The following is a 57,671-nucleotide window of genomic DNA, read 5'->3' on the forward strand; positions in this document are numbered from 1 at the left end:
GACCACACGTCAGCATAAAGGCCATAGGCATAATTAAAATTATCTACCGAGTTTCTGGAATTGGTAATATAAATAAAGATAACAAGTAATATCAAAATGTTATGGTCCATAATATATGATGATCCTAACCAATGATAGATAAATGGTTCTGTGAAGTTGTATAAGGAATAGCATAATGTTGCTGCAACGAAATGATGAAGGGCTGTGATTTGCCAAAAGACATTGATGATGTGTGGGCGATGCCCTTCTGCAACAAGATTGCCTACACTTGCTCCAATAGTATTGGTAATGGAATTAAATAATGATATGAGTTTTGAGAAGATAATAAGGTAATTGCCATAGAGGGCAACCATTTTCAATGAAACGAATATAAAGATGAACAACTCGTCGCTTTTTATAAGCAAGAAGTCTTTAATCTTATGAATGAATATTTGTCTGGTTTTTCCTGTTATATTTGGGTATTTCTTCAATAATGCCTTGCCGTTATTGATATTGACATTGAGCCAAGGGTATTCTTTGTTGATTTTCCAATTAAGGATAATGCAACCTATGATACCGAATAAGAATTCGACGAATACCCATACGAACAAGTTCTTATAGGTATATGCTAAGAATATCTGCAAGGCTATTTTACATAGATTGGCACTCTGGTAATATATCGCAACTAGATAATTTTTTTGGTCTGCAGACAATAGAATTTGCCTAAAGTTAATAAAGTATCCTATAAGGGCAGAGCCTAAAAAAGAATAGAAAGAGAAATAAATAATGTAGAAGCTTAGACCTGCTTTGGAAAATATAAGAGGAAAGAATAGGCTGACAGAAATACCAGCAAAGAGAATGATTATTCCAATTTTTCGATATAAGAATCCTAAAACGGAAAGAATTTCTTGTATTTCTTCTCTATTATTTGATTGAAGTGGCTTAAAGAGAAAATATCCTACAGATGCAGAAATCCCAAGTTCTGCAAGATTGAGGTAACCTAATATATTTCCAAGTGTTCCTGTTAGTCCAATAAAGTCTGCCCCTAAGCAATCTAAGAATATTTTCCTAGAAAAGAAAGCAAAGAATAAAGAGAGAAAGTAAAAAACGAGATTTACTTTCGCATTCAATATACTTTTGTGGATTCTTTCTGCCATTGGGCTTTATTTATGGTGTGAGGTGTGAATGAAATCATTACTTTTGATGTTTATCTTCGTCAGGTTTTGAAGCATACTGCCTGTAAGCCTGATAAATGAGATAATTTTACCGAAGATAGCTCTTGTGCGGAGATGGCGAGGAATGGCTATCAAGAGGGCTATAATCAACGCAATAAACAATGCCCACCAGCGAAGTCCCCATTGCCAACAGACACAGGTCATTATGACTGCAACAACAGGTATTGTTGCTAAAAGTATAGAACGGGGTATCAGTAGTTGTTGTAGGGTCTTGTCAATATAGTTGATGTTCCCTTTTATAAAAGCCTTGGGTAAATAAGGGAGCATGAACAAAAGACTTTGTATCTGACCTGTCATCCAACGAAGACGCTGACGACGGAAGTTGTCTTGATTAGATACCTTCTCATCATAAACGTGGATAGTTGCCTCATACTTGATGAAAATATTTTCTTGCATGAGCATGGCTTCTAATTCGCGGTCTTCTACTGCAGTTTGTAGTTTGGATACATGATTTTTGAACCATTCAAAACGGAAACACATGCCTGAACCGATTAATGCTGACGACATTCCTATTATGTTATGGGCTTTACGGAAAATGGTATTGTTGATTTCTTCACTTGTTCCTTCAAGTGCAGCAATGTCGTTGTCGCTATTCTTTGCGCAACGGTGACATTGAACGAAATCAAAACCTTGGCAACAAACAGCGTTAAGACGCTCAAGGAAATCAGGATGAACCACATTGTCAGCATCTAAAATGACCACATGGTCGTACTGTTTCCTGGTTTCTGAAATAGCATATTGTAATGCTTTTGCTTTACTACTCTTATAGAATATAGGTCGATGGAGCGTGATGGGGAGCGCAAGCAAGGCATCGTTGGTGCTCTTTGTCATGTGGTCAGAAATGACAGCAACATCATAATGTGTCTTCGGGTAGGTTTGTTCCAGAAAACTTTTGATGGATGATACTATAACTGCATCTTCATGATAGGCAGGGAATAATACCAAATAGGTGTGTTGTACCTTTGTTATGGTAGTTTTATTTTTTTTGTGATGAAACAAGGATACGATGGCATAGAATAATACATAAATGACAGAAGGCGCTATGAAAATCCATAACGCAAGGTCAATGATATGTATGATAGTCCACATGGTGTACAGAGTTTATCGTTTTGTATGATGAAACTTTTTGTCGAGGTAATCTATAAAATCGGCTATCTTTGAAAGACCAGGAATGGACCTCATGAGTATCAAGGGTGATTTAAGCGAAGAGCGACTCCAATTCTCGTCAACAAGATAGTCTGGTGTTGCTAAAGCAAAGATAAATAGAACAAAGGCAAACAATGCCCACCATTTCAATGCCAATGACATATAGATGAATGGGAGAATAGCGCTCATTATTATAACAAGTCCCATCAACACCATACGAGGCATCAGCATCCATTGTATAATCTTGTCTGCCAAGTCGTATTGGCGAGTCAGTATTGCCCAAGGAAGATGATGGATGTTCTTGAGTAGTGTAACGAACTGGCTTTTTATCCATTGACCACGTTGACGGTTGAAGTCTTCTGCATGTTGTGGCTTTTCGTCATAGACATAAAGGTCTTCCACATATTCCACAAATACGTGTTGTTGGAGTAGAATAGACTCTAAATTCTTATCATCCCAACTGGCCTTAAATTGGAGAATTGTAGATTTGAACCATTCGAAATCAAACGCCATTCCTGACATACAAAGACTGGCAGATAATCCCAAACGATTGTGTCCTTTACGGAATATGGTGTTGTTGATTTCTTCAAAAATAGCAGCCATCTGTGATACTTGACTCTTGCTGTTTCTTGAGACACGATGTGCCTGAAGAGCTCTCGTGCCTGCATTCTCGTAGGCGGTATTGATCTTTTCCAGGAAATCAGACTCAATGATGTTGCCAGCTTCAAGAATTAAAACGACATCGTAGAGCTTGAATTGTGGCAGATTTGAAATGGCTAATTGGAAATACTTTGCCTTATTGCTTTCTCGGAAATTGGGGGTGAGTAGTGTAATAGGTTGCTGTGCCAAATGGAAATTGGTCATCTCGTTGTTGCGATCTGATATGACAGTGATATCAAATAACCGTTGAGGATAATTCTGACCTAATGCCGAGGCTACTGTTTGCTCTACGTTACTATTGCGGTATGAAGGTATAAGAATGATGAAACGGTTCTGATGTTTCACTTTCTGGGTGTAATGACGCTTTGGCAACATTGCTGCCAAAGTGAAAATCGTCATATATATCACCGTAAATGATATTAGACAGAATAATGTGATGTCACAGAAGTATAAGAGTGTCCAGATGTCCATAATCTAAAGTTTTATGTAGTCAACAATGCCATTGATTACGGATAGTGCATGACGCAACTTGCCATGAAGGAGCGATAGCAACATATCCTTGGGTGCTACAATGCCGATTAAATACAATTTTGAGCAGAGCCCCTTGAAACCAGAATAATTCCTCTTGACGAACAGCAAACGGTTGCGTGTAATGTAATACATGCGAAGCGGTGAGCTTTGTCCTGTGGCGCGGCTTTCCTTATGAAAGACTGTAACAGTAGGGTCGTACCAAATCTCATAGCCAGCCCGACGTATCATGATACTCCAGTCTAATTCCTCATAATAAAGGAAGTAACATTCTGGCATCATTCCAACTTGGGCAATAACTTCACGCTTGACCATCATAGCAGCCCCATGGGCATAGGGTGTTGGATGGGCTGTATTATATTGTCCATGATCTTGCTCATCATAGCCGATAGCACTGTTGCGCATGGTGATAGACGACAAGGGAGTGTAGCCTGCAAATTGAATGGGGGCTTCGTCCCAAAAGAAACGTATCTTTGGGCATATAGCGCCAATCTTAGAAGATGAGGCAAAACGATTGACCAAGGCTTGAAGATTCACTTTGACTTTGCTCTCACGAAAGAATACTGTATCGTTATTGACAAAAAAGAGATATCGCCCATGTGAGGCATGTATGCCCAGGTTGTTGCCTCCTGCAAAGCCGAGGTTTTTGCTACTGCGTACAACCTTCACATGGGGATATCTCTTTTCGATGATGGATGCCTCGTCTTGCTTGGAAGCATTATCTACCACTATCACCTCCAATGGACAATCATCGAAGGGGATGGTATCAATCATCGAACAGGTATCATCGAGACCGTTGTAATTGATAGTGATGATAGATATGACGGGTTCCAAAGGTGTCTTATACGCTTGTGTTTATACTCTTGATGCTTTTTTCTCTTCTAATTTCAGACGCTTGCGCTCTGCTTGTTTGGCTAACTCTTCGTTTTCGAAGGCTATCCATTCCTTCTCCATAAAGGGTAATGCATACACCATACTGAGACCTCCATAGAAGAGAAAGCAGTTGGGGAAGTTCATCAATATTTGGTTAGCATATCCTCCTAATTGGATGGAGACAAAGGCGCAACATAATCCTGCACCAATACCTCGCATGGATGGGCTGTTTATCCTAAACAGGACTGTCCAGCATGCTCCACCTAACATGATGAGCGTGGTCAATACGAAAGTGATGATGCCTATCTTTCCTGTACGTACCCAAATATATACATATTCTGAGTCAGGGGGAATTTCTGTCAAGATACGGTATTTGTTATTGGCAGGTACTTGTTCGCGTTCCATACCTATGCCAATTCCCCAAGGGGCTTCTTTGATATATTTCTTGATGGATTCCTTGTTTACATCACGAACATTTAAAGAGGCGTCGCTTCTGTCAAATGCTGTGCGCATACGTCTGATTGAGCCGTTGCTGTTTCCGATATTGGTAAAAGCTAAGATGAAAAATGCAATGCCAAAGGTAATACCCACAATGGCTGACAGTTTGACGGATTTTGCTAAAACAATATAGAACGCAATGCCTGCGCCAAAACACACAATAGCTGTACGGGTGCCCGAAGGAAACATCGCCCATGTACAGGCAATGCCTGTGATGAGGAAAAAATAACGGTATTTTTTTACTTTGCTGGTTAAGGCAAAAATCAAGAATGCTACAGCCGTAGAGGCAATACCAATACCAAAACTTGCTGCGTCATTGTGTGTTGAGAAATAACGTATGAGTGTTCCCCCTTGGATGATATGTGTACTACGTCCTCTTCCATATATCCATGCATGTTCACCATAGGTGAATCCTATATATTTCTGTTTCCATACCCAAAAAACAGAGAATAAGGAGAGGGAGCCCCAAAATATCAAATAATATATGAGTATTTTGGGTTTGTCGATATAGATAATATAGACTAAGAATGCATAGAGAATCTGGAAAGCCATGAGGCGGGCACCAGTGTACCAAGCATAAACATTGATGCCAAGATTACAGGTATCATTGAAAATTTCCAAGGTGCAAAAACCACACCAAATCATCAATGCATAGAGCATCATGTTTCCAGTACGTTCAAAACATGGAGATTTACGAGCATCGATGATGGCAATGGCCAATAAAACGATTTCCAATGCTTCGTTATAGAAAGACAGCGGTATGCCACCAGGTAGCCATCGGTTTGTGTTGAACCAGTGCAATAAATAGTTGAGAAAAAACAATAGCCAAAAAGTGGCGGTGCGCCAACGGAATGCTATATAGATAGCTGCTATCACCAAGGGCGATAGACATATCATGGCAAAGGGACCGATACCTACCGATACAAATTGGTAGATAGCTACTGAAAACAGGAGAAAGAGCAATATTGCTCTTCCTCCGTTTCCGTCCGTATAGGTTGCGAACTTATTCTGCATGTATTTACAGGGCTTTGTTGTTTTCAGTGGCTGTCAATCCTAACTGAGACATGCGATATACAAAGTTGTTGAACTTGGTATAAGGTGGCAATTGACCGACAAACTCTTCTACAGCATAGCGGCTTGCCTCTGTCAGATACATATAGAGTGTGTTCTTGTGATCTTCGTCCAGCATGGCCTCTACTTCTTTCAAGGCTTTCTGATCGACATCCTTCCAGGTGCGGTTGGCACGAGTTACCATGAGGTTGACAGTACCCATGTTTAGCAATGCTGGAGCAATGGAGTTGTCGTTGAGGTTCGGGTACTCAATGATGGCTATCTCATCGGGCAAGATATCTGGGCACAAGTCTTTGATACCGTTTGCCATAATGAATTTGCTGTCTTCTGCCAAGAAGTCTTCGTCGTATGTAAGACGGCGAACTTGCAGACCGATGGATATCCAATAGTTTTCCAATTCCTGAGCGAGATAGCTCCTTCCATTACCTGAGTCGGTAGAGATGAGGTTTAACACATTCTGCTGACCTTCCTTGAAATGGGGAAGCAGTGCCTTGCTCAACTGGCGCAATGACATATCGGCAATGGTCTTGTTGAAGCGGCGATAGCGCAGATTGCTTTCGCGTGGGAAACAACCCATGACGGGTACTTTAGTGATGCGTTCTGAACGCATACGGTCACGAAGTGTACGATCGAGCAATTCGATAATGAAGAAGTATAAGGCTGTCAGCATGAAGGTCAGAAGAAATGCACCCAACAGAATCATGATACGATTGGTAGGCTGTGCATTCAAAGGGAACATAGGTGGGTTGAGTACACGGAGTGTGGCGGTACTCATCTGCAAGTTCTTCTGACGCAGGCGTGCTGCATTCAAAGCTTTCAGCATTTCCATATAGTTCCCTTCCACAAATCCAATATGACGCGCTTTACGGTCCAAGGTGGCACCAATAGGAGAATAGAACAGATATTGGCGATCGAGATTCTGTTGCATGATATCTGTTGCTGACATCTGTGCTTTCACTTTTTCCATGGTCAACATTTGATCCAGCCACTTATCAATCATTGGCTGAGCCTTAACACCAGTTTCGGTGCTGTAACTACCAGCTTCAATGTCGTGGGTGAGTTTTCTAACACGTTGTGTAGTGGCTTGGAGTTCTTTCTGTGCTTTTGCCAGTTCTTCCTGCGCCTCATTATTGAGGTCACCACCTTCTCCGCTCATCAGTCGAAGGTTAGAGATACGTGACTGTAAACGTGAAATATCCTTGATTTCGTTGGTGAAACTCTGGTTTGCGCGGATTACTTTGGCACGATCGCCCAAATGACGCTCCAAGTAGTCCAAAATGGCTTTTGAAGTGGTATATTCCATCAATTGGTCGTTGCGGAAATTCTGCTGTTGGGCTTCCAAACCACTCAACTGCTTGGTCTGTTCACCATAGTTGATGATGCGTTTCGAAACGTTGTAGCGAATGAGATCATCTTCTGCACCTGTCAGAATACGATAGAGGCGAGCAACCTCACGCTCAAAGAACTTGATGACATTGTTGGTTTCACCGAAACGAATCAACTGATATTGGCGAGCGAAGACTTCGTTCAAGATATCCAATGTGTTATAGGCGATACCTGCATCGTTGGCAGAATAACCTATATCAATGATATCACTATTATTTAATTGTACCACTTTTAAGCGTGAGGTGATTTGGTTTACACCGAAATATGGGTGATAGTTAAGTAAGCCAAAGATGTAGTTGTCTTGGGAGGGCTTAACGTATGCTTTTAGGTTGGCATAGGATGCCGATTCGCTGTTGCGGTTAATCAATGCCTTGACTTCTGCAGGAACTTGGGCGTCAAGTTCACGGAAGTGTTCGGCTGAGATGTAGTTGTTGTCTTTGTTTGGATTGCCATACATCATACAACGAGCAAACAGACGAAGGGAAACCTCATTGATAGTAGTCTCTGTAGTGATGATGAGCATCAAGTTATTGATGTTGGTCTGGGGATTGCCACCTGCAACACCCACACCACCTTCAATATTGTAGCCGGTAATCATACCAGTATAAATAGTGGCATTAGTGTCGTAAACGCGGTCCATGTGGCGGGTAGAGAACCATGCTATGATAAGGGCTATCATGGGGAAGATAACCAAATACCAACGTATCTTATATAAAAATCTGACGATATATCTGAATAAATCCATATTAGTAAGGCGTTATGTTATTTCTTTTTGTTGTTTTTGGCAGCTTCGCGTTCTGCTTTTTTCTGTGCTTCGCGTTCAGCTTTCTCTAACTGGCGATAGCGTTTCTCTTCATTTTTTACTTCTTCTGCAATACGCTTGTCAACAGCTTTGTTCTCCTTAGCAATCTGTTTGTCAGATTTCTGGATGGTATCATCAAGTGTTACGTCTGTTGTAGCATTGGTTATGATTGGTGTGCGAGAGAGAATTTCCAAAGTGATGATGTCTGTCATCAGTTTGGTTTGAAGCGTTTGGTATTGCTGAACTACGCTGAGCTCATGCATCTTGGTGTAGGCATAGTTTTCCATAGTCATGTTGCCCTGATGGAAATCTTCCTGATTCAAAGAGCCGGCACCTTGGTATGCTGCAGCACTTTCACTGGCGGTCTTTAGAGTAATCAAATTGTTGGTAATGGTCACATAAAGAATACCAATTTCCTTTTTTAAATCTTCAAATTCAATGTCTTTTTTTAATTTTGCCTGTTCAGCCTCAATGCGCTTGCGTTTAACAGATGCGCTGAGGTCAAGGATGTCTTCCAATGGAACGGCAACATTGACACCAACATTCCAATAACTCTGCTCGGTTCCCTGGAATTGGTAAAGTGTAGGGCTATAAGCAGACGAACTGTTTCCCCACATATCGGCCTTACCATAACTATAGCTGGCATGACCTGTGACGTATGAAAAGATATGGCGCTTCTGTTTGGCAACTTCTGCCTGTGCCAGCTCCTGCGCTTTTGCCAACGACAGAATCTGAGGATTCTGTTTGGCGTTTTCATACAACACGGATAATGGTGGTAAATGGAAGGTGGAAAAGTTGAGCGTGTTGTTTTCGCTGGAATCGAAGAATCCAGCGCTAATGCCACTTTCGTCCAACTGAGCATGGGCGGCAGTACCTGCACCAGTTAGAACTAAGAGCAATAGTAGTCTCTTGATTTTTTTCATCTCAATTTAGTTAATCTAATTTTTAAACGTTTTCTTTTTGGATAAATGCAAAGAGTGTACGGAATATAATCTTCATGTCGAGCATGAAGTTATAGGTCTGTCCATACGTGATGTCAAGTTGTTTGCGCTCTTCGGCAGACATATTGCCGCCTTTGCCGCGCTCTTCTACTTGCCAAAGGCCGGTAAGGCCCGCGGGGGCCATGAAACGGTCAATGCTGGTGTCAACGGTTAGCTTTTCTGCCTCATATAGAGGAAGCGGACGATTGCCAACAATAGACATATCACCTCGAAGGATGTTAAACAACTGTGGAAGTTCGTCAATGCTGTATTTGCGGATGAAACGACCTACCTTAGTGATGCGTGGGTCATTTTCTATCTTAACAAATGCGTTATTATTCTCTTCTTCACGCTTCTTGTTGAATTCGCTTTCTGCTACAACGTAGTTGTCTCCAATGAGCATCACTTCTTCATCGCCAATCATCATGCCGGATTCCATACCCATGGTGAGCATTTCTTGCTCAGCCTCGTCACCCAAAGGTGCTGTAATATTCTTCTGCTTATCGGCCTCTTCTTTTTGATCAGTATCCTTTTCTGCATACTGGTTATGATCTTTGCTTAATTCCTTTAATCGACGCTCTGCATCTGCATACATGCTACGGAATTTAAGGAAGTTGAATACTGTGTAATTGGTACCTACTCGTTTCGATTTGAATAGAATCGGTCCTTTGCTTTCCAAACGAATGGCAATGGCAGTAAGGATGAATACAGGTGAAAGCAGGATGATAGCAATGCTAGAGAATATAATATCGAAAAGACGTTTCCAAAGTGGAATTTTGAATTTTAAAATTTTGTGTTTGGAGCTTTCGTCATCGAAAAGTATGTTCTCACGATCGGATATGAACTGAATTTTCTTGTTCAATGCCGTAACAGACGCATCACATTCTATGGTATCATTGATACCGCATTTCATATAAATATCACGCTCCTTTGGTGTCATAGCATTGGTAAGGAGAATGATATATACATTGTGGCACTTCTTGCGAAGGTAGGTGATGGCGGTGATGTCTTCGTTGCGGACACTACGTTCGTAAAACACAATAAAATGCTCATTGCGTACGTGAGGCGTACACAATTGAGCAGTATCCTTATAAGCATTGGTTATACGAACCATCTGCCCTGGGATGTATTTTAGTTTTTCCTGTGTTTTTGGATTGTTTCCTAAGTAAACAACACCTATCATATATTATATGTGATTTCTCAAAATTAGTTTGGTAAAATCTTCTTCACACGAATTTTAAGCTCCATGGGATTGAAAGGCTTAACAATATAGTCTTCTGCACCAATCTCCAATAGGCGAATTCGCTCACTTGTGGAATCTTCACTTGATAACATGATTACTGGGATGTGACGGAACAACTCGTTCTGCTTAATCCACTCCAAAAAATCGTCTCCTCGCATTCCTGGCATACGGATGTCGGAGATAATCAAGTCGGGAGTGTTACCGGCCTGAAGCCATTTTACGCCCTGTAGCCCGTCGGGGAGCCACTGAACATCATAGTCACTCATCAAGTAGATTGAGAGCACCTTTGCGATGGTCTCTTTGTCATCAAGGATTAATATTTTCTTTTTCATTTATGAACTGAACTTTATGTTTTGGTCGTGATTTTTGTTTGGCCATGGCAGGATAGAAGTTGACTTCATTCTGTTTATTAGGCTTCTTTTATGCGCAAAGGTAGGAAAAAAAATTAAAAGTAGCGGTATATTGAGCAAAAAAATGAGAAAAAAAGATGAAAAAAGACGATTTTCTAAAAAAAAATGAAGAACTTTGTAGGCAGAAACGAATTATAAATAAATTATTAACTATTGTATTATGTCAAATAGATACCTATTAGGTTTTGACGTGGGCAGTTCTTCTGTCAAAGCGTCGTTGGTAAATGCCGACACAGGCAAGTGTGTTGCTACTGCTTTTTATCCTGAAAAAGAAGCTCCTATTATGGCTGTAAAAGCAGGATGGGCAGAACAGGATCCTCAGATGTGGTGGGATAATGCCAAATTGAGTTTGAAGAAAATTATGGCTGATGCCCAGGTTAAGGGTGAAGATATCAAGGCTATTGGTATTTCCTATCAGATGCACGGCTTGGTATGTGTAGATAAGAATCTGCAGGCGCTGCGTCCTTCTATTATTTGGTGTGATTCACGTGCAGTACCTTATGGCGAGAAAGCATTCCGTGATTTGGGCGCAGAACAATGTCTTGGTCACTTGTTGAATTCACCAGGTAACTTTACTGCGGCTAAATTGGCATGGGTGAAAGAGAACGAGCCCGACATTTATGAGAAAATTTATAAGGTGATGTTGCCGGGTGATTATATTGCCATGCGTCTCTCAGGTGTTGCCAATACTACAGTAAGTGGATTGAGCGAAGGAATGCTTTGGGATTTCAAAAATAACAGAGTCGCTGATTTCTTGACCAAATATTATGGCTTTGATGAGTCGATAATCAGCGATATCGTTCCGACTTTCAGCATTCAGAGTGAAGTTTCGGCAGAAGCTGCTGCAGAGACAGGTTTGGAGGCAGGAACCCCGATAACCTACCGTGCAGGTGATCAACCCAACAATGCATTGTCGCTTAATGTGTTTAATCCTGGAGAAATCGCATCTACAGCCGGAACATCAGGTGTGGTTTATGGTGTGCTTGGAAATGTTAACTACGACAAGAAAAGTCGTGTGAATACATTTGCACACGTCAATCATACTGAAGAACAAACCCGTTTGGGCGTACTGCTGTGCATCAATGGTACAGGTATCCTAAATGCATGGGTTCATCGTAATATAACTCCTGAGGTTGGTTATGCAGAGATGAATGATCTCGCTGCTACTGTTCCTATCGGAAGTGAAGGAGTTACTGTTATTCCTTTTGGAAACGGTGCAGAACGCGTTTTGGAGAACAAGGAAATTGGCTGTTCGTTCAATGGTGTTAATTTTAATAAGCATAATCGTGCACATCTTGTACGTGCTGCACAGGAAGGTATTGTGTTCTCGTTCTGCTATGGTATGGAAATCATGCAACAGATGGGTATGGATATCCACAAGATACATGCTGGTAAGGCTAACATGTTCTTGAGTCCATTGTTCCGTGATACCCTCGCAGGTGTTAGTGGGGCAACTATTGAATTATATGATACAGATGGATCGGTAGGCGCTGCCAAGGGTGCTGGTATCGGTGCCGGTATCTATAAAGACAATAATGAGGCTTTTGCTTCTTTGGATAAACTTCAGGTGATTGAACCGGATGAGGCACACCGCGCAGAGTATCTTGCTGCTTACGCCCGTTGGAAGGATATTCTGAAAAACAATATCTGATTATAGATATTGCTTCATATAGTTTCTCCTCTCTTGCTAATAACAAGAGAGGAGTTTTCTTTTCCTCAGAATCTAACTACTGTGTTGGGGCTATTGGTAAATTTGTGCCTTGCTAGTTCCTTTTAATACAGATAACGCATTGAGAGCTAATGCTTCCATTTCGTTTTCTCCAGGAAAACAATAAACAGGTGCGAGGTAGCCGATTCTGCGACGAAGCTCGTTAGTAATGTAATCACTATGTGCCATGCCCCCTGTCAATAGAATAGCGTCAACGTTACCGCAAAGTACTGCACCTTCTGCTGCTATTTGTTTTGCCGTGTGGTAAATCATGGCATCTGTAATGAGTTGTGCTTGTTTGTCTCCATTCTTGATGCGTTCTTGTATCTCTTTCATGTTGTTGGTGCCAAGATGTGCGGTAAGTCCTGCTTTTCCTGCTATTCGCTTCAGTAATTGTTTTTCTGTATATTTTCCACTGAAACAGAGGCGAATGAGGTCTGCTGCCGGCAAGGAACCTGCACGCTCTGGCGAGAACGGACCTTCACCGTCGAGAGCATTGTTGGTGTCGATGGCTTTTCCGTGTTCATGTGCTGCTACGGATATGCCTCCTCCTAAGTGGCAGATGATGAGATTGAGGTCTTCGTATCTTTTACCGATTTCTCTTGCGTATCGTCTTGCAATGGCTCGTTGATTAAGAGCATGCCATATACAGATGCGAGGCATGAGCGGACTACCGCTGATACGTGCTAATGGAGAGAGTTCATCGACAACTCCTGGGTCAGCAATAAATGCGCGACAGTTTGGAATTGTGATGGCAATTTCATGTGCTATCAGACAACCAAGATTGCACGCGTGATTGTGCATGACGCATCCGTGTAGTGTGTCGTTGAGCATCTGCTCGTTGATTTCATAAACTCCACCTGCAATAGGCTTAACCAAGCCTCCACGTCCAATGACAGCATCGAATTTTACAGGAATATTGGCGCGGTGCAGTTCTTTGATGACAAGATTGCGTCGGAAATCCTGTTGTTCGGTAATAGCATCGTAGACAGCCAATTCATCGGCAGAGTGGGTGATGCTATGAAGGAGTATTGGCTTTTCGTCTTCATAGACAGCCATCTTTGTCGATGTTGAACCTGGGTTGATGACGAGAATTCGCATAGTTTTTGATAATTAGTTAATGACTTTCTGCACTTATCTCATTCCCTTGTTGTTTTCTTTTTGGCCTTTCTTTTAGAGTGCCGTTTTTGTGGAAAGGACTTGTTTTGAGTTAATCCGGTAGGCTTGATAGGGCGAAGAGAATGCTGTTGAATTTTGCTTCGGCACAGTCGCCACGTGAAGGTACCACGACTGGATGGGAAGCTCCACAAAGCATTCCTGCTGTTTTCGCTCCTGCAAATAGTGTCATGGATTTGTAGAAAACGTTACCTGCCTCTATGTCTGGCATGATGAGCACATCGGTTTCGCCCATCAATGGTGATTGCAGACCTTTAGCCTGTAAGGCTTTTAAAGAACATGCTGTTTTGATGTCGAGAGGACCATCTACGATGCAATCACCATAGATGCCATCTTTCGCCATCTGACAAATGTCTTTATAGCCGTCAACGAACGGGAAACGCTTACTTGGTTTCTCAGAACAATGAATAAGGGCAATACGTGGTTGACGGATGCCCATGGCATGACATACTTCTGAAGCGTATCTTACCTGTTCGATGCGTTGCTCGTGAGTGGGATATGGAATTACCGCAGCATCGCTAAAGAAGAGCATTTTGTGGTAGGTGGGTATCTCTGCCAATGTGAGGTGGGTTAGGATACGTCCTTCTGGAAGCAGTCCATGTTCCTTGTTAAGTACTGCACGTAGAAGCTGGTCTGTTCCGATGAGTCCTTTCATAAGGACATCGGCTTCTCCGTTTCTTACCATGGCCACGGCCTTGTTGGCTGCTTCTTCTGGTATGTCATTATTTACATAGATAATTTCTGCCAATCCAAGTTGTTCACATTGGTTGAGCGCAGACTTGGTGGCTTCGTCATAGACGCATACGGCAGCAATTTTACGGCATTTTCCATTCTGCTGCAGTTTGTTACGGAGTTCTTCAAAGGATTGAATCATAGGCTTTAGTTTTTTTTAAATTGTTAGGATCTCTATATCAGACTTTGCCGATACCATTCAAAGAGTTTTCTTACTCCATTTTCAATCTCTACGTGATGCGTCCATCCCAGTGAGTGTAGTTTGGAAACATCGATGAGCTTGCGCATGGTTCCGTCAGGTTTTGAGGTGTCGAAAACGATCTCACCATTGAATCCTATGGTTTCCCTTACCAATTCTGAGAGTTCTCTGATGGTGAGTTCTTTTCCTGTTCCTACGTTGATGTGACAGTTGCGGATTTCTCCAAGGGCAGGAATTGCACCACCACGTCCTTCAGAATTGTTTCGATCTACGAGACCATTAGTCTTTGCACCGTAGAAAACAGATGAATATTTTTCTATTCCAATGATGTCTTTGAAATCTACGTTTAAGAGAATGTAAACACTTGCGTCTGCCATGTCTTCACTCCATAGAAATTCGCGTAGTGGAGTGCCCGTTCCCCATAAAACAACCTTGTTGTCGTATATGCCGTAGAATTCTAATGCTTTTAGAATACGTTCGTGGCTATTATTTCCATCGACATTACCTTCTCCGATGATGGCTCGTAATTTGTCTGTGGGGTTAATGGGGCGTTTATTCATATCTGTCTCGATACTCTTCCAGTCTTGTTCGTGGATGAGTTTTGCCAGATAGATTTTTCGCATCATAGCAGGCATGACGTGACTGTTTTCAAGATGGAAGTTGTCGTTTGGTCCGTAGAGGTTGGTTGGCATCACGGCGATATAATTCGTGCCGTACTGTAGATTATAGCTCTCACACATCTTAAGACCTGCTATTTTGGCAATAGCATATTCCTCGTTGGTGTATTCGAGTGGTGAGGTAAGCAAGACATCTTCCTTCATGGGCTGTGGCGCGTTTTTAGGATAGATGCATGTTGAGCCAAGGAACAGCAGTTTCTTGACTTGGTGTGCATAGGCTTCGCTGATAACGTTGCATTGCATTTTCATGTTCTGCATGATGAAGTCTGCACGGTAGAGGGAATTGGCCATGATGCCACCTACGAAGGCTGCTGCAAGGACAACAGCATCAGGTTGTTCTTGATCGAAGAACTGTTTGACTGCTATTTGGTCAGTCAGATCAAGTTCTTTATGGCTTCGCCCAACGAGATTTGTAAAACCCCGTTGCTTGAGATTATTCCAAATGGCTGAGCCTACGAGCCCGTGGTGTCCAGCTACATATATTTTGCTGTTCTTGTCCAACATTGTTGTCTTTGTTTTGACTTTTATCTTGTTTATTTTTACCCCGTTGTGGGGCGCCTTGTTTATAATTATTCTGGGAGCTGTGCTTTAAGGAAGAGTTTTTTGACGAAGGTCATGTCATGTCGAACCATGATTCTGACGAGTTCTTCAAAGGATGTCTTCTGTGGGTTCCATCCCAGTGTGTTTTTGGCTTTTGCTGGATTTCCGAGTAGTTGGTCAACTTCTGCAGGGCGGAAGTATTTAGGATCTACTTCTACAAGAATTTTTCCTGTTTTCTTGTCTATTCCTTTTTCGTCTATACCATCGCCACGCCATTCCAATTCAATACCAGCCTCCTTGAATGCGAGTGTCGCAAACTCACGTACAGTATGGTATTCGCCTGTTGCAATGACAAAATCATCGGGTTGGGGCTGTTGTAGTATAAGCCACATGCATTCGATGTAGTCTTTTGCGTATCCCCAGTCACGGAGTGAGTTGAGGTTTCCGAGATAGAGCTTGTCTTGATAGCCTTGTGCAATGCGTGCGGCAGCAAGTGTTATTTTTCTTGTGACGAATGTTTCACCTCTTCGTTCACTTTCATGATTGAAGAGAATACCGTTACAGCAATACATGCCGTAGGACTCCCGATAGTTTTTCATGATCCAATAGCCATAGAGTTTGGCTACAGAATAGGGTGAACGGGGATAGAATGGAGTTGTTTCGCTTTGCGGAACTTCTTGTACTTTTCCAAATAGTTCTGATGTTGAGGCTTGGTAGATGCGACAGCTTTTTTCCAGTCCGCAAATTCTTACTGCTTCGAGAAGTCTGAGTACTCCTGTTGCATCAACGTCTGCCGTATATTCTGGCACGTCAAATGACACCTTTACATGGCTTTGTGCTGCAAGGTTGTATATTTCCGTAGGTTTTGTTTCACCAATGATTCTGATGAGCGACGAAGAGTCTGTCATGTCCGCCCAATGGAGGTTGACGAGTCGTTTTTTCTTCATATCGCGTACCCATTCATCGAGATAGAGATGTTCAATTCTTCCTGTATTGAATGATGATGAACGTCTTAGGAGTCCATGTACTTCGTAACCTTTCTCGATGAGAAATTCAGCGAGGTACGAACCGTCCTGTCCGGTAATTCCTGTGATGAGGGCTACTTTCTTGTCTTCCATATCTATGTTATTGTTTTAGTCTTGTTTGGTTTAAGGATTATTTTTCTTTCGTGCGAAATAAAATCGCTAGATTTTTAGACTCGGTTAATCCATTTCAGAGAACTGCTTGATGCGTTGTTCTTCTGAGAGTTTGCAGATGAGCAGGGTGTCGTTGTTTTCTGCTACGATATAACCGTCGAGTCCCTGTACTACCACTTTTTTCTCTTGTGTGGTATGGATCATACAGTTGTGTGACTCTACGAGAGTGATATTATTTCCGATGCATGCATTACCATAGATGTCTTTTCTGGTCTGCATTTGCAGCGAACCCCAGGTGCCGAGGTCGCTCCATCCGAAGTCTGCAGGACATACGAAAATCTCTTCTGCCTTCTCCATGATGGCATAATCGACGGATATGTTGTCACATTCTGGGAATGTGCGGTCTATTTCCTCCTGTTCTTTTTCTGTTCCGTATATCGGGAGTAGTGACTCGAAGAGTTTGGACATGACGGGTTGATATACGCGGAATGCATTGACGATGGTTGATACATTCCAAATGAATATACCTGCGTTCCAGAAGTAGTAGTTCTTCTTGATATATTGTTTGGCAGTCTCAAGGTCTGGCTTTTCCTTGAAGGAATCCACTCGGAAAATTTCTTTGTTTCGTAAAGAACTGCTTGACAGGTCTGCCTGTATGTATCCGTATCCTGTTTCTGGTCTTGAGGTTTTCATGCCCAGTGTAACGATGGCATCGCTATCAGCCGTAAAATCCAGACACTCGCTTACTACACGTCGGAATTCTACAGGGTCAGTTACGATATGGTCACTTGGTGTGACTACAATATTAGCTTTGGGGTCTTGAGCTTTAATTCGCCAACTGACGTATGCAATACATGGTGCGGTATTGCGCCGACATGGTTCGCAAAGTATATGGTTTGTTGGCATGTCTGGCAGTTGTTGCTGCACCATATGAACATATTTTCGATTTGTGACCACCCATATATTGTCATGGGGGACTACACTTTCGAAGCGGTCTCTTGTGAGTTGGAGCAATGAGCGTCCGACTCCCAATACATCGATGAACTGTTTTGGGGTTTCTTCGGTACTCATAGGCCAGAATCTGCTACCTACTCCTCCTGCCATGATTACGAGATGGTTATTGTTTCTTGACATAAGCAATTTATACGTTGTTGAAAGTTTAAGAAAACGTGGCAAATATACGGAAAATATTCGGTATTAAGAAATATTTACGTCTATTTTATCTGCCTTTTTACAAGAATCTTTGTTTTTTTACTTTTTTCTTGATTTTTTTAGCAACGAACGCACGATGAAATAGCCAATGGCAAGTATCATGATGGCAAGTATGCCAATTTTTATGTATTCGGCATATTCTGTGATTTTATCGTTTAGTTGCTCTTCAGGTACAACGCTGTGGAGGTACCATCCCAGGAGTGCGAGGATAGAATGCCATGCTACTGCTCCTACTGTAGTATAGAGCAAGAATTTCCAGTAGTTCATCTTGGCGAGTCCAGCAGGGATGGAAATAAGGTGTCTGATGCCAGGTATGAGTCTTCCTGTGAGAGTTGCTACTACGCCGTGGTCGTCGAAGTAGCGTTCGCTTTTCTCTACTTTCTCTTGATTGAGTAGGCATAGTTTTCCCCATTTGCTGTTGGCGAAACGATAGATTACCGGTCTTCCTACGTAGTATGCCACAAGATAGTTGATGGATGCTCCGAAGTCAGCTCCGATTGTAGCGAATAGTATGACAAGGAAAACATCAAGATTTCCTCCTGCAGCATGGTAGGCTGCTGGTGTAACTACGAATTCTGATGGTACGGGTACGACCGTGCTTTCGAGTAGCATGAGGAAGAATATGGTGCCATAGTTGAGGTTGGCAAGGAGTGATGTAATAAAGTTCACTGTTGTTTGCTTTTATGAATCTGTTTATATGCGAAATCGTAATAGTCCTTCGTGGCCATATTCTCGGGAAAGTATGCCCCGAGTATCATGCGCAGTTCGATGGGATTTCGTTCTGCTGCCAGACGGAGATAATAGAGAAAGTCTTCAGCTTGGTTAAGTCTGAGTGAGCATAGTGCGAGAAGTGAAAGTCCTTCTGTGCAATTTTCATCGATGACTGGCAATTTCTCTTTGAGTAGTTGGAGACACTCTTTATATCTTTGACAGTCTGTTAGGGAGATGGCAATTCTTATGAGTGTATGCATCTGGTCTGTTGACAGTTCGAGAGCTTTGTTGAAATATCTATCAGCTGCTTCGTACTGTTTCTCAGTTTGTAGGATATGTGCCCGAGCCACGTAGAGGTCTGTTTTGTTTTCTCCTTTTTCTTCTGCTTTATCCAAAAGGTTTTTTGCCTCTTCGTTATTCCCAAGTGCACCTTGGCAGAGTGCCATTTGATGATAGATAGCTCCTGCGTATTCTTTGGCATTCCCGCTTTCCTTGAGTGCTTTTTCCAACCATTCCAATGCTTCCTTAAACTCATTGGTGTTGATGAGGCAGGTGGCAAGTTGAATATATCCGCTACAATCATATTGTGCATGACTGAGGGCGGTCTTGAAGAATTTTACAGCCTCTTCCCAGTTGCCTTTTCCCATTAATGCTGATGCCTTGATGCCATGTGGAACGGGATCGTCAGGGTCAATGGCAATTGCATATTCGCTGCTATTGATGGCTTCATCGAATTTGTTTTGTGAGAGTTGTGCTTCAGCCAGTACTTTCCAGTATTTCTTGTCGAAAGGATATTTGTCGGCAAGTTCTGTGAATATGCTTTCACATTCTTCGAGTTTCCATGTACCGTAGAGTGCTCTTCCCAATAGTTCTTTATAGTCGTCGTCCTTGACGTCACAATATCTCATCATCCATGTATATCCTCTTTCGTATTCTCCATAGTCGAGATAGAGGTTTGCTACGTCTTTGATGAACCATCCGTTGTCATCATTGGTGAGTTCGTGGAATTTTGCTTCAAGGAGCTTTTCTGCCTCTTCTAGCTTGTATTGGTAAATGAGTAGTTCGGCTTTGATGTAGATATAGTCGGGATCGTCTTCGGCTTCAATCATACTGACGTAGTATTCTGCCTCTTTGAGGTTGTCGTTCTGGAGTGCATTTCTTGCCATGAAGACATTGGGTAGGGTGGCGTTTGGGAAGAGGTCTATAGCGTTTTGTGCCACTTCCATGGCTTTGTCCATTTGGTCTGTCAACCGATAGTAGTCTGCAATGTCTATGAGGTCGTCTGCATCAAAGAAGGGCGGCATCCCTTTGGATGCTGCCTCTTCGTATGCTTTGAGCATTTCTCTGAACTCTGGGTCGTTGAAGAATTTGTCGTCAGTCAATAGCATTTAAATTGCCTTGTTTCTTATTTGTTTTTCTTTGCCCAGTTGTCTTTTAGTCCTACTGTACGGTTGAAGACAAGGTGTCCGGGTTTAGAATCTTCATCTGGTGTGAAATAGCCGATACGTTGGAACTGCAGGAAGTCTCCAGGTTGTTTCTCTTCAAGGAATTTCTCTACATAACAGTTGTTGAGCACGGTGAGAGATTCTGGGTTGAGAAGTTCGCGGAAGTCGCGTTCATCAGCACCAGGGTTTTCTACGGAGAACAGTCTGTCGTAGAGTCTTACTTCTGCTTTGATGCAGTGGCCGGCACTTACCCAATGGAGTGTGCCTTTGACCTTTCTGTCTGCTCCCGCCATTCCGCTCTTGCTTTCTGGATCGTACTCTGCATAGATTTCTTCAATCTCTCCTGCTTCGTTTTTCTTGCATCCTGTGCAGGCGATGATGTATGCGTTTTTGAGTCTTACCTCTTTTCCTGGTGTCATACGGAAGAATTTCTTTGGTGCATCTTCCATGAAGTCTTCGCGCTCAATCCAAAGTTCGCGGCTGAAGGTGATGTTGTGTGTACCGTCTGCCTCGTTCTCTGGGTTGTTGATAGCTGTGAGTTCTTCTGTCTGTCCTTCAGGATAGTTGGTGATGATAAGCTTTACAGGGTTGAGCACGGCAGACACTCTGCATGCTTTTTTGTTAAGGTCTTCACGTACAGCTGCTTCAAGGAGAGCGTAGTCGTTGAGTGCGTCAAACTTAGTGTATCCGATGGAGTTGATGAAGTTTCTGATACTTTGTGCAGAGTATCCTCTTCTTCTCATTCCGCAAACGGTTGGCATTCGTGGATCATTCCATCCGCTGACGAGGTTTTCGTCAACGAGTGCTTTAAGTTTGCGTTTTGACATGACGGTATAAGTGAGGTTGAGTCTGTTGAACTCAATCTGTCTTGGGCGGTATTCTGTCTGCCCTTCTTTTTCTTGCAGGAAGTCCACGAATTTGTCGTAGAGTGGGCGGTGAGGCACGAATTCGAGGGTACAGATGGAGTGTGTAACCCCTTCAAAATAGTCGCTCTGTCCGTGTGCGAAGTCGTACATGGGGTATGCATGCCATTTTGTTCCTGTTCTGTGGTGAGGAATCTGAATGATTCTGTAAATGATGGGGTCGCGGAAGTGCATGTTTGGGTTTGCCATGTCGAGTTTGGCTCTGAGCACCATAGAACCCTCTACGGCTTCCGGCGTATTCATTTGTTTGAAGAGCTTGAGGTTCTCCTCTATGGGTCTGTCGCGGAACGGACTTGGCTGTCCAGGCTGTGTGGGCGTTCCTTTCTGTTCTGCAATTTGTTCAGATGTCTGTTCGTCCACGTATGCCATTCCTTTTTCTATGAGCCAAATGGCGAATTCCCACAGTTTATCGAAGTAGTCGGATGCATAATACACATTTCCCCAGTTAAATCCGAGCCACTTGATGTCGTTCATGATGTTTTCGACATACTCTGTGTTTTCTTTAGTGGGGTTGGTGTCATCGAATCGGAGGTTGCAAATTCCGTTGTATTTTTCTGCTACTCCGAAGTCCATGCAGATGGCCTTGGCGTGTCCGATGTGTATGTATCCGTTAGGTTCCGGTGGGAATCGTGTCTGTATGCGTTTGCCATTTTTGCCCTCTGCGAGGTCGTTTTCTACAATCTGTTCAACGAAGCTAATGCTTTTTTTCTCTTCGTTCTCTGTTGTTGTTTTCTCTTCAGTCATATTGTGTGATACGTTTTTGTTTTCTTTTTGTTGGAGCAGTCTATGCTACATGTGTGATATAGTGATGTTTGTTAGCTTGACGGCTATAGTTTGCCCTTCGTTTGCAAAGATACAATAGAAATCTCTAAAATCTCAAGAAAAGCGGTAAAAAATGTGGAATTAGGTCGAAAACATGTTATATATCATATAAAAATATTTGTGTTAGTTAAAAAAAAGAAGTACCTTTGCAGACGTTATCCTGAATACAATCTTTTTACCTTAAAAGGACTAATACCTGTTTCGTGATGTCTCTGCTGTGAAGTTGGGACATCGCTTTTTTTTTGTATTGGCAAGATGACGTTATGTGGGTGAGTATATTGTTAATACAGGGTCATTTGAATATTTTTTCCTGTTCCGAGATGTTGGGCCATTATAATGTGGCTGCGCAAGTGAGGTAAAACGAGAGTTCTGTTAAAAGGAATGTGGCTCCGCAGCAATCGCCCGTATATCCCTGCAATTTGCGGTTCATCAGCAGATAGAGCAGATAGAATACAATACACGGAACGGCAACCAGCACTTCTATCGATGAAAATGGAACGGCAAACCATTGGTTCATCATCCAGCCCCAACCTACTAAGGGCATTAGTCCGGTGAGAGCCAGTCGGAGACCAGCCTGGAGTCCGTATTTTACATAAACGGTTTTAGATTTAGCCTCTTCCTCTTTACGGGCATAGGGTAGAAACATGATGAGTTGACCGCTTACCATCTTACAAAATGGGTCGGCTGCAAGAATTGTCGAAGCAAGAAGAAGTGTTGAAGCGGAATCGGCATTATCCAAAGCGAAGGAAGGCGTGAGGGTGGTTATTTCATGATCTCCGATGGCGAGAAGTGTAGTGGCGAGTAGTGCAAAATAAAGAATCAGTCCCAAAACTCCGTATGTGCCTATATGTGAGTCTTTCATGATGGAAAGGATGCGTTCACGGTTGTAACCACCTCCGAAACCGTCAAGAAAGTCTGCAAGACCATCTTCGTGGAGCGCCCCTGTGGTGAGGATTCGTGCGATGATGGCTAATAATACCGCTACGGGCAAGGTGAACCATGCGCTTGTTATATAGAATGTTAGAGCCATGATTCCGCCTGTGAGCCATCCGGCCAAAGGCCAGTATTCCACAACGTGCTGATAACATGCTTTGGAGGGTGAACACAGTCGCCAGAAAGGCAGTCGGGTGAAGAAGATGAGTGCTGCCATAGGAGTCTCCCACCATTTTGTTTGGTCTATGCGAAGTCTCATGATTGTTGTTTTTTTCGATGGTTAGAAATATTTGGTGATGTGTGCATTATCGAAATTATTCATCTCCTGCATCATCCGTACGCTACTCTCCAAAATGCCAAAGGAGCAAAGTGCTCCTGTGCCTTCTCCCAGTCTCAGACCAAGATTCAATAGTGGCTGCACTCCCATACTGTCAAGCAGAAGTTTGTGGCCGCTTTCGTCACCACAATGGGCAAATACCATGTATTGTTTGGCTTGTGGGTAGAGTTTGCTTGCGGCCAAGGCACATGCAGACATGATGAATCCGTCTATTAATATAATAAGGTGTAATTCTGCCGCACGCAACATGGCTCCAATGGCTGCCACCATTTCGAATCCGCCGAAATAACGTATTACCTCCCATGCATCCTCTTCCTGACCTCCATTGGCTTTGAATCTGTTTACTGCCTCGTTCAGTACCTCGTATTTATGATTGATGCCCGCTGTATTGAGTCCTGCGCCAGCTCCGATGCAGGTGTTGAGTGGCAGATGGGCAAACAGGCTCATCCATATGCTGCTTGGCGATGTGTTGGCGATGCCCATTTCTCCTATAGAAATCACCTGGCACCCTTCTTTCTGACAGCAATCCACCATGTCGCGGCCTATGCCGAGTGCTTGTTCCATTTCTTCCTGACTCATGGCCGCTTCATGCAAGAAATTGTTAGTGCCCCAAGCGATTTTGCGTGGAATGATACCTTCTATAGATGAAAGGTCGTAATCCACTCCGACGTCGATAATCTTCAAGTCGAAACCGTATTGTCGGCAGAACATATTGACTCCGCCTCCGCCACGTGTGAAGTTTATCATCTGTTGCCAAGTCACTTCGCGTGGCGAGACGCTTACTCTTTCGCGCTCAATACCATGGTCTGCACCAAATAGCAAGTGACTGGGATGATGCAGGGTGGGCGATAGTGTCTGTTCTATCAAGCATATCTGTAATGCGAGTTCTTCCAAGCGGCCCAATGAGCCTTTGGGTTTGTTGAGATTGTCGATTTTCGACTGAATGGTAGGACGAAGTGAATCGTCGAGAGGATAAATATTAAATGTTGTCATTTGATTTTTACTGAAATTCCACTAACCATCAGAATTACCTCGTCGGCCTTTGAAGCCACATATTGGTTGAACCATCCCAGTAGATCTGTAAATCTGCGTTGCACGGCATTGGCACTCACTCCACCCGATCCAATTTCGTTGGTTACGAAAATGAATGTGGCATTTTGACTCACCAAGCGGTCAAATTCCTGTTTCAGTTTGTCGAGCACTACGTCAACCACCTCTGCTTCGCAGAAGAAATTAGTGGCCCAAAGCGTCAGGCAGTCCACCAAAACCACACGTCCTGAAAAATCGTGACGACTCAGTGCGTGTTCCTCTTCTATATTAGTCCATTGTGGTCCACGACGCTCCTGATGGCGACGTACACGCTCGCGAAACTCATCGTCCCAAATATGGGCTGTGGCCAGATAAACAGGGTTTTCGCTGAGTGTTAACGCCAATTGCTCTGCTTTTTCACTTTTTCCAGACCGTTGGCCTCCGGTGATAAGGATTATTCTGCTCATAAAATGCAAAATTAAAATAAATTCTTCAATAAATTGTTCTTTTCGATGGAAAAATTTGTCTATTCGTAGAGTTTTCTTAGGAAATGTTTGGTAGTTATTTTTTTTTTTTGTTACTTTGCAGCTCGAAACTTAAGTAATTAAACGTTACAACATATTATATAATCATTAAAAACGATGAAAAAAGTATTTTTAATGCTTGCCGTAGCAGCTTTTTCTGCACAGGCAATCTCTGCTCAGACTGTAGAGGAAAGTGAGAATCAGGACAACTGGTATGTAGGCATCAAGGCTGGTGCGAGTGCAAAGACCACAGGTGTTTCAGTATTCAACAACATTAACCCTTCTGCCGGAATTCGTGTAGGCCGCTGGTTTACTCCAGTATTCGGTCTCGCCGTTGAAAGCGACGCTTATGCCCGTACACGTGGATTCGGTAGCTACAGTACATTGGTTCGTGCGCTCAACACTTCAGTACTCGGTACTACAAACTTCAGCAATTGGTTTGGCGGATATAAAGGCGAGCCTCGCAACTTTGAGGTAATCGGTGTTTATGGACTCGGTTGGGGTCACGCTTTCGGTACTTCTAACGAGCGTGAAGGTCAGGACAACGATGTACTGACATCTAAGATTGGTCTTGATTTCGCTTTCAACCTTGGCGCAAACAAGGCTTGGCAGCTCTATATTGAACCAAACCTCGTGTATGGTCTCAATGCAGATGGTCAGGACATCAAGTACAACTTCGGTACCGCAGCCTTCGGAGTTAACGTAGGTTTGAACTATAAGTTCGGTAACACCAATGGTACTCACAATTTCAAAATCGCACAGCTCCGTGACCAGGCCGAAATCGATGGCCTGAATGCCAAGATTAATGAGCTCCGTGCTGAAAATGCTAACAAGGACAACAAGATTGCTGCTGATGGCCGTACCATCGCAGACCTTCAGGCTCAGCTCGCTGCTGAAAAGAGCAAGCAGCCTGAGGTGAAAGTCGTTAAGGAAAACAATACTCAGCTCCAGCCAATCGTCATCTTCGGTCAGGGCAAGAGCACCATCGACGCAGCTCAGTATGCAAGCATCGAAATGGTTGCTAAGTACATGCGTAATCACAAGAATTCTAAGATTATCGTTCGTGGCTACGCTTCACCAGAAGGAAGTGCAGAAATCAACGAGAAGATTTCTATCGCACGTGCTAACGCTGTGAAGAACGCTCTTGTTAAGCGTTACAAGATTGCGGCCAGCCGCATCACTACTGAGGGTCTCGGTGCAACCGACAAACTCTCAGAGGAGGTTGACTTCAACCGCGTAGCTATGTTCTTCGATACTACTAAATAATAAGAACTCAGCATTTAGCGACAAATAAACAGTCCGTCTTGTGGAGTATTTTCTGCAAGACGGATTTTTTTGATTATAACTTTGAGACATCTGTACTTCTGTCGCTTTCTGAATAGTGAAATGCCTAAAGTATTACCCTAGAACGTCCTTTCTTCTTCCCAACTATCTTCTATTATTGTCCCAAATCTGATGGGACATACTTGGGATTTACTTAGGACTTACTTATGACTCGGTTTTTAGAAATATTATGCCTTTCTATGAATGGGTCAATCCCGAATGCATCCCGAATGCATCCCGAATGAGAATATAGTGAAGGCCTCAATAAAAAAACGACTGAAATCTCGCATGCAAAACTTTGTTTGTTTAAAATGACGGACAACGTTATCATTTTTGAGAAATAATGTGTAACTTTGCATCCGAACTTAAAAACAATATACACTTATGACAACTATTCAAATCATCAAAACAACATTATTGGCTTTTGTTGCCCTCTTTGGAATGCAAACCATAAAGGCTGCAGAGCGATTTGTGAATTTCAATCAAGGAGACCTGCTCCTTAACCCACAAAAGCAAGTAACCATCACAACGGATGAAGCAGATTTTAAAGCCGTTGATATTGCCGTACATGCTTTGGCAGCAGACTTCGGGCGAGTAACAGGACAAGATGCCGTGCTTCAACATCAGGCGGATGCAAAGATTATAGTGGGAACTATAGGGCACTCTAAATTTATTGACCAACTCGCAAAGAAAAAACTTATCGATGCAACACAACTTAAAGGAAAACGCGAGAAGTTTATCATCACAACCGTAGGAAAACAACTCATTATTGCAGGAAGCGACAGAAGAGGTACTGTCTATGGAATCTATGAACTTTCTGCACAGATGGGTGTGTCGCCATGGTACTATTGGGCTGACGTGCCTACTGAAAGACATGACGAGATTTATGTCAACCAAGGAATATATACTGACGGAGAACCGGCAGTTGCTTACCGAGGAATCTTCCTCAACGATGAAGCACCGTGTCTTTCTACATGGATTAAAAATACATTTGGTACTAATTATGCAGACCACCATTTCTATGAGCGCGTCTTTGAACTTGTGCTCCGACTGAAAGGAAACATGATGTGGCCTGCCATGTGGATGTGGTCGTTCTATGCAGACGATCCTGCCAACGAGAAAACGGCCAACGATATGGGTATTGTCATGAGTACCTCACATCATGAACCAATGGCAAGAAACCATCAGGAATATGCACGTAAAAGAGCAGAGTGGGGACCATGGAACTATAATACCAATAAAACAAAGTTGCAGCAGTTCTTCCGTGAAGGTATCGAGCGCATGAAAGGAACCGAGCAGCTCGTAACCATAGGAATGAGAGGCGATGGCGACGAAGCCATGAGCGACGAAGCCGATACGCGACTCATGCAGCAGATTATTGCAGACCAGCGAAAGATTATTGCAGACGTAACAGGAAAGAAAGCAAGCGAAACGCCCCAAGTCTGGGCGCTCTATAAAGAGGTGCTTGACTATTATGACAAAGGAATGAAAGTTCCTGAAGACGTTATTCTTCTCCTTTGTGACGATAACTGGGGAAATGTGCGTAGAGTACCGAATGCACAAGAACGCAAGCATAAAGGAGGATGGGGACTCTATTACCACGTGGATTATGTGGGAGCACCGAGAAATTCTAAATGGCTCAACGTCACTCCTATGCAGAATATGTGGGAGCAACTCACTTTAGCCTACGAAAACGGAATACAGGCGATGTGGATTCTCAATGTTGGCGACCTTAAGCCAATGGAATTTCCCATCTCTATGTTTATGGATATGGCTTGGAATCCAAGAAAATACGATGTCAACAATATCACAGAGCATGCCCGCCAGTTCTGTCTTCAACAGTTTGGAGCAAAACAGGCAGACGAAGCTGCCCGTCTGCTCAATATCGTCTGCAAACTCAACGGACGATGCACGGCAGAAATGATGGATGCGAACACCTATAATATAAATACAGGTGAATGGAAACAAGTGGTCGATGAATACGCAACTCTTGAGCGCGATGCGCTCAGACAGTATCTCACACTCGACGAGAACCAGCGCGATGCTTATCAGCAAATCATACTCTTCCCGATACAAGCAATGGGTAATATCCATCAAATGTATTATGCGCAAGCCATGAACCGTAAACTCTTCAAAGAGGGAAATCCTGATTGTAATCTTTGGGCAGATCGCGTAGAACAGGCGTTTAAGCGCGATTCTACACTTTGTGCTGATTATAACCTCAAAATGGCAGGTGGAAAATGGAATGGAATGATGATTCAGAAACATATCGGTTACACTTCATGGAACGATGACTTCCCGGCAGACAGGATGCCAGAAGTGAAACGCATTGAAAATCCTACAAACGGAGGATATGTGTTTACAGAAGCAAATGGAGTGGTAGTCATGGAAGCAGAACACTACTATGCTGCATCTGATGCATCAGAAGCAAAATGGACTATCATACCAGACATGGGACGCACAAGAAGCGGAGTTACCCTAATGCCTTATACCAAAGGTGTGGAAGGGGCAAGCCTGACCTATCGATTCCGTATGCCAAACGGAGTGAAGAGTCCACTCAAAATACACATCGTAGTGAAATCCACCCTCGACTATCTTAACAAAGGCGGACTTACTTATAGTGTGCAACTCGATCAAGGAGAGGTTCAAACAGTCAACTTCAACCACAATCTCAATGAGAAAAAGGAAAATATCTATTCCATCTATTACCCAACCGTGGCAAGAAGAGTAGTGGAAAGTATTGTTACACTCCCAGTAGTAGAAGGCGAATTCCATACCCTGACAATCAAACCTAACGATCCTGCCATCGTCTTCGAAAAAATCGTCGTTGACGCAGGAGGATACAAACCGTCGTACCTCTTCATGAATGAAAGTACATGCAAAATTGATGCAAGTCAAAAATAAAACGGCTCTATGAAATTATGTCAAACAAGTGCATAAATCATACAGAGATTAAATGTATCTTTGCACTCAGAAAACATACATAGGTACGAATCAAAGGTAAAGAGATTGTTAAGGAAACGAAAGCGAGCCGATGGAAACTACGGCTCGCTTTTTTCTGTAATTCACTATAAAACTTTCAATTTATAAGCAAAAACCGAAAAACCTCTAATGTTTCGTTGGTGATTAGGCGGAAAAAGTGTAACTTTGCAACTCAATATGGTGAGATGGTGGAGAAAATCCACATAAAAAGGAATAAACAAACAAACTAAATAGATATGAAACACCAATTACGCAGTGCAGTATGCACAGAAGGAAGAAGAATGGCTGGAGCCAGAGCTCTTTGGGTGGCTACAGGAATGAAACATGAGCAATTTGGAAAACCGATCATTGCCGTTGTCAATTCGTTCACCCAGTTTGTACCCGGACATACGCATCTGCACGAAATAGGACAAATCGTAAGGGAAGAAATAGAGAAAATGGGATGCTATGCTGCCGAATTCAATACAATTGCTATTGATGACGGAATTGCAATGGGACATGACGGAATGCTCTATTCTTTGCCCTCAAGAGATATTATTGCTGACTCGGTAGAGTATATGGTCAATGCACATAAAGCAGATGCAATGATCTGCATCTCAAATTGTGATAAAGTGACTCCAGGAATGCTCATGGCTTCCATGCGACTCAATATCCCTACAGTATTCTGTTCCGGTGGACCTATGGAAGCAGGAAGATGGAGAGGAGAAAATGCAGACCTTATTACTGCCATGATCAAAGGAGCTGATAATTCTATAAGCGATGAAGAACTGCAGCAAATAGAACAATGTGCATGTCCAGGATGCGGTAGCTGCTCTGGAATGTTTACTGCAAATTCCATGAACTCGCTGACAGAAGCCATAGGACTCTCATTGCCAGGAAATGGAACAATCCTCGCTACACATGAACGACGCATAGAACTCTTCAGAAAGGCAGCAAGACAGATTGTAAAGAATGCATTGGCCTATTACGAAGATGGAGACGAGAGTGTGCTGCCTAGAAATATCGCAACCAGAAAAGCGTTCCTCAATGCCATGACACTCGATATTGCTATGGGAGGATCTACCAATACAGTACTTCATCTGTTGGCTGTGGCACAAGAGGCTGGCGCAGATTTTACAATCAAGGATATTGATGCATTGAGTCGCAAAACTCCTTGCTTGTGTAAACTTGCTCCAAATACGCAAAAGTATAGCGTTCAGGAATGTAATAGAGCAGGAGGAATCCTCGGAATACTCAACGAACTCAATAAAGGTGGACTCATTGACGGAACAGCGGCGCGTGTGGATGGAATGACACTCGATGAAGCAATGAAGAAATATGATGTTGCCAATCAACCTGAAATCTATTTCTCAGCACCGGGACAACGTTTCTGTACAAAGATGGGTTCTCAAAACGAGCAATATCCGACTCTCGATGTTGATCGTGAGAATGGATGCATACGTGATATTGAACATGCCTATACCAAAGATGGAGGACTGGCTGTACTCTTCGGAAATATAGCTCAGGATGGATGCGTTGTGAAAACAGCAGGTGTCGATGAGGCTCTTTGGCATTTTGAAGGTCCCGCTGTGGTCTTCGACTCACAGGATGATGCCTGCGAGGGAATCCTCGGAGGAAAAGTCAAAAAAGGTGATTGTGTAGTCATCACACACGAGGGTCCGAAGGGTGGTCCTGGAATGCAGGAAATGCTCTATCCTACATCATACATTAAGAGCATGCATATGGGTAAAGAGTGTGCACTTATTACCGACGGACGATTCAGCGGAGGCACGTCAGGATTAAGCATCGGACACATTTCTCCTGAGGCCGCTGCAGGTGGAAATATTGGAAAGATAAAGGATGGAGACATCATAGAAATAGATATTCCAAACCGCAGAATCAACGTGAAACTTTCAGAAGAGGAGCTTGCTGCAAGACCACAACAGCCGTTGAAGAGAAATAGACAAGTGTCGAAAGCCCTTCGCGCCTATGCGCAGAGCGTTTCATCGGCAGATAAAGGTGGAGTGAGAATAATCGACTGAAAATAACGGCAAAGGTAGCCGCGACGATGATTAAATGAAAGAAATAGAGAATAGTATGGAAAAAATAAAAGGAAGTGAAGCGTTGATGCTCGCATTAAAGAATGAAGGGGTAACAACAATCTTTGGTTACCCTGGAGGTTCTATCATGCCTGTCTATGATGCACTCTACGACTATACAAGAGGTGAAAAAAAAGCCTTTGATCATATTCTTGTCAGACACGAACAAGGAGCTGCGCATGCTGCAGAAGGCTATGCAAGGGTTAGCGGAGAGGTTGGAGTATGCTTGGTCACAAGTGGACCAGGTGCAACAAACACGCTGACTGGTGTGGCTGATGCTATGCTCGACTCAACTCCTATTGTGGTTATTGCCGGACAGGTTCCTATCGGAGCGTTGGGAACCGATGCCTTCCAAGAGGTGGATCTTGTGGGATTGGCTCAGCCCATCTCGAAATGGAGCTATCAAATCAGACATGCGGAGGATATTGCATGGGCGGTAAGTCGCGCATTCTATATTGCAAGAAGCGGAAGACCTGGACCTGTCGTACTCGACTTTCCTAAAAACGCACAAACGGAAGACGTCGAGTTTGTACCTCAAAAAGTTGACTATGTTCGCTCGTATGTGGCTTATCCTAAACTCAACAAAGAGGCGGTGGCAGAAGCCGCTCGTATGATTAACGAAGCAAAACGTCCCCTTGCCTTGGTTGGACAAGGCGTAGAACTCGGACATGCTCAGCAAGAACTGCTGAATTTCTTGGAAAAAACCGATATTCCTGCAGGACGTACCATGCTTGGACTTAGTGCTTTGCCTTCCAATCATCCGCTTAATGTTGGTATGTTGGGAATGCATGGAAACTATGCTGTCAATCTGAAAGAACAGGAATGTGATGTCCTTATTGCCATCGGAATGCGATTCAGCGACCGTGTAACGGGTAATCTAAAAACATATGCCAAACAGGCAAAAATCATTCACCTCGATATTGACAAAAGTGAAATTGACAAGAATGTGAAAGCTGATGTGGCTATCATTGCCGACTGCAAAGAATCTCTTCCGGCATTGACGGCTCTTGTTAATAATGCCAATCATAAAGAATGGCGCGATTCTTTCCTGCCACTTCATGAGCAGGAACGCAAGCGAGTGATAGAACCCGCCATACATCCTACAGAAGGCCCTCTTCTGATGGGTGAAGTCGTGAATGCTGTGGCAGAAAATACTCCAGATGATGCTGTCCTTGTAACCGATGTGGGTCAAAACCAGCTCTTTGCAACCCGCTATTTTAAATATCATCACAAAAGAAGTATCTGTACAAGTGGTGGACTTGGAACTATGGGGTATGGAATGCCTGCCGCTATAGGAGCAACTTTTGGAGCTCCTGGCCGTATGGTTTGTTGTTTTATGGGTGACGGAGGATTCCAAATGTGCATAGAAGAATTGGGTACGATTATGGAACAGCAAGCCCCAGTAAAGATGATTCTCATGAATAATCATTATCTTGGAAATGTACGCCAGTGGCAGGATATGTTCTGGCACAGAAGACAATCGTTTACCAAAATGATGAATCCGTGCTACGAACTCATCGCGCAAGGATACGGCATCCCTTATGAGGCAGTTACAGACCGTGCACGTTTGGCACAAGCTATAAAGAAAATGGCAGAAACTGACGGACCTTATATTCTGGAATGTGCTATTCTGGAAGATGATAATGTGTTACCGATGACACCTCCGGGACTTAGTGTCGATGATATGATGCTCGACGTTCAGGTTTAATAAAAACAAGTAAGCGAACGTTCTCCAAATGTAAACAGAATAAAAGGAAATAAGATGAACGATAAAACATTATATACATTGTTGGTCTATTCAGAGAATATTGCTGGTATTCTCAACCAGATAACTGCTGTGTTTACTCGAAGACAAGTTAATATCGAAAGTTTGAATGTATCGCCCTCAAGTATTGAAGGCGTTCACAAATATACTATTACAGCCTGGAGTGATGAAGACCAAATTACTAAGATTACTAAGCAAATTGAAAAGAAAATAGATGTGGTGAAGGCTAACTATTTTACAGACGATCAGCTGTTTATACGAGAAACCGCATTCTATAAACTTTCAACGGAAATGGTATTCGGAAATCCAGAAATCTGCCAGGTTATCCGACGCTCAGATGCTAGTATTACTGAGGTTAATCCTACCTATGTTATCGTGATGAAATTCGGTATTACTGAAGATATCCTTAAATTGTATCATACACTCAACGACTATGGATGTGTATTGCAATATACGAGAAGTGGACGTATTGCGGTGACCCGATCAACACAAGAACAGGTTAGTGAATTCCTTGATGAAAGAGAAAATAATCATGTTTAGAAACCGCATTTGCAGATAATAATGCAAATAACGAGAGGCAAAATACATAATTATTGGTAGATCATTAAAAGAGATATATTGATGGACAGTCAAGATAATAAGACTATAGGAAAGATTGGAAGATATCAGTTCCTTGCAGAACCTTTCCATTGTGATTATAGTGGCCGTTTGTTTATGGGACATCTTGGAAATCATTTACTTAATGCAGCAGACTTTCATTCTACCGACCGAGGGTTCGGTATGCGCTATCTGATGAAAGCAAAGCGAGCATGGGTATTGTCCCGATTAGCAATAGAAATGGAAGAAATGCCATTTCAATACACACCATTCACAGTTGAGACATGGGTGGAGGGTGCAATGCGCTATTTCACACAGCGAAACTTTGCCGTTAGCGGTAAAGATGAACAGGGAAATCAAAAAATATATGGCTATGGACGCTCTATATGGGCAATGATTGATGTTGATAACCGCCAACCTACTGATATACTTGCTGTCAACGACGGAGCTATCCAACAATGGATAGAAACAGAAAAGGAATGTCCGATAGATAAAGGAGGAAGGGTGAAAATGACCAATCAAGCACAATATGTGCGTACCATAGACACCTATTATAATGATGTAGATATCAACGGACACGTCAACTCTGTGAAATATATAGAACATGTTCTTGATTTATGGCCTATTGACTGGTATCGGACACACCGAATCAAACGCTTTGAAATAGCATATGTGGCTGAGGCACATGCAGGTGACAAACTTTCGTTCTATCGAGAGAATGGTGCGGATGAAAACGAATTCTGCATACGAATTTGCAAAGACGATGGCATAGAAGTATGTAGAAGTAAAGTTAAATTTGTAAAAGATTGAAAGAAAATTTGGTTGTTTGGTGATAATTTGTTATCTTTGCAGCCAGAAAAGAAATAGTTAATCCATTGGCGTCGCTTCGAGTAAGCGAGGTGTTGGACCAACAAGACGACTGCTCTCGTGAGGGCGGGCATGGTTCAAGTGGACATGTACAACACATTAAACAATTTGCATATATGGCAGAAATGAATTTTGGTGGCGTAGTAGAAACAGTTGTCACCAGCAAAGAATTCTCACTCGAGAAAGCACGTGAAGTTTTGAAAGATGAAGTAATCGCAGTTATTGGCTACGGTATTCAGGGACCTGGACAGGCTTGTAACCTGCGCGACAATGGTTTCAATGTCATTGTTGGACAGCGTCAGGGTAAAACTTATGACAAGGCCGTTGCTGATGGTTGGGTACCAGGTAAGACCCTTTTCTCTATTGAAGAGGCTGCTGAAAAGGGTACTATCCTTTGCATGTTGCTTTCAGATGCAGGTCAGATTCAGGTATGGCCTAATATTAAGAAATATCTGAAACCCGGTAAGACATTATATTATAGTCATGGTTTTGCAATCAACTGGAGCGACCGCACTGGTGTGGTTCCACCAAAAGATGTTGATGTAATCATGGTTGCACCTAAGGGATCTGGTACTTCTCTTCGTACCATGTTCTGTGAAGGTCGCGGTCTGAACTGTTCATATGCAGTATATCAGGATGCAAGTGGTAAGGCAAAAGAGAAGACCATCGCATTCGGTATTGGTATTGGAGCTGGTTATCTCTTTGAGACAACATTCCAACGTGAAGCTACTAGTGACTTGACTGGTGAGCGCGGTTCACTGATGGGTGCTATACAGGGACTTCTTCTTGCTCAGTATGAAGTATTGCGCGAGAACGGACATACTCCTTCAGAAGCATTCAATGAGACAGTTGAAGAACTTACCCAAAGCCTTGGCCCGTTGTTCGGTGAAAAGGGTATGGATTGGATGTATGCTAACTGCTCTACAACCGCACAGCGTGGTGCTCTCGATTGGGCTCCTCGTTTCCATGATGCAATAAAACCTGTTATGGAGTGGCTCTACTATTCTGTTAAGACTGGTAATGAAGCACAGATTTCAATTGATGCTAACTCAAAGCCTGATTATCGTGCCGGCTTGGAGAAAGAGCTTGAAGCTATGCGCAATCAGGAAATGTGGCGTGCAGGTGTGACTGTTCGCAAACTCCGTCCTGAAAATCAGGAAGACTAAGAGATCATTCTTTTAGAATAGAAAGAATTTATTTGATATTGGACCGTTACCCTCGACCAAGGGTAACGGTTTTTTTCCATCTGAAGATGAGCGCATAAGATAAATGTCTTTTATTGGTATCTTAGTTAAGAAAAGCTCATCTATAGCATTATATCTCAAAATAATTCATTAACTTTGCATGCAGTTTTTAAATGATACTCTAACAAAAGCAATTTTTAAGATAATGAATACGCTCAATCGTCTCTTTGGATTTAATCCTGCAACAATGTCGCTGAAAAAAGAACTGCTCGGTGGCATTACTACCTTCCTTACAATGGCTTATATTCTTGCCGTACAACCGTCTATACTCAGCAATGCAGGAATGGATGCAGGAGCTGTTTTCACAGCAACGGTGCTCTCCTCTTTGGTAGCTACCATCGTTATGGCTCTTTATGCTAAATTGCCTTTTGCACTGGCCCCTGCAATGGGACTGAATGCATTTTTTGTCTATACCATTGTCTTGAAGATGGGATATTCTTGGCAATTCGGACTTACGGCCGTTTTTATTGAAGGCGTAATTTTTATTCTTTTGACCATTGCAGGCCTACGTAACAAGATTGTTTATGCCATGCCAATACAACTTAGAAAGGCAATATCACCAGGTATCGGGTTGTTTATTGCTTTTATAGGTCTTCAACAGGCTGGCATTATTGTTCATAGTGACGCAACACTTGTTACACTTGGCGATCTTCATACAACGCCAGTTTTAGTCGCTCTTTTCGGTATTGTTATTAGTGCAGTTCTTATGGTGAGAAATGTTACTGGAGGATTGTTGATAGGCATTCTTGCAACAACAGCCATCGGAATTCCTTTGGGAGTAACAGATGTGCAACATGTTAAAACAATTGTAGATACTCCACCGAGTCTTGCCCCTGTATTCTGTAAAATGGATTGGCAGAATATCTTCACACCTGATATGGCGATTTGTGTGTTTACTCTCCTGTTTATGGATATGTTCGACACATTAGGTACACTTATCGGTGTAGGTAATAGAACAGGATTTGTAGAAAAAGACGGAACGATGCACGGCATGAACAGAGCTTTTTTTGCTGATGCTGTTGGAACAACGTTTGGTGCAATCGTTGGAACATCTACAGTCTCGACCTATGTAGAGAGTGCTGCAGGTGTGAACGTTGGTGGTCGTAGCGGACTTACTGCTATGACAACTGCCGTTTGTTTTATACTTGCGCTTTTCTTTGCCCCTTTGTTCCTCTTGATTCCCTCTCAGGCAACAGCACCGGCAATGATTATGGTTGGAGTCTTTATGATGGTTGGCGTCCGTGATATTGATTTTCATGATTATGCGAAAGCAATTCCTTGTTTTATCTGCATTATTATGATGTCTCTATGTTACAGTATTTCCGATGGTATTCTTCTTGGACTCATAACTTGGGTTATGGTACATGCATTTAGTGGTAAATACCGTGATTTGTCAATAGGTTCTGTTATCCTTGCCCTTCTGTTTATAATGAAGTATATGTTTTTATAAGCGATTTAGTTCAGGAAATGTTAGTAGAACATGACGAAAGCTATAAAATAATGATGAATATGAAAAAATATATATGTGATCTTGTGGTGAAGAGTGTTGATCACATCAGTTCGAAACATGTGCTGATTAAATTGACACACGAAGAACCTTTACCTGAAATGTTTCCCGGACAATTTGTCGAAGTAAGTATGGAAGGTGTTGATGGCGTTTTGCTTCGCCGTCCAATCTCAATTAATTTTGTAGATAGAACGAATAATGAACTCTGGCTTATGGTGGCAATGGTCGGCAAGGGCACACGCTACTTAGGACAGGTACAAGTGGGGGATGTTGTCAATTGCGTATTGCCTCTGGGTAATAGTTTTACTATGCCCAATAAGTCCTCAGAACGCCTGCTTCTTGTAGGTGGAGGAGTGGGAGTGGCTCCATTGTTATATATGGGTGCAGAAATGAAACGCTTGGGAGTAGAACCGACATTTCTGCTTGGTGCACGTTCCAAGGGAGACTTGTTAGAATTAGATCTTTTCAGTCATTATGGCCGTGTTTGTATTACAACGGAAGATGGAACTGAAGGAGAAAAAGGGTTTGTAACCAATCACTCGATTTTAAAGAAAGAAACATTTGATAGAATAGTTACCTGTGGTCCTAAACCCATGATGATGGCTGTGGCACGATATGCTTCTCAAGCAAATGTTGAGTGTGAAGCGTCATTGGAGAATATGATGGCGTGCGGTCTTGGAGCTTGTCTCTGTTGTGTAGAGAAAACAGTAAAGGGTAATCTTTGTGTCTGCAAAGATGGTCCTGTATTTAATGTAAAACAATTGTTATGGCAGATCTGAAAGTGAATATAGGCCATCTGGCACTTAAAAATCCAGTAATGACGGCCTCGGGAACATTTGGCTATGGATTAGAGTTTGCAGACTTTATTCCCCTTGACGGTTTAGGAGGATTCATCGTTAAAGGTACCACGTTGAAAGCACGTGAAGGTAATGATTATCCGCGTATGGCAGAAACTCCCAGTGGTATGCTCAATTGTGTAGGATTGCAAAATAAGGGTGTGGATTATTTCTGCCAGCACATCTATCCCCAACTTAAGGATATAAATACTAACGTCATTGTAAATGTTAGCGGTTCGTCACCAGACGATTATGCAGAATGTGCTTCGCGCATTGACGCTCTTGACAATATTCCAGCAATAGAACTCAATATTTCTTGTCCCAATGTCAAGGATGGAGGAATGGCTTTTGGCGTAACTTGCGCTGGGGCAGAGAGTGTGGTAAAAGCTGTACGTGAACGTTATCATAAAACGTTAATAGTGAAACTTTCGCCTAATGTTACAAATATAGCCGACATTGCTCGTGCTTGTGAAGCACAGGGCGCAGACAGTGTTTCGCTTATTAATACATTGATGGGAATGGCCATTGATATAGAAAAACGTCGTCCTGTACTCAGTATCGGTACTGGTGGCTTGAGCGGTCCTGCGGTTAAACCTGTTGCATTACGTATGGTGTGGCAAGTTGCTCGTGCGGTTAAAATTCCTGTTGTTGGACTTGGTGGTATAATGAATGCCCATGATGCTATTGAATTTCTTATGGCAGGTGCCACAGCTATTGAGATAGGAACAGCAAACTTTATAGATCCATCAGTTACCATAAAGGTACGTGATGGCATTGATCGTTGGCTTGATGATCATGGATGTCATTCTGTCCGTGAAATTATAGGTTGCCTCGATTGATACTTCTTTACTGGTAGATATTCTACATTGCCTCTTAAAGGCTTATTTGAACCGAATCGCTTTTTACGAGCTCTTCAAGAACAAGATAACGGAGAGCTCGTGAAAAGATTTCGGTAGGAATGTGTAGCGCTCGGAGTTCTACAAGCAGATGAGGCTTCTTATCGGAGAGAAATTGAAGTATTTGCTTTTGCGCTGCTTGAACATCATCGTCGCTAATAGTAACACACACATCACATTGACCACATGTTTTCTCTTGCTTTTCTCCAAAGTAAGAAAGCAACTGCTGTGAACGGCAATGAGTGTTATCCTGTAGATAATGGATCATTGCTTCTATGCGTTGGCTGAATTGTTTGCGACGGTTTTCATAAACTTCTGCAGGAAACAACAAATGTTTGCTGTCTTCTCGTCTCTGCAGGTAGCGGAGAAAAGGCAACTGGCTAGGAGGTATGTATTGTATGATGTGCTTGCGCGACAGTTGCAACAGAATGTCGTGTACTTCAGTTCGGTCAATATTGCTGATTGATGCCAGATGAGCTTCATTAATATAGGCATATTCAGAAAACATCCCAGAAAAGTTACGTAACATGACAACAATCAGACGATCCTCGTTGGGCGTATTGCCAGTCAGCCGGTATAGTTCGTCTCTTTCTACGACGAACATCACTCTAGAGGCATTCTCACGTTCTGCAGTGAATTCTAAATAGCCGGCTCTTTGCAGAATTTGTAGGGCAGAATGTACCTGAACAGGAAAATGGTTGAATTTATAGCAGAAATCTTGTAGGTTGAATTCATGGGAAACACCATTACCGTCTCCTAATGCTATTTGAAAATAGAATGCTATATGGTCGTAAACTTTCCGGATATAATCCTTGTCAGGGAATGTGTCAGCTACACGTTTGCGGAGTTTGACGATATCTTGTTGCCCATAGAGTAGAATAGCTTGGGCAGGTTTCCCGTCGCGTCCTGCGCGTCCAGCTTCTTGAAAGTAAGCTTCAATAGAGTCTGGGCAGTCGTAGTGAAGCACCAGTCGGACATCTGCTTTATCAATGCCCATGCCGAAAGCATTCGTGGCAACAATAATTCTGGTGCGGTCTGCCTGCCAGTCGTTTTGTCGCTTGTCTTTTTCCTCTGTATCAAGTCCAGCATGGTAGTATGTCGCACTGAATCCTTCTTGGGTAAGTAGTTCTGCTATTTCTCGAGCATGTTTCCGGCTCCGGACATATACGATGGAAGAGGCTGTTGATGTGTGTAGAGCTTCTATAAGTTCATGTCGCTTGTCCATAGCTTCTCTGACGATATAGCTGAGATTCTTACGTTCAAATGACATTTGAAACACATTGAATGTGCCACCTTTGTCGTCAGGTCGCTGTAATTTGTCTTTGATATCTTTAACTACAGCTGGTGTCGCTGTTGCCGTAAGAGCCAGAATAGGCACATCAGGTAAAAGAACACGAATGCTTGAAATGTTGAGGTAGCTTGGACGAAAATCATATCCCCATTGGCTGATGCAATGTGCTTCATCTACAGTGATGAAGCTAATTTGCATATGTCTTAGTTTTGTGATAAACAGTTGGCTTGCCAGGCGTTCTGGTGAGATGTAAAGTAACCGAGTGCCTCCTAATATGCAATTGTCGAGAATGCGTAACACATCATCATGGCTCATGCTGGAATTGACGGCAGCCGCCAAGATGCCACGTCGTCTCAGATGATTGACTTGGTCTTTCATCAGTGCGATGAGTGGAGTGATAACTATACAGACTCCCTCACGACAGAGTGCTGGTACCTGAAATGTGATAGACTTACCTCCACCCGTAGGCATAAGGCCAAGCGTGTCATGACCTTCTCCAATGGATTGAATGATGTCTCGTTGGATTCCGCGGAAATCATCATATCCCCAATAACGTTTGAGAATCTGTTGGTATTTGTCCATCTTATGGTCTTTTCTGTTTGCCAGTCTGCAAGTTTTCTTATCACTTATAGGCAGTACGCTTTCTTTATTTAGGAGATTCCGGTGTCTCGCTGGGACGGATGTCGGTTATCTGCAATTGGATATCCCCGCGTTTATAGGCATTTTCTTCGATGGTATAAACAATGTCAAACGAGCGCTTAGACTTGATGTATCTGGCATCTGCGCTTTGTCCGAAGGCAATTCCATTCATGACAACTGCCGATTTCGAATCTACCAGTTCAAGTTTGATGTGTTCTTGATGGCGGCCTACAACTTTCGATGTTCCATAGTCATAGACGTTGCGTGTAAGAAAGAGAGGCTTCTCGTTGGCAGGTCCGTGAGGGGCAAGTTTTCGCAAATCGCCGTGTAGGCGTTTGGTGATATCCTTAAAGTCGATTTCTTCGTCGATGTCAAGTGTTGGCAACGTTTGTTCTGGTAGAATATGTTGTTTGACGTATTCCTGGAAACGACGACGGAATTCAGGGATGTTCTCCTGTCTCAGGGTGAGTCCTACTGCGTAGGTGTGACCACCGAAGTTCTCAAGGATATCTCTGCAGTTTTTGATGGCATCATAGATGTCGAATCCTGCTACGGAACGTGCAGATCCTGTCGCGATGCCATCTATAATGGTGAGAACGACAGTTGGCCGATAGTATATTTCCGTCAAGCGTGAGGCAACGATGCCTACAACTCCTTTTTTCCATCCTTCATCGTACAGCACGATAGACGACATATGTTGCTGACTTTCCAAGCGAGCCACGATTTCATTGGCCTCTATGGTCATCTGCTTGTCTATGTCCTTTCGCTGCTCGTTGTATTCGTTAATGCGATTAGCTTCTGTCAGTGCACGTTGGAGATCGCGTTCTACAAGCAGTTCCACAGCTTCCTTTCCGTTTTGCATTCTTCCACTTGCGTTGATGCGTGGACCGATTTTGAAAACAATGTCGCTCATGGTTAACTCTCGTCCGGTCAATCCACAAATATTGATAATGGCCTTGAGACCAATAGATGGGTTGATGTTGAGTTGTTTCAGTCCATGAAATGCCAGAATGCGATTCTCGCCGGTTACAGGCACGAGGTCTGCCGCAATGCTGACTGCGCATAAATCAAGTAGAGGAGTCAGTCTTGAGAATGGAATACCGTTATTTTTTGCGAATGCCTGCATCAGCTTGAAACCTACGCCGCATCCGCAAAGATGCTTGAACGGATAGGACGAGTCGGTGCGTTTAGGGTTGAGTATAGCCACTGCTGGAGGCAGAATCTCATCTGGCACATGGTGGTCGCAGATGATGAAATCTATACCTTGTTGTTTGGCATAGGTAATCTCCTCAATGGCCTTGATGCCACAGTCAAGTACAATGATGAGTTTAACTCCTGTTTCCTTGGCATAGTCTATTCCTTTGTAGCTTACTCCGTATCCTTCTTCTTCTCGGTTAGGGATGTAATAGTCGATGTTGGAATAAAACTGCATAAGAAATTTATAGACGAGTGCCACTGCTGTGCATCCGTCCACGTCATAGTCACCATACACCATGATGCGTTCCTTGCGTCCCATTGCATCGTTGAGCCTATCTACGGCCACATCCATATCGTTCATCAGAAAAGGATCGATGAGTTCGTTCATCATCGGTCTGAAGAAACGTTTTGCTGCCGATTCAGTTTTGATGCCTCTGCTGATAAGCAAATCTGCAACAATGGGACTCATGTTGATTTTCTCGGCCAGTTCTTTAATTGCTTGTTGCCGTTCTGGTGTAGGAGGTTCGTAATTCCATTGGTAGTGCATTTATATATTGTTCTTATTTTTTCTTTATTTCAGATACTATCGGCTTTACAATAGCCAATATGCGGTGTAAAGTTACAAAGAAAAAACAAGAAATCGGAACATACCATGGAAAAAATCATGGTATGTTCCGATTTTACATATAAAAGGTCATTTATTAGATGCCGAGTTTTTTGCGGATATCCTTAGGAATAGCGTTTTTGTTAACGGTGTAATCCATCGTGTTTGCTGCGATAAAGGTTTTAGTCATATACCAAATTCCTTTATATTCGCCAGTTTCTCCCCATGAGTTCTTAACCATATAGTATTCGCGTCCGTTTTGGTCTTTGGCAATACCGAAGATGAGCATGCCGTGGTCATCGGTGAGCTCCCAGTTGTCGAAACGCTCTTGACGCATTTCCTGTGTTGCTTTAACTTCGGGTACGGTGCATCCGAGTGAGTCGATGAGATTGCGTTTTTTCTGGGCTGTCATCTTGAGCCAGCGTGCCATGTCGCTTCCCTGAAGGCTCTCAGTCTTCTTGGTGTCGATGGCATAAGCCAATCCATTGCGTGTGAATCCTTCTTCTGAAACGTCTCCGCCCCATGCTACAGTGTAGCCGTTCATAATGGCATTATCAATGATTTTCATCATTTCGTCCATAGGTACGTTGTAGCTCAGAGGATTGCGCCAGTTGTCCTGTACTTCAACAGCATAAGCGGTATAGAAAGGATGGTGAGTGAAAGAAGTTATGCTAACGTAGTCGTTCCAGTCGAGACCGAGTGAAGCAGCAAAACTCTTTGGAGTGTATTTTTTGCCTTGGTAGGTGAATTCTTCCGGACATTTGCCAAGATATGCATCGAGAATGCCCTGCAGTCCAACTTTCCACTGGTTAGAGATTTTCTTAGCATTGCTTTTTGATACGGCAGCCACGTATGGTTCAAGCAGAGAGAAGAACTCGTTGAAGTTGTTGAGAGAGTCACCATAGAGTGAACCAGGGAAAGGCATGGCCTCTTCTGGACAGATTCCGTAGTTTTGGAGCACGTAATGCACATCATAAGCTGATCCGCCTTGTGCAAACTGGCAGTCTCCGTGCAGTCTTACAACCTGTATGGCACGGTCCATGTAGTCCTTGTTGGCCACAAAACTCTCACAGAGGTCATAGGTCTTACCTGTCTTTTTCAGAATTTCTGCCTCAAAGTACGAAAGAGTAGAATAGGCCCAGCACGTACCCGAACGGTTCTGGTCCTTGATAGATGTAATAGGATTCTCCTTGACAACGGTGAATACCGGTTTGTTTTTGTTCTCAGTCTTTTTTTCCTGAGCCTGAGCACCAATGGCAAGAATTGCCATTATTGCGATAATGAATGTTTTCTTCATAATTAGTCCTCTTTTTTTATTTATTTGTTGCTTGTTCGTTTTTATTTGTTTCCTGCCATTATTTCTTCTATTTCTGCGGGATGGTATGGAATACGTTTGCTTCCCAAGAAACGGCATCCGTCATTGGTTATCAGTACATCATCTTCGATGCGTATTCCTCCAAAGTCCTTGTAAGTTTCAAGCATATCGAAATTGAGGAAGTCTTTGCAGTGTCCGTTAGCTTTCCATTCATCAATGAGATGTGGGATGAAATAGATTCCCGGTTCGTCTGTAACGACGAATCCTTCTTGCAACCGTCTTCCCATTCTTAGGCAGTTGGTGCCGAATTGTTCCAGATTGGGTCTTGTCTCATCGTCAAATCCGACATAGATTTGTCCGATGCTTTCCATGTCATGTACGTCCATACCCATCATGTGCCCAAGTCCGTGGGGGAGGAACATGGCGTGTGCTCCTGCTGCAACAGCTTCATCAATGTCTCCCTTCATCAAACCGATTTCTTTCAGGCTTTCAGCCATTTTACGGCATACGGCAAAGTGTACTTCCTTGTACTTAACTCCTGGTTTGGCTACTTCCAATACATAATCATGGCAAGCTTCTACGATGCTGTAGATTTCCAGTTGCCGCTGGGTGAATTTTCCGTTGACAGGCATTGTTCTTGTATGGTCAGAACAATAGTCATCCAGTTCACATCCTGCGTCACAGATGACAAGTCTTCCGTCTTGCAGTATTGCGTCTGATGGATTGCCATGCATGATTTCACCGTGTTGGGTATAGATGGTGGCAAAACTTGTGTCCTGGGCCATTGAACGGGCTATTCCGTCAACTTGTCCTCCAACGTAACGTTCTGTTGTTCCTGCTTTTGTCAGACGTTGCGCGGTGGTGTGCATTTCGTAGCCGATATTGCAGGCGCGGTCAATGGCAGCAATCTCTTGTTCTTCCTTGGTCGAACGCATTTTTACCACTGCATGAATCAATGGTAGAGATGCAGCATCCTTTTGTTGTGAGGGGTGGATGCCCAACAAGTCCATGATTTGTATTTTTGTATCGTGTCGATAGGGTGGCAGAAAGTGGATGGTGCGTTTCTTTGCTAATGCCTCGTGACAAACGTGTGAGAGTTCTTTCATCGGTCCTGTGATGCTGACGCCCACAGCATCTGCCAAAACCTTCACGCTATCTACGAATCCCATCCATACGATGTCTTCAATGTCAATATCGTCACCATAGAGCATTTCTGTGTCGTTGTCCACGTCAATTACTCCTACCAGTCCGTCGCGGTGTTGTCCAAAGTAATAGAGGAACGTAGAGTCCTGACGCATTGGTGCATGGCAGTTGGCAGGTGAGTTGTAGGGTGATTCATTGTTTCCGAAGAGTACAATGACTCCGTTGCCTACCAGCTTTTTCAATTCGGCTCTTCGCCTGATGTAAGTTTCTTTGTCAAACATAGTAGTAACTTATTAATATCTTGACCACAAAATTACTACAAATAAACCAAAAGGCAAAATATTTGCATCTTATTTTGCTGAAAATGATTACCTTTGCACTATAGTATTACATTTTACGTGGATTATGGCTCAAGAAAAAACTCAATCAACAATGCGCGTGCGCCTCAATATGAAGGAGCCGGGACGTTATAAGGTGATTTGTCATAACGATGATTTCACAACGATGGATTTTGTGGTAATGATGCTGATGGACGTGTTCTTTAAGTCTGCTGATGAGGCAGAACGACTCATGTTGGCCATTCATCGTACAGGTCAGGCTGTGGTGGGCGTCTATCCGCTTGATATTGCGCGTTCCAAGGTTGACAAAGCCATGCGTCTTGCCCGTGCCAAAGGTTTTCCTCTGACCTTGAGTTATATTCCTGAATGATCAAACGATAATTAGCAATGAGAATAACAACCACGATGAATAGGGCCATCCAGCAAGCCTGTGAACTTGCTCATCGGTCTTCCCATGAATTTCTGATGCCTGAACATGTGCTGTTGGCTCTATGCCAAATAGCACCGTCTTTTGTTAATGTATTGAAGCAATCTTTAGATTGTCAGCCTGGTGAATTGGCTGAAGATGTTGAAAAATGGTTAGCTTCTCAAGAAAAAGCCCCAAAGCCAGTAGATTTGGAACTGTCGTCTTCTATGCGTCGGATTTTCACGATATGCAAAGGAGAAAATGCTGATCGTGTGTTGTGTGTGACTTCCTTTATTGAAGCCATGATGCGTGATGCTGAGTGTATGGGGACCTATCTGTTGACCAAACATATCAAAGTCACGGAAGTGTTTCTTCTGTTATCTCTTCATGAATATTGCGATGCAAAGGATTCTTATGTTGCTGAAGAAGAACTTGACGATGACTTGGATGACTTAGAAGACGATGACTTGGATGATGATGACTTGGAGGACGATGATGAGATGATGGGAGGTCCTTCTGATTTTGCTTCGTCATCAGATTGGAAACAATGGACCACTGATATTACAGCAGAAGCCACTGATCATCTGCCCATTATCGGTCGCGAGGCAGAACTTGACCGTACCATAGAGGTGCTTTGCCGTATGGAGAAGAACAATCCGCTCCATATTGGTGAGCCTGGGGTGGGTAAGACCGCTCTGATTTATGGTTTGGCACAACGCATCGCCAAAGGTCATGTGCCTTATAGGTTGCAAAAGGCCCACATATATTCTATTGAAATGGGACAGTTGATGGCTGGTGCACAGTTTCGAGGCGAGTTTGAAAAGCGCCTCAAGGATGTTCTGGACGGTGCTACAGCCCAAGGTAACAGTGTGATCTATCTCGATGAGATTCATTTGATGATGGGTGGTGAACAAGCGCAATCTGATAGTATCAGTGCTTTTGATGTCATGAAACCCTATCTTGATCGAGGTAAACTCCGTTTTATAGGTTCAACAACCTATGAAGCCTTCAATCGTACCCTTGCCAAGTCGAAGGCCGTTACTCGTCGTTTCCAGCAGATTGACATTAAGGAACCGTCTGTAGAGGACACCCTTCGTATTGTAGAAGCATTGTTACCAACCTTTCAGAACTATCACAATGTAATCTACCGGAAGGATGCTTGGACGTATGCTGTTGAGAGTTCGGCTCGGTTGATAACAAATCGCCAGTTGCCCGACAAAGCCATTGACATTATTGATGAGGCAGGTGCTTATCTTGAAGTCCACCCGCGTAATCGTCTGCATAACTATGTGACAAAGAGCCTGGTTGATGAAATATTAAATAAGGTTTGCCGTATTGATGCCGATGCCTTGAAAGAGGCCGATAATAATTCGTTGAAAGACCTTGTCACACAGATGAAGAGTCAGATCTATGGTCAAGATAAGGCCATTGAGCGTCTGACAGATGCAGTGATGATGGCCAAGGCTGGTCTTACCGATTCTGACAAACCGATGGCCTCATTGCTCTTTGTGGGGCCCACTGGTGTTGGTAAGACAGAGGTTGCCCGTGTGCTTGCTCGTCAGTTGGGCGTGGAATTGGTGCGTTTCGATATGTCTGAATATGCGGAGAAGCATACCGTTGCCAAACTTATTGGTTCGCCTGCCGGTTATGTGGGGTATGATGATGGTGGTCTGCTTACTTCGGCCATTCGTAAGACGCCCAACTGTGTGCTTCTGCTTGATGAGATTGAGAAAGCCCATAGCGACATTTATAATATTCTACTTCAAGTAATGGACTATGCCCGCCTGACAGATAACCGAGGTCAGCAGGCGGATTTCCATCATGTTATCATTATTATGACTTCTAATGCAGGAGCGCAGTATGCTTCACAGGCCAGCGTTGGCTTCACGGGGCATGTGTCCCGTGGTGAGGCTATGCGGCAACAGGTGAAGAGGGTGTTCAAGCCTGAATTCATCAACCGCCTGACCGATATTGTGACTTTTCGTGATATGGACAAGACAATGGCAACGCTTATCCTTCGTAAGAAACTTGCCCTCCTTTCTGACAAGCTTGGCCAGCGCCAGGTGAAACTAACTGTTTCTCAGCAGGCCTTCGACCGTCTGCTTACGCTTGGCTTTACACCGGAATACGGTGCTCGTGAGATGGATCGAGTGATTGGCAACAATATCAAACCGTTGTTGATGCGTGCCTTGTTGTTTGGTTCTCTCAGCAAGGGTGGAATAGCCACTGTGGACTGTAAGGATGGTGTTTTTGTTGTTAAATGATTTGGAGCAGTTATGATTTATCGACTTGACAACAATCTCTGGTTTCCTGATCCACACCGTGGTGATGATGACGGACTCTTTGCCATTGGTGGTGACCTCAGTGTTGATCGCCTGTTACTTGCTTATAGTAACGGCATCTTCCCTTGGTACAGTTTTCGTGATTATGACGAGATTCAATGGTGGTGTCCGATGGACCGTTATGTGATTTTACCTCATGAGATTCATATTAGTCACTCCATGCGTTCGCTGTTAAATAAAAATATTTACCATGTGACGTTTAATCAAGATTTTCAAGCTGTTATAGATAATTGTAGCGAACTGCGAATTGAAGAGAAAGGTGCATGGCTTGGTCCTCAGATGATAGCTGCGTTTTCCGAATTGCATCGTCAGGGGTTTGCCGCCAGTGTGGAGGTGTGGGATGAGGATGAACAACTCGTTGGCGGACTGTATGGAGTTTGTCTTGGTCGTTGTTTTATGGGTGAGAGTATGTTCTCGTTGGCCCCATCTGCCTCCAAGGTGGCACTCATCGCTTTAGCACAACTGATGGAGAAGAATGGCGGACTGATGATCGATTGCCAGTTTGAAACTCCGCATCTCCGTTCCATGGGTGGTCGTCACATTTCTTACGATGATTATCTTGCCATGTTGCGTCAGGAGTAAGTATCCTTTGAAGGATCAGACCTCTGCCGCTTTTCCTTCTGGTTTCCCAAAGAAAAAACAAAAACGTGCGCCGTTGGTATAGTCGGGATCGAGGTACACATCACCTCCTAATTTATGGGCAATGGTGCGACAGATTTCCAGTCCGAGACCTGATCCAGGTTTAAATTGATCCAGTTTTCCGAAGCGTTCGAAGATGGTTTCTTGCTTGTCTTGCGGAATGCCCACACCTGTGTCAGTTACTGTGATGAAGGTTTGTCCTTTCTGGTTCTTCGAACAGTTTACCTGTATGCTGCCTGCTGTTGTGTTCTTGATAGCATTATTCAGCAGGTGTGTCACAACCTGTTTCACCCGCATTCCGTCAGTTTCAATCTTTTCGCTTTCTGCCAGTTGGGTGTTGAATGTTAACATCACTCCTTCTGCCACGTGACTGCGTGCTTCTTCTACGGCATCCCGACACACACCATTGATGTCTGCCGGTTCTATTATCAATTGATATTTTCCACTCTCTATGGAGGTCAGATCAAGGATATTATTGATTAGGTTGCTCAATTGCTCTGAGTTTTCTGTGATTCTATAGGTAAGGTCCGATTTCTCTTCATCGCTGATGTTGAAACTGGGGTCGGTAAGCACTTGCGAGAAACCTACGATGGCGTTGAGTGGTGTTCTTATTTCGTGGCTCATATTTTGTATGAAGAGTGTCTTTTGTTGGTCGGCATGTTGTGCTTCTTTATTGGCGATGTTGAGTTCGGCCAATGTATGGGTCAGATTTTTAGAGAGTTTGGACAGTCGTCGCTCCATTTTTTTGTTAGCTTTCAGATAGATGATCGTGCCAACAATGAGCAGCAGGGCAATAGCCGCCATGGCTACCATGATCAGTTTTTGCATGTTGTATTGTCGTTTCTGCAGTTCTACCAGTTTCTTCTGACTGTCGATGGAAACGCCCAGTTTGTTAGACTTGAGTTTTTGGTTCTGTAGTGCGAGCAGGTTACGACCGTTCTGCATCTCTGCCAATTTCTTGAGTCTGTCCGCATTGCTTATCTCAAGGTTGTTGCTGGCCAGTTGCAGTTGGGCCAGTTGCAGTTGTAGCTTTGCCATTTCGTTGGCAGCCTTTTGCTTGTCGATGTCAGCAATCTGCATGGCAAAGCTGTTTCTCATGCCTGCAAGGTCTGTGAGGATGTTGGTGTTGCCTCCGTTTTGTGTGAGTCTTACAATTTTGTTCATGACTTTTGCCGCCTTGTCATATTGTCCGTTGTATGAATAGTAGGCATAGGAGCTGTATTTTCTGAGCAGTCCAGACAGTTTGTTCTTGTATTCCTGATATTTCACAGAATCCTGATTGGAAATGGCGTATAATGAGTTCAATAAAATAAGGTATTCTGTTGCGATAATAGGGACAGTATTCAATCTCTTGAAATATTCCTGATAGCTTTTCTTGAAGTTGGCGTAATCACCTGTCATGAAGTGACCAATAGCTTTGTAGCCGTAGAGTCCAGCTTTTGTAGGTTCTGAATAACAGTAGCGGATGCCCTCATTTGCTGCGTTGACGACTTCTTGGAATCGTCCTAAACGTATGTTACCATCGCAGATGTGAGGATAGATTGTTGACCGCTCCTGTTTCTGCATGTGTTCCTGTGAGAATTGTAGTGCTGTTTCGTAGTAGAAAATGGCATGTGCATATTCCCCTCTTACCATCAGCATATTTCCCAATGCCACATAGCCTGCTTGAATGCCGTATGGGTGTTTGTGTTTTGTGGCAAACTGGATGTCTTTCTGCATCAGTTCTTTCGCCTCGTCGAATCTGTCTTCAGACAGGAGGTAGTTTGCCATAGTTGTAGAAGTGTAGAAATAATACTGCAGATAGTTGTATTCCTGTGCTTTCTTTCTTACCTGCTGACTTGCTTTCCAAACGGCAGGGAAATTGTGCTGTTTTGTTATTTGGTATTTCAGAGGAACGAGAAGAGCAAGGATTTCTGCCTTGTGGTCTTTTAGCCTGATGGCTTTTCTCCTTAGTGAGTCAGCCTGTTCCAGACAGATATGGTTCTTTCTGTTGTAGTTGGCTCTGAGGTATAGTGGGTACAGGCTGTCGTTGATCTTGAATGGATTGTTCTGTCCTTGTGTGGGCAAAGCCAAGCCAAACAGCAGGATGATCAGCAGGGTGTATATTGTAGTTCTTTTTGTCTGTTTCATGCGTTGTAGGGAATATTGAAGTAGAAACGTGCACCATTGGTGTATTGGCGGTCGATGTTGATTTCACCATTAAGTTTTTTTGCAATGGTGCGACAGATGTCGAGACCGAGTCCGGAACCTTGTTTTTTGTCGTCGAGTTTCTTGTAACGTTGGAATATCTCATCCATCCGTTCGACAGGAATGCCGATTCCTGTGTCTGTGACAGTAAAAGAGATCATATCGGTATTTTCTATCTTTTTGCAAGACAGTATGATGCTGCCTTTTTCTGTGTTCTTTTCAGCATTTGTCAATAGATTGATGAGCACCTGTTGCACACGCTTGCGGTCTGTTACGGCTTCGAAATCTTCATTCAACTCTGTTTCGAATGTCAGCGTCACGCCTCCTGCCAATCTGTGTCTGACGGTTTCCATGGTTTCCCGACAGAGTTCGTTGACCTTTACAATTTCTTTGGTCATGACGAAGTTACCACTCTGCAGGTTAGTCAGGTCGAGAATGTCATTGACCAAGGTGGTGAGCAGTTCTGAGTTTGTTGTGATATATTGTGTCAGTTCCTGACTTTCTGCTTCTGACAGTTCGTTGCCCATGGTGACGAGTACGTTAGAGAATCCCACGATGGCATTGAGTGGTGTTCTTATCTCGTGACTCATGTTCTGTATGAAGCGTGTCTTAGTCAGTTCCGATTCACTGGCTCTGAGTTTGGCGGTATTCAGTAGCGAGATGCTCTCTCGCAGTTTTCTAATGCCCTGTTTCAACTGTCTTCCGTGTCTCCATCGTATGATAGCATAGAGTGTGAAGCTGATGGCGATGAGTACGACAAAGGTCAGACAAAGTGCCATTCCCTCTTTCTTGAGGCGGTATTGTTCTGCTTCCGCCTGTCGTGTTTTGTTTTCTTGTTCAAGCTTGTTTTGCAGTCTTTGCGATTCCAGTTGTTGGTTCTGGTAGTTTAGCTTGTTTCTGTCAGCCTGCAGTTGTGCGAGTTGTGCATTGTCCTGTGATTTGTTGAGTTCGAGGGTTGATTTGTTGAGTGAGAGTTGTGCGTTGGCCATGGCCAGTTGGGTGTTTTGATAGTCCATCTGCTGCACCTCTCTTTCATGTTGCTGTATGTTGGACATGTTTTTTACGATACGATCATCGTTTTGAACCAGTTCGCCGGCGTAATCTCCATAAACATCAATGAGCATCCATTGGTTTTTGACCGCTTTGGCGTAGTCCCCTTTGTATTTATAGTATGCCACAGCCAGTCTGTACCCTTCCAGTTCGCTTTCCTCTTTGAGTCTCTTGATGGTTTCCAACACCTCCTGGTCTTTTCCGTCGAGCATTTTCTTGAATGTTTCCACAGCTTCTTTCACGTCGCCGTGCAGATCACGGTCGTATGCTTCATGTTGTTTCAGATAGTTATATTCTTTCCTGAAATCATCATACCTTCCCAGCATGAAGAGTGCGTAACATTCCTGTAGTTTAATGTCAAACCGGTTGTAGTCCGACTTACATTCGGCCCATGCTTCCTTCACTTCCTGGAGTGTTTCTCTAAAGCTTTGAGTCTTTCTTAGACAATTGCAGATGTTTGCATAAGTGTCTGTGAAATTGGAAGGTATATTGTGGTCTTTCGAGTATTTGATATACTCGCGGTAATTGTCGATAGCTCTCGCATATTCTCCTCGGTATTGTTGTATGGTTGCCAGTGAATAGTAGCTGTCTCGAATGCCTATGAGATGGTTGTTTTTCTCTGCGATTTTTCTTTGTTCCAGAGCTATCGTATAGGCTTCGAGGTATCTTTTTTCCCTGATATAATAGTTGGTGAGGTTGGCTGCTGCGAAATAGTAGTAGGTCCATTTTTCGTATGCAGTAGCCTTATCCATCAGTTTTTTTGCTTCGCGTTCCACAGCGGGCATATTGTCTTCCTGATAGTAGTTGTACAGCAAGAGGATGGTCATTGCCGTGATTTCGCCATTTCGGTCTCCTATGGCTTTAGCTCTTTCTATGATGGTATCTGCGAGAATTTTTCCTGCCAGCGTTTTTCGTTCTTTGTAGGCCTTTTCGTAGAGTTTGAAGAGACCGTCATCCATGCGGTATTGGTTGTTTTGTGCCGACAAAGCCACTGTGTATATGATGAAGAACACAGTGACAATGGCTCGCACAATATGTTGTTGTAATCCTTTCCCCATTGTTAAAAACAATCTTTTTATTTTGTTGTGTCGTTTGTTTGTTGTTGTATCCTCTAATATCGATGTGTTCTGTAATTTTTTTGTATTATTCTTAATATGTTGTCTTTGTATGTCTATGACCGTATGATATTCTTTGCCATAAACCATGGTCTTTTGCATGCAAAAGTACGAACAAAATGGGATAATGACAAATAATTATCTGATTTTTATCCTTTTTTGACAATGTATTTTTGGTAATAGGTGATGAGCAATGTGGTGAGAGGCAGGGCGATTACCATACCCAACATGCCCAACAGCGACCCCCAAATAGACAGTGAGAGTAGGATGATGGCTGAGTTGAGGCCCATGACCTTACCCATGATGCGTGGGGTGAGAATGGTGTCTTGAATGATCTGAACCACCGCAAACACGATGAGTGCCATGAGTAACACAATCCAGAAGTTTTCTCCTGAGTCTGCCGCTTTGACGATGGCAAGCAGTACCGTTGGTACGAAACCTACAATTTGCAGGTAGGGTACCATGTTGAGCAGGCCGATGAGCATGCCCAAACCTACCGCCATGGGGAAGTCGATGATGAGGAATCCGATGCTGAACAGCACACCTACGCAGAATGCCACGCAGGCCTGTCCGCGGAAATATTTGTTCATACCGTCCTCTACGTCGTGTACCAGTTGCACGGCAAAGGCTCTGTAGCGTTGTGGCAACAGGTCGGGCCATCCTGTGGTCAGTCTCTCATAGTCGATGAGGATAAACAGGGTGTATAGGAATACCATAGTGACCGAGAGCAGACTGCTTACCGCCCCGATACTTTGGGTGATGATGGCCCATATCTTGGGCATGGCCTCTCTCATGGCTTGCATGAATCCCTCTTGCGTGACCATGGCTTTGACCTCATCGCCGGTAAGGTGACGGTGCAGGTATTCCTGTATCTGACTTGGTATGTTGTTGAAGGTGGCATTGGTCTCTATATAATGGAGCACCAGATCCTTCACTCTTATTCCTTCTTCCACCATGGGTGGTATGATGAGCCAGAAAGCGAGTGACACAATGCCTCCTGCCACAAGAAAGGCACAAAGGATGCCGAGAATGCGGAAGTGCAGCCTGCATTTGTACTGAAAGAATTTGACCAGCGGAAAGAGCAGGTAGGCAATGAGCCATGCCAGGAAGAAAGGCAGCAGCACTCCGCTGAGGCGGCGCAGCAGGAGGATGATACCTGCCAGTACGGCTACGAAGAGTACGCTACGGATAAAGGTGTCGAAGGTGATTTCTTTGCGTTCCATTTGTTATGCTTGTTTCGTGAATGACAGAATGACGGTATTGCTTCGTTTCAGTCGCAGACTGTTGAGCACTACGCTGACGCTCGAACAGGCCATCAGGGCAGATGCCCACATCGGGGTTATCTGCCAGTGTGCGCCAAAGGCGTAAGGAAGTCCGGCTGCCAGTGGGATGCACACCATATTATATATAAATGCCCAGAAGAGGTTCTGACGGATCATTGCCACCGTGCGTCTTGACAATCGGATAGCATCAGGGATGCGCCTGAGGTCGTCGCCCATGAGTGTGACTTGCGCCACGTCCATCGCCACATCGGTGCCGCGTCCCATGGCAATGCTCACATCGGCACGTGCCAATGCCTGCGAGTCGTTGATGCCGTCTCCCACCATGGCCACGTGTCTGCCTTCTTGTTGCAGGGCCTTTACCGCATCGTCTTTGTCTTGTGGTAATACCTGCCATTTGTAGTGGCTGATACCTGCCTCCTGTGCCCAGTGTCTGACGCGTTCTTCTTTGTCGCCACTCATCATGTAGAGGGTGATGCCCATTTTATGTAACTCCTCCACGGCTTCACGGGCAAAGGGCTTGAGTTGTTCGCCTTGACCATCGGGTGAGGGGAGAGTCATGGTTCCTGTTTTATCTACTACCATGCTGTCCACGTTGCGCAACAGTTCCAATGCGGTGGCATCCTTGATCAGTATGCCGGCTTCAGCCGCCTTGCCTATTCCCACCATGAGGGCGGTTGGCGTGGCAAGTCCCATGGCGCATGGACACGCTATGACCAGTACGGATACGGCAGAAATGACAGCCTGCGGCAGACAGTTGCTGCCTCCGATAAGATACCAGAGCAGGAAGGTTGCTACGGCAATGAGTCCCACGGCTGGTACGAATACCGCAGCCACGTGATCCACAACACGCTGTACGGGCGCTTTGGAACCTTGTGCTTCTTCCACCATGCGAATCATCTGCGACAGAACGGTCTGTTGACCCACCTCTTCTGCCTTGAAGCGGAACGTGCCTCCTTTCACGATGGTACCTGCCAGCACCTTGTCGCCGGGGGCTTTTTCCACAGCCACAGCTTCACCTGTAATCATGCTCTCGTCGATGCTGGTGCGGCAGTCTGGGATAATGGTGCCATCTACGGGTACTTTTTCGCCAGGTCTCACTTCTATCGTGTCACCCTGTTGCAGGGCTGCCAGCATCACATCGCTTACCGTGTCATCTACAACGAGGTGGGCGGTCTTTGGAGTGAGTCCCATCAGGGCGCGGATTGCTGAGGCTGTGTTGTGCTTGGCACGCTCTTCCAGGAGTCTGCCTGTCAGCACAAAACTGATAATCATGACCGATGCATCGTAATAGGTGTGCCACGCCATGCCTCGTGCTCCCCAGAAGCTATCGCCCCAAAAGGTGTTGAAACTGCTGAAGACAAACGAAATACCGGTGGAGAGTGCCACAAGGGTGTCCATATTGGCGGAACGGTGCAGGAGTTGTCGAGCCGCATTACAGTAGAAACTCCGTCCGCAGTAACACAGATTGAGCAGCGCGATGACGAGCATCACTTGGTTTTCCGTATTGCGGTTTCCCATCGGAATATAACCCATTGCCACCAACATGACCATGAGGGCAAAGCCCCACGAGAGCAGGGCCTGTCGCAGGATTCGCTGCCATGATCTTCGCTCAATGGCTTCTACGTTGCGGTCTTGTTCCACAACAAGGTCGTAGCCCACTTGCGCCAGCGATGCCTGTAGTTGTTCTGGTGACGTGCGGTGTTCGTCATATTCCACCAATACTGTACGTGCAGGCAGGTTGACAGCAGCGTCTGTCACCCCTTCTGTGGTTTTGAGTTTTTTTTCCACACTTGCTGCACATCCTGCACACATCATTCCCAATACGGCAAATGTCTTCTTCATGCTTGCAAAGGTAGAATATTTTCGTGAGACAGCCAACGGATTTCTTCTAATTGTAATCTATCATACCTAAATTCATCTATATAAATCAAGAGGCAAGGGTGGGGCACAGCGTTTTTTGTCTCGCAGTTGTTGAGGCTCATTTTGCATAATTGTCTCTCTCTTCTTTGAAAAACAGGTGTAAAAAGGCTAAGAAATGGCAGGAAAACCAAGGAAAATGCACCTTTTTTTGAAAAAAAATCCCAAAAAGTTTGGTCGAGTGAAAAAAACATAGTACCTTTGCACTCGCAATTCAGAAATGAGGCATCCGAGAGGTTCCGTAGCTCAACTGAATAGAGCATCTGACTACGGATCAGAAGGTTGTGGGTTTGAATCCCGCCGGAATCACAAAGAGAATCAGCAATGGTTCTCTTTTTTTTGTTTCTGTTTTGTTTCTATGCGGTTTATGTCTTGAAGACGTCGTACACATCTCTATTCAGTCAGATGTTATGATTTCAATACGGAAGATGCAATGAATCAGCTACTTGTCCGTGCGCATCTGGACAGGAATCAAACCTATAAATAAAAACTGGCAAAATTCAAAGGCAAAAAAGTTTGGTTGTCTGAAAAAAATATAGTACCTTTGCATCCGCAATTGAGAAATGAGGCGCCACGAGAGGTTCCGTAGCTCAACTGAATAGAGCATCTGACTACGGATCAGAAGGTTGTGGGTTTGAATCCCGCCGGAATCACAAAGAGAATCAGCAATGGTTCTCTTTTTTTTCTGTACGCTCAGCATGGGCATTGCCTAACGCCTGAAAGAAGTGGATCTCGGATGAATCACGGGCAACGGAATTTGTTCTAAGTAACACGACGGGATTGCAGAACTTATCCGTGTGTTGATTCACGATGCTATCAAGCTCCGTTCCTATCATCGCTGACGTTCCCACCACCATCGCATCCTCTAAAGAAGATGCGCACACAAATGTAGCATGATTGCTGATTTCGGTAATGTTCGGCGGCCGGAGGGAAAGCCAATTAAGAGTTATTCTCGATTTTACACTTGCTTTTCTCGTTTCAATCCAGAAAAATAACAATAAACGAGTAACGCTGATACTAAAGACGAGAAGAATTGCAGATAAGTAAACTCATGCAACAGACAATCAATCTCTATTAAAAAAACAACTCAAGGTGAAGCGTTGATAGGTTTCTGATCACAAGACTTCATTATTTCTAATCACATAAAAGGGCAGGACTCTCACAGGAGACTCCTGCCCTTTGCTGTGATAGGTAG

At 43.7% G+C, this 57,671-nt stretch carries 42 protein-coding genes and 2 tRNA genes; 16 read left to right on the plus strand and 28 right to left on the minus strand.

Annotation, left to right across the window (positions count from 1 at the left end; genetic code table 11):
• From CIK90_RS12600 to CIK90_RS12640, 9 genes are all read right to left on the minus strand, one after another.
• Positions 1–1,136, minus strand: a 1,136-nt coding sequence (locus tag CIK90_RS12600; RefSeq protein ID WP_094465692.1) for a sugar transporter, incomplete at its 3' end; no start/stop codon positions are given.
• 6 nt (positions 1,137–1,142) lie between these two features.
• On the minus strand, positions 1,143–2,303 hold the full coding sequence (locus tag CIK90_RS12605) for a glycosyltransferase family 2 protein (RefSeq protein ID WP_094465693.1): 1,161 nt from the start codon (positions 2,301–2,303) through the stop codon (positions 1,143–1,145).
• Positions 2,304–2,315: 12 nt separating this feature from the next.
• On the minus strand, positions 2,316–3,419 hold the full coding sequence (locus CIK90_RS12610) for a glycosyltransferase family 2 protein (protein ID WP_158216073.1): 1,104 nt from the start codon (positions 3,417–3,419) through the stop codon (positions 2,316–2,318).
• A 75-nt stretch (positions 3,420–3,494) separates the two neighbouring features.
• Complete coding sequence (locus tag CIK90_RS12615; RefSeq protein ID WP_094465697.1) at positions 3,495–4,382, minus strand: glycosyltransferase family 2 protein; 888 nt, start codon at positions 4,380–4,382, stop codon at positions 3,495–3,497.
• A gap of 21 nt (positions 4,383–4,403) precedes the next feature.
• Positions 4,404–5,933, minus strand: coding sequence for an O-antigen ligase family protein (locus CIK90_RS12620; protein ID WP_094465699.1), 1,530 nt, complete (start codon positions 5,931–5,933; stop codon positions 4,404–4,406).
• A 4-nt stretch (positions 5,934–5,937) separates the two neighbouring features.
• The gene (locus CIK90_RS12625) at positions 5,938–8,121 is read right to left on the minus strand and encodes a hypothetical protein (protein ID WP_094435957.1); all 2,184 of its coding nucleotides are present in this window, start codon (positions 8,119–8,121) and stop codon (positions 5,938–5,940) included.
• A gap of 17 nt (positions 8,122–8,138) precedes the next feature.
• Positions 8,139–9,101: a TolC family protein gene (locus CIK90_RS12630; RefSeq protein ID WP_094389421.1), complete on the minus strand. Its 963-nt coding sequence runs from the start codon at positions 9,099–9,101 to the stop codon at positions 8,139–8,141.
• Between the two features lie 22 nt (positions 9,102–9,123).
• A complete protein-coding gene (locus CIK90_RS12635) occupies positions 9,124–10,341 on the minus strand; it encodes a sugar transferase (protein WP_094389420.1) in 1,218 nt (405 codons plus the stop codon).
• Between the two features lie 23 nt (positions 10,342–10,364).
• Positions 10,365–10,733, minus strand: a complete 369-nt coding sequence (locus CIK90_RS12640) for a response regulator transcription factor (protein ID WP_027449457.1) — start codon at positions 10,731–10,733, stop codon at positions 10,365–10,367.
• 238 nt (positions 10,734–10,971) lie between these two features.
• On the opposite strand from CIK90_RS12640, the gene CIK90_RS12645 reads away from it, so the two are divergent.
• Positions 10,972–12,462 (plus strand): xylulokinase, encoded by a 1,491-nt coding sequence (locus tag CIK90_RS12645; RefSeq protein WP_094435959.1) that lies wholly within the window; start codon positions 10,972–10,974, stop codon positions 12,460–12,462.
• A gap of 90 nt (positions 12,463–12,552) precedes the next feature.
• Here CIK90_RS12645 and buk read toward each other — a convergent pair whose 3' ends face one another.
• From buk to CIK90_RS12700, 11 genes are all read right to left on the minus strand, one after another.
• Positions 12,553–13,620, minus strand: coding sequence for a butyrate kinase (gene buk, locus CIK90_RS12650; RefSeq protein ID WP_094465701.1), 1,068 nt, complete (start codon positions 13,618–13,620; stop codon positions 12,553–12,555).
• 109 nt (positions 13,621–13,729) lie between these two features.
• On the minus strand, positions 13,730–14,569 hold the full coding sequence (locus CIK90_RS12655) for a phosphate acyltransferase (protein WP_094389417.1): 840 nt from the start codon (positions 14,567–14,569) through the stop codon (positions 13,730–13,732).
• A 32-nt stretch (positions 14,570–14,601) separates the two neighbouring features.
• Entirely contained in the window at positions 14,602–15,807 is a 1,206-nt protein-coding gene (locus CIK90_RS12660; RefSeq protein WP_173849354.1) for a GDP-L-fucose synthase, read from the minus strand.
• 65 nt (positions 15,808–15,872) lie between these two features.
• Positions 15,873–16,961, minus strand: coding sequence for a GDP-mannose 4,6-dehydratase (gene gmd, locus CIK90_RS12665; RefSeq protein WP_094389416.1), 1,089 nt, complete (start codon positions 16,959–16,961; stop codon positions 15,873–15,875).
• 84 nt (positions 16,962–17,045) lie between these two features.
• Positions 17,046–18,113: a mannose-1-phosphate guanylyltransferase gene (locus CIK90_RS12670; protein WP_094389415.1), complete on the minus strand. Its 1,068-nt coding sequence runs from the start codon at positions 18,111–18,113 to the stop codon at positions 17,046–17,048.
• Between the two features lie 117 nt (positions 18,114–18,230).
• Positions 18,231–18,860 carry a DedA family protein gene (locus CIK90_RS12675; RefSeq protein WP_094465703.1) on the minus strand — a complete coding sequence of 210 codons (630 nt, stop codon included), beginning with the start codon at positions 18,858–18,860 and terminating at the stop codon, positions 18,231–18,233.
• Positions 18,857–20,290, minus strand: a complete 1,434-nt coding sequence (locus tag CIK90_RS12680; protein WP_094465705.1) for a lipopolysaccharide assembly protein LapB — start codon at positions 20,288–20,290, stop codon at positions 18,857–18,859. Before CIK90_RS12680 ends, CIK90_RS12675 begins: the two co-directional genes overlap by 4 nt.
• 17 nt (positions 20,291–20,307) lie before the next feature.
• Positions 20,308–22,014: a glutamine--tRNA ligase/YqeY domain fusion protein gene (locus CIK90_RS12685; protein WP_094439185.1), complete on the minus strand. Its 1,707-nt coding sequence runs from the start codon at positions 22,012–22,014 to the stop codon at positions 20,308–20,310.
• A 409-nt stretch (positions 22,015–22,423) separates the two neighbouring features.
• A complete protein-coding gene (locus CIK90_RS12690; protein ID WP_094435974.1) occupies positions 22,424–23,284 on the minus strand; it encodes an adenosylcobinamide-GDP ribazoletransferase in 861 nt (286 codons plus the stop codon).
• 21 nt (positions 23,285–23,305) lie between these two features.
• Complete coding sequence (gene cobT, locus CIK90_RS12695) at positions 23,306–24,355, minus strand: nicotinate-nucleotide--dimethylbenzimidazole phosphoribosyltransferase (protein WP_094389410.1); 1,050 nt, start codon at positions 24,353–24,355, stop codon at positions 23,306–23,308.
• A complete protein-coding gene (locus tag CIK90_RS12700; protein WP_094465707.1) occupies positions 24,352–24,858 on the minus strand; it encodes a bifunctional adenosylcobinamide kinase/adenosylcobinamide-phosphate guanylyltransferase in 507 nt (168 codons plus the stop codon). The genes cobT and CIK90_RS12700 overlap by 4 nt, the downstream gene beginning before the upstream one ends.
• A gap of 174 nt (positions 24,859–25,032) precedes the next feature.
• Here CIK90_RS12700 and CIK90_RS12705 point away from each other — a divergent pair, with 174 nt between their 5' ends.
• The 10 genes from CIK90_RS12705 to CIK90_RS12750 all read left to right on the plus strand — a co-directional run bounded on the left by CIK90_RS12705 (position 25,033) and on the right by CIK90_RS12750 (position 38,953).
• Positions 25,033–26,181, plus strand: a complete 1,149-nt coding sequence (locus tag CIK90_RS12705; protein WP_094465709.1) for an OmpA family protein — start codon at positions 25,033–25,035, stop codon at positions 26,179–26,181.
• Between the two features lie 441 nt (positions 26,182–26,622).
• A complete protein-coding gene (locus CIK90_RS12710) occupies positions 26,623–29,142 on the plus strand; it encodes a glycosyl hydrolase 115 family protein (RefSeq protein WP_094465710.1) in 2,520 nt (839 codons plus the stop codon).
• A gap of 314 nt (positions 29,143–29,456) precedes the next feature.
• Positions 29,457–31,241, plus strand: a complete 1,785-nt coding sequence (ilvD, locus tag CIK90_RS12715; protein ID WP_094465712.1) for a dihydroxy-acid dehydratase — start codon at positions 29,457–29,459, stop codon at positions 31,239–31,241.
• A 55-nt stretch (positions 31,242–31,296) separates the two neighbouring features.
• On the plus strand, positions 31,297–33,006 hold the full coding sequence (gene ilvB, locus CIK90_RS12720; RefSeq protein WP_173815139.1) for a biosynthetic-type acetolactate synthase large subunit: 1,710 nt from the start codon (positions 31,297–31,299) through the stop codon (positions 33,004–33,006).
• A gap of 54 nt (positions 33,007–33,060) precedes the next feature.
• On the plus strand, positions 33,061–33,603 hold the full coding sequence (gene ilvN, locus CIK90_RS12725) for an acetolactate synthase small subunit (protein WP_094435986.1): 543 nt from the start codon (positions 33,061–33,063) through the stop codon (positions 33,601–33,603).
• An 81-nt stretch (positions 33,604–33,684) separates the two neighbouring features.
• Positions 33,685–34,470, plus strand: coding sequence for an acyl-[acyl-carrier-protein] thioesterase (locus CIK90_RS12730; RefSeq protein ID WP_094389403.1), 786 nt, complete (start codon positions 33,685–33,687; stop codon positions 34,468–34,470).
• A 173-nt stretch (positions 34,471–34,643) separates the two neighbouring features.
• Positions 34,644–35,693, plus strand: a complete 1,050-nt coding sequence (gene ilvC / locus CIK90_RS12735) for a ketol-acid reductoisomerase (RefSeq protein WP_094389402.1) — start codon at positions 34,644–34,646, stop codon at positions 35,691–35,693.
• Between the two features lie 178 nt (positions 35,694–35,871).
• Positions 35,872–37,221 carry an NCS2 family permease gene (locus CIK90_RS12740; protein ID WP_254046358.1) on the plus strand — a complete coding sequence of 450 codons (1,350 nt, stop codon included), beginning with the start codon at positions 35,872–35,874 and terminating at the stop codon, positions 37,219–37,221.
• A 59-nt stretch (positions 37,222–37,280) separates the two neighbouring features.
• On the plus strand, positions 37,281–38,057 hold the full coding sequence (locus CIK90_RS12745) for a dihydroorotate dehydrogenase electron transfer subunit (protein ID WP_094389428.1): 777 nt from the start codon (positions 37,281–37,283) through the stop codon (positions 38,055–38,057).
• Positions 38,045–38,953: a dihydroorotate dehydrogenase gene (locus CIK90_RS12750; protein WP_094389401.1), complete on the plus strand. Its 909-nt coding sequence runs from the start codon at positions 38,045–38,047 to the stop codon at positions 38,951–38,953. Before CIK90_RS12745 ends, CIK90_RS12750 begins: the two co-directional genes overlap by 13 nt.
• A 34-nt stretch (positions 38,954–38,987) precedes the next feature.
• Here CIK90_RS12750 and CIK90_RS12755 read toward each other — a convergent pair whose 3' ends face one another.
• From CIK90_RS12755 to CIK90_RS12770, 4 genes are all read right to left on the minus strand, one after another.
• Positions 38,988–40,883: an ATP-dependent DNA helicase RecQ gene (locus CIK90_RS12755; RefSeq protein WP_094465714.1), complete on the minus strand. Its 1,896-nt coding sequence runs from the start codon at positions 40,881–40,883 to the stop codon at positions 38,988–38,990.
• Positions 40,884–40,947: 64 nt separating this feature from the next.
• A complete protein-coding gene (gene recJ, locus CIK90_RS12760; RefSeq protein ID WP_094389399.1) occupies positions 40,948–42,684 on the minus strand; it encodes a single-stranded-DNA-specific exonuclease RecJ in 1,737 nt (578 codons plus the stop codon).
• 154 nt (positions 42,685–42,838) lie between these two features.
• Positions 42,839–44,038 carry an aminopeptidase C gene (locus CIK90_RS12765; RefSeq protein ID WP_094435990.1) on the minus strand — a complete coding sequence of 400 codons (1,200 nt, stop codon included), beginning with the start codon at positions 44,036–44,038 and terminating at the stop codon, positions 42,839–42,841.
• Positions 44,039–44,079: 41 nt separating this feature from the next.
• Positions 44,080–45,480 (minus strand): aminopeptidase P family protein, encoded by a 1,401-nt coding sequence (locus tag CIK90_RS12770; RefSeq protein WP_094465716.1) that lies wholly within the window; start codon positions 45,478–45,480, stop codon positions 44,080–44,082.
• Between the two features lie 124 nt (positions 45,481–45,604).
• Here CIK90_RS12770 and CIK90_RS12775 point away from each other — a divergent pair, with 124 nt between their 5' ends.
• Genes CIK90_RS12775 through aat form a run of 3 tightly spaced genes read left to right on the plus strand, consistent with a single transcriptional unit; the run spans position 45,605 to position 48,867 of the window.
• Complete coding sequence (locus tag CIK90_RS12775; RefSeq protein ID WP_094389396.1) at positions 45,605–45,907, plus strand: ATP-dependent Clp protease adaptor ClpS; 303 nt, start codon at positions 45,605–45,607, stop codon at positions 45,905–45,907.
• Between the two features lie 17 nt (positions 45,908–45,924).
• Positions 45,925–48,207 (plus strand): AAA family ATPase, encoded by a 2,283-nt coding sequence (locus CIK90_RS12780; RefSeq protein ID WP_254046359.1) that lies wholly within the window; start codon positions 45,925–45,927, stop codon positions 48,205–48,207.
• 12 nt (positions 48,208–48,219) lie between these two features.
• The gene (gene aat, locus CIK90_RS12785) at positions 48,220–48,867 is read left to right on the plus strand and encodes a leucyl/phenylalanyl-tRNA--protein transferase (protein ID WP_094389394.1); all 648 of its coding nucleotides are present in this window, start codon (positions 48,220–48,222) and stop codon (positions 48,865–48,867) included.
• 15 nt (positions 48,868–48,882) lie between these two features.
• Here aat and CIK90_RS12790 read toward each other — a convergent pair whose 3' ends face one another.
• The 4 genes from CIK90_RS12790 to CIK90_RS12805 form a co-directional block, all read right to left on the minus strand.
• Positions 48,883–51,054, minus strand: a complete 2,172-nt coding sequence (locus tag CIK90_RS12790; RefSeq protein WP_094389393.1) for a HAMP domain-containing sensor histidine kinase — start codon at positions 51,052–51,054, stop codon at positions 48,883–48,885.
• Positions 51,051–53,219, minus strand: coding sequence for an ATP-binding protein (locus tag CIK90_RS12795; RefSeq protein WP_158214815.1), 2,169 nt, complete (start codon positions 53,217–53,219; stop codon positions 51,051–51,053). Before CIK90_RS12795 ends, CIK90_RS12790 begins: the two co-directional genes overlap by 4 nt.
• Positions 53,220–53,425: 206 nt before the next feature.
• Entirely contained in the window at positions 53,426–54,499 is a 1,074-nt protein-coding gene (locus CIK90_RS12800) for an AI-2E family transporter (protein WP_094389391.1), read from the minus strand.
• 3 nt (positions 54,500–54,502) lie between these two features.
• On the minus strand, positions 54,503–56,401 hold the full coding sequence (locus CIK90_RS12805) for a cation-translocating P-type ATPase (protein WP_094389390.1): 1,899 nt from the start codon (positions 56,399–56,401) through the stop codon (positions 54,503–54,505).
• A gap of 310 nt (positions 56,402–56,711) precedes the next feature.
• Here CIK90_RS12805 and CIK90_RS12815 point away from each other — a divergent pair.
• Both CIK90_RS12815 and CIK90_RS12820 read left to right on the plus strand, forming a co-directional pair.
• A tRNA-Arg gene (locus CIK90_RS12815) sits at positions 56,712–56,785 on the plus strand.
• A 270-nt stretch (positions 56,786–57,055) separates the two neighbouring features.
• Positions 57,056–57,129, plus strand: a tRNA-Arg gene (locus tag CIK90_RS12820).
• Positions 57,130–57,671: the final 542 nt, after the last annotated feature.

The organism is Prevotella sp. P5-126, from assembly GCF_002251185.1.
Classification (GTDB): domain Bacteria; phylum Bacteroidota; class Bacteroidia; order Bacteroidales; family Bacteroidaceae; genus Prevotella.

What these genes read in the sequence shown, in the direction of transcription:
- CIK90_RS12605 (WP_094465693.1), bottom strand. Translation starts at nt 2,303, where the DNA reads ATGTGGACTATCATACATATCATTGACCTTGCGTTATGGATTTTCATA.
- CIK90_RS12610 (WP_158216073.1), bottom strand. Translation starts at nt 3,419, where the DNA reads ATGACGATTTTCACTTTGGCAGCAATGTTGCCAAAGCGTCATTACACC.
- CIK90_RS12620 (WP_094465699.1), bottom strand. Translation starts at nt 5,933, where the DNA reads ATGCAGAATAAGTTCGCAACCTATACGGACGGAAACGGAGGAAGAGCA.
- CIK90_RS12625 (WP_094435957.1), bottom strand. Translation starts at nt 8,121, where the DNA reads ATGGATTTATTCAGATATATCGTCAGATTTTTATATAAGATACGTTGG.
- CIK90_RS12630 (WP_094389421.1), bottom strand. Translation starts at nt 9,101, where the DNA reads ATGAAAAAAATCAAGAGACTACTATTGCTCTTAGTTCTAACTGGTGCA.
- CIK90_RS12635 (WP_094389420.1), bottom strand. Translation starts at nt 10,341, where the DNA reads ATGATAGGTGTTGTTTACTTAGGAAACAATCCAAAAACACAGGAAAAA.
- CIK90_RS12640 (WP_027449457.1), bottom strand. Translation starts at nt 10,733, where the DNA reads ATGAAAAAGAAAATATTAATCCTTGATGACAAAGAGACCATCGCAAAG.
- CIK90_RS12645 (WP_094435959.1), top strand. Translation starts at nt 10,972, where the DNA reads ATGTCAAATAGATACCTATTAGGTTTTGACGTGGGCAGTTCTTCTGTC.
- buk (WP_094465701.1), bottom strand. Translation starts at nt 13,620, where the DNA reads ATGCGAATTCTCGTCATCAACCCAGGTTCAACATCGACAAAGATGGCT.
- CIK90_RS12655 (WP_094389417.1), bottom strand. Translation starts at nt 14,569, where the DNA reads ATGATTCAATCCTTTGAAGAACTCCGTAACAAACTGCAGCAGAATGGA.
- CIK90_RS12660 (WP_173849354.1), bottom strand. Translation starts at nt 15,807, where the DNA reads ATGTTGGACAAGAACAGCAAAATATATGTAGCTGGACACCACGGGCTC.
- gmd (WP_094389416.1), bottom strand. Translation starts at nt 16,961, where the DNA reads ATGGAAGACAAGAAAGTAGCCCTCATCACAGGAATTACCGGACAGGAC.
- CIK90_RS12670 (WP_094389415.1), bottom strand. Translation starts at nt 18,113, where the DNA reads ATGTCAAGAAACAATAACCATCTCGTAATCATGGCAGGAGGAGTAGGT.
- CIK90_RS12680 (WP_094465705.1), bottom strand. Translation starts at nt 20,290, where the DNA reads ATGCTATTGACTGACGACAAATTCTTCAACGACCCAGAGTTCAGAGAA.
- CIK90_RS12685 (WP_094439185.1), bottom strand. Translation starts at nt 22,014, where the DNA reads ATGACTGAAGAGAAAACAACAACAGAGAACGAAGAGAAAAAAAGCATT.
- CIK90_RS12690 (WP_094435974.1), bottom strand. Translation starts at nt 23,284, where the DNA reads ATGAGACTTCGCATAGACCAAACAAAATGGTGGGAGACTCCTATGGCA.
- cobT (WP_094389410.1), bottom strand. Translation starts at nt 24,355, where the DNA reads ATGACAACATTTAATATTTATCCTCTCGACGATTCACTTCGTCCTACC.
- CIK90_RS12700 (WP_094465707.1), bottom strand. Translation starts at nt 24,858, where the DNA reads ATGAGCAGAATAATCCTTATCACCGGAGGCCAACGGTCTGGAAAAAGT.
- CIK90_RS12705 (WP_094465709.1), top strand. Translation starts at nt 25,033, where the DNA reads ATGAAAAAAGTATTTTTAATGCTTGCCGTAGCAGCTTTTTCTGCACAG.
- CIK90_RS12710 (WP_094465710.1), top strand. Translation starts at nt 26,623, where the DNA reads ATGACAACTATTCAAATCATCAAAACAACATTATTGGCTTTTGTTGCC.
- ilvD (WP_094465712.1), top strand. Translation starts at nt 29,457, where the DNA reads ATGAAACACCAATTACGCAGTGCAGTATGCACAGAAGGAAGAAGAATG.
- ilvB (WP_173815139.1), top strand. Translation starts at nt 31,297, where the DNA reads ATGGAAAAAATAAAAGGAAGTGAAGCGTTGATGCTCGCATTAAAGAAT.
- ilvN (WP_094435986.1), top strand. Translation starts at nt 33,061, where the DNA reads ATGAACGATAAAACATTATATACATTGTTGGTCTATTCAGAGAATATT.
- CIK90_RS12730 (WP_094389403.1), top strand. Translation starts at nt 33,685, where the DNA reads ATGGACAGTCAAGATAATAAGACTATAGGAAAGATTGGAAGATATCAG.
- ilvC (WP_094389402.1), top strand. Translation starts at nt 34,644, where the DNA reads ATGGCAGAAATGAATTTTGGTGGCGTAGTAGAAACAGTTGTCACCAGC.
- CIK90_RS12740 (WP_254046358.1), top strand. Translation starts at nt 35,872, where the DNA reads ATGCAGTTTTTAAATGATACTCTAACAAAAGCAATTTTTAAGATAATG.
- CIK90_RS12745 (WP_094389428.1), top strand. Translation starts at nt 37,281, where the DNA reads ATGAAAAAATATATATGTGATCTTGTGGTGAAGAGTGTTGATCACATC.
- CIK90_RS12750 (WP_094389401.1), top strand. Translation starts at nt 38,045, where the DNA reads ATGGCAGATCTGAAAGTGAATATAGGCCATCTGGCACTTAAAAATCCA.
- CIK90_RS12755 (WP_094465714.1), bottom strand. Translation starts at nt 40,883, where the DNA reads ATGGACAAATACCAACAGATTCTCAAACGTTATTGGGGATATGATGAT.
- recJ (WP_094389399.1), bottom strand. Translation starts at nt 42,684, where the DNA reads ATGCACTACCAATGGAATTACGAACCTCCTACACCAGAACGGCAACAA.
- CIK90_RS12765 (WP_094435990.1), bottom strand. Translation starts at nt 44,038, where the DNA reads ATGAAGAAAACATTCATTATCGCAATAATGGCAATTCTTGCCATTGGT.
- CIK90_RS12770 (WP_094465716.1), bottom strand. Translation starts at nt 45,480, where the DNA reads ATGTTTGACAAAGAAACTTACATCAGGCGAAGAGCCGAATTGAAAAAG.
- CIK90_RS12775 (WP_094389396.1), top strand. Translation starts at nt 45,605, where the DNA reads ATGGCTCAAGAAAAAACTCAATCAACAATGCGCGTGCGCCTCAATATG.
- CIK90_RS12780 (WP_254046359.1), top strand. Translation starts at nt 45,925, where the DNA reads ATGAGAATAACAACCACGATGAATAGGGCCATCCAGCAAGCCTGTGAA.
- aat (WP_094389394.1), top strand. Translation starts at nt 48,220, where the DNA reads ATGATTTATCGACTTGACAACAATCTCTGGTTTCCTGATCCACACCGT.
- CIK90_RS12790 (WP_094389393.1), bottom strand. Translation starts at nt 51,054, where the DNA reads ATGAAACAGACAAAAAGAACTACAATATACACCCTGCTGATCATCCTG.
- CIK90_RS12795 (WP_158214815.1), bottom strand. Translation starts at nt 53,219, where the DNA reads ATGGGGAAAGGATTACAACAACATATTGTGCGAGCCATTGTCACTGTG.
- CIK90_RS12800 (WP_094389391.1), bottom strand. Translation starts at nt 54,499, where the DNA reads ATGGAACGCAAAGAAATCACCTTCGACACCTTTATCCGTAGCGTACTC.
- CIK90_RS12805 (WP_094389390.1), bottom strand. Translation starts at nt 56,401, where the DNA reads ATGAAGAAGACATTTGCCGTATTGGGAATGATGTGTGCAGGATGTGCA.